General features: G+C 45.5%; 62 protein-coding genes (2 of these 62 only partly in view). 50 read left to right on the top strand and 12 right to left on the bottom strand.

The window, feature by feature from the left end; genetic code table 11:
- The 3 genes from FR741_RS22260 to deoD all read right to left on the bottom strand — a co-directional run.
- Positions 1-77, bottom strand: partial view of a hypothetical protein gene (locus tag FR741_RS22260; protein ID WP_167427746.1) — the 5' portion only. Its footprint begins 1408 nt before the window's first position; only the first 77 of its 1485 coding nucleotides appear in the window; it begins with the start codon at positions 75-77; its stop codon lies beyond the left edge, outside the window.
- A 160-nt stretch (positions 78-237) separates the two neighbouring features.
- A complete protein-coding gene (locus FR741_RS22255; protein WP_005394913.1) occupies positions 238-1707 on the bottom strand; it encodes a hypothetical protein in 1470 nt (489 codons plus the stop codon).
- 71 nt (positions 1708-1778) lie between these two features.
- Entirely contained in the window at positions 1779-2489 is a 711-nt protein-coding gene (deoD, locus tag FR741_RS22250; protein WP_005394915.1) for a purine-nucleoside phosphorylase, read from the bottom strand.
- A 397-nt stretch (positions 2490-2886) separates the two neighbouring features.
- Here deoD and FR741_RS22245 point away from each other — a divergent pair, with 397 nt between their 5' ends.
- From FR741_RS22245 to FR741_RS22230, 4 genes are read left to right on the top strand one after another with little or no spacing between them, the layout of a single operon-like run.
- On the top strand, positions 2887-3837 hold the full coding sequence (locus tag FR741_RS22245; protein WP_065646347.1) for a YbgA family protein: 951 nt from the start codon (positions 2887-2889) through the stop codon (positions 3835-3837).
- Positions 3827-4630: a MerR family transcriptional regulator gene (locus FR741_RS22240; protein ID WP_047009571.1), complete on the top strand. Its 804-nt coding sequence runs from the start codon at positions 3827-3829 to the stop codon at positions 4628-4630. The genes FR741_RS22245 and FR741_RS22240 overlap by 11 nt, the downstream gene beginning before the upstream one ends.
- Positions 4631-4649: 19 nt before the next feature.
- The gene (phrB, locus tag FR741_RS22235; protein ID WP_167427745.1) at positions 4650-6065 is read left to right on the top strand and encodes a deoxyribodipyrimidine photo-lyase; all 1416 of its coding nucleotides are present in this window, start codon (positions 4650-4652) and stop codon (positions 6063-6065) included.
- A gap of 6 nt (positions 6066-6071) precedes the next feature.
- Complete coding sequence (locus FR741_RS22230) at positions 6072-6998, top strand: L,D-transpeptidase family protein (protein ID WP_005394922.1); 927 nt, start codon at positions 6072-6074, stop codon at positions 6996-6998.
- A gap of 190 nt (positions 6999-7188) precedes the next feature.
- Here FR741_RS22230 and FR741_RS22225 read toward each other — a convergent pair whose 3' ends face one another.
- The 3 genes from FR741_RS22225 to FR741_RS22215 are packed head-to-tail and all read right to left on the bottom strand — an operon-like array spanning position 7189 to position 9843.
- Positions 7189-8232: a phage integrase gene (locus tag FR741_RS22225; RefSeq protein ID WP_167427744.1), complete on the bottom strand. Its 1044-nt coding sequence runs from the start codon at positions 8230-8232 to the stop codon at positions 7189-7191.
- 7 nt (positions 8233-8239) lie between these two features.
- Positions 8240-9214 carry a hypothetical protein gene (locus FR741_RS22220; protein ID WP_167427743.1) on the bottom strand — a complete coding sequence of 325 codons (975 nt, stop codon included), beginning with the start codon at positions 9212-9214 and terminating at the stop codon, positions 8240-8242.
- Between the two features lie 29 nt (positions 9215-9243).
- Positions 9244-9843 (bottom strand): phage repressor protein CI, encoded by a 600-nt coding sequence (locus tag FR741_RS22215; protein WP_029837866.1) that lies wholly within the window; start codon positions 9841-9843, stop codon positions 9244-9246.
- 192 nt (positions 9844-10035) lie between these two features.
- On the opposite strand from FR741_RS22215, the gene FR741_RS22210 reads away from it, so the two are divergent.
- The 10 genes from FR741_RS22210 to FR741_RS22165 all read left to right on the top strand — a co-directional run bounded on the left by FR741_RS22210 (position 10036) and on the right by FR741_RS22165 (position 16202).
- Complete coding sequence (locus FR741_RS22210) at positions 10036-10236, top strand: Rha family transcriptional regulator (RefSeq protein ID WP_167427742.1); 201 nt, start codon at positions 10036-10038, stop codon at positions 10234-10236.
- Positions 10233-10379 (top strand): hypothetical protein, encoded by a 147-nt coding sequence (locus FR741_RS22205; RefSeq protein ID WP_167427741.1) that lies wholly within the window; start codon positions 10233-10235, stop codon positions 10377-10379. The genes FR741_RS22210 and FR741_RS22205 overlap by 4 nt, the downstream gene beginning before the upstream one ends.
- Before the next feature lie 27 nt (positions 10380-10406).
- On the top strand, positions 10407-10928 hold the full coding sequence (locus FR741_RS22200; protein ID WP_408646638.1) for a phage regulatory CII family protein: 522 nt from the start codon (positions 10407-10409) through the stop codon (positions 10926-10928).
- 9 nt (positions 10929-10937) lie between these two features.
- On the top strand, positions 10938-11288 hold the full coding sequence (locus tag FR741_RS22195) for a hypothetical protein (RefSeq protein WP_167427872.1): 351 nt from the start codon (positions 10938-10940) through the stop codon (positions 11286-11288).
- An 80-nt stretch (positions 11289-11368) separates the two neighbouring features.
- Entirely contained in the window at positions 11369-11857 is a 489-nt protein-coding gene (locus FR741_RS22190; RefSeq protein WP_167427739.1) for a hypothetical protein, read from the top strand.
- On the top strand, positions 11854-12306 hold the full coding sequence (locus FR741_RS22185; RefSeq protein WP_167427738.1) for a DUF3850 domain-containing protein: 453 nt from the start codon (positions 11854-11856) through the stop codon (positions 12304-12306). Before FR741_RS22190 ends, FR741_RS22185 begins: the two co-directional genes overlap by 4 nt.
- Positions 12303-12923 (top strand): DNA methyltransferase, encoded by a 621-nt coding sequence (locus tag FR741_RS22180; RefSeq protein WP_167427737.1) that lies wholly within the window; start codon positions 12303-12305, stop codon positions 12921-12923. Before FR741_RS22185 ends, FR741_RS22180 begins: the two co-directional genes overlap by 4 nt.
- A complete protein-coding gene (locus FR741_RS22175) occupies positions 12920-13147 on the top strand; it encodes a hypothetical protein (RefSeq protein WP_167427736.1) in 228 nt (75 codons plus the stop codon). Before FR741_RS22180 ends, FR741_RS22175 begins: the two co-directional genes overlap by 4 nt.
- Positions 13144-13713 carry a hypothetical protein gene (locus FR741_RS22170; protein WP_167427735.1) on the top strand — a complete coding sequence of 190 codons (570 nt, stop codon included), beginning with the start codon at positions 13144-13146 and terminating at the stop codon, positions 13711-13713. Before FR741_RS22175 ends, FR741_RS22170 begins: the two co-directional genes overlap by 4 nt.
- A complete protein-coding gene (locus FR741_RS22165; RefSeq protein WP_167427734.1) occupies positions 13710-16202 on the top strand; it encodes a replication endonuclease in 2493 nt (830 codons plus the stop codon). Before FR741_RS22170 ends, FR741_RS22165 begins: the two co-directional genes overlap by 4 nt.
- Before the next feature lie 168 nt (positions 16203-16370).
- Here FR741_RS22165 and FR741_RS22160 read toward each other — a convergent pair whose 3' ends face one another.
- On the bottom strand, positions 16371-16703 hold the full coding sequence (locus tag FR741_RS22160; RefSeq protein ID WP_167427733.1) for a helix-turn-helix domain-containing protein: 333 nt from the start codon (positions 16701-16703) through the stop codon (positions 16371-16373).
- Positions 16704-16937: 234 nt separating this feature from the next.
- On the opposite strand from FR741_RS22160, the gene FR741_RS22155 reads away from it, so the two are divergent.
- Complete coding sequence (locus tag FR741_RS22155) at positions 16938-17162, top strand: hypothetical protein (protein ID WP_029837886.1); 225 nt, start codon at positions 16938-16940, stop codon at positions 17160-17162.
- On the opposite strand, the gene FR741_RS23800 is transcribed toward FR741_RS22155, so the two are convergent.
- From FR741_RS23800 to FR741_RS22140, 3 genes are all read right to left on the bottom strand, one after another.
- Positions 17104-17556, bottom strand: coding sequence for an ogr/Delta-like zinc finger family protein (locus tag FR741_RS23800; RefSeq protein ID WP_080263359.1), 453 nt, complete (start codon positions 17554-17556; stop codon positions 17104-17106). The two genes, FR741_RS22155 and FR741_RS23800, sit on opposite strands and share 59 nt — an antisense overlap.
- A gap of 398 nt (positions 17557-17954) precedes the next feature.
- The gene (locus FR741_RS22145) at positions 17955-18980 is read right to left on the bottom strand and encodes a phage portal protein (RefSeq protein ID WP_167427732.1); all 1026 of its coding nucleotides are present in this window, start codon (positions 18978-18980) and stop codon (positions 17955-17957) included.
- Entirely contained in the window at positions 18977-20758 is a 1782-nt protein-coding gene (locus FR741_RS22140) for a terminase large subunit domain-containing protein (protein WP_029860082.1), read from the bottom strand. Before FR741_RS22140 ends, FR741_RS22145 begins: the two co-directional genes overlap by 4 nt.
- 176 nt (positions 20759-20934) lie before the next feature.
- On the opposite strand from FR741_RS22140, the gene FR741_RS22135 reads away from it, so the two are divergent.
- The 24 genes from FR741_RS22135 (at position 20935) to FR741_RS22020 (ending at position 38830) form a co-directional block, all read left to right on the top strand.
- Positions 20935-21801, top strand: a complete 867-nt coding sequence (locus FR741_RS22135; protein WP_167427731.1) for a GPO family capsid scaffolding protein — start codon at positions 20935-20937, stop codon at positions 21799-21801.
- A gap of 13 nt (positions 21802-21814) precedes the next feature.
- Positions 21815-22828 (top strand): phage major capsid protein, P2 family, encoded by a 1014-nt coding sequence (locus tag FR741_RS22130; RefSeq protein ID WP_167427730.1) that lies wholly within the window; start codon positions 21815-21817, stop codon positions 22826-22828.
- A gap of 12 nt (positions 22829-22840) precedes the next feature.
- A complete protein-coding gene (gene gpM, locus FR741_RS22125) occupies positions 22841-23557 on the top strand; it encodes a phage terminase small subunit (RefSeq protein WP_072866688.1) in 717 nt (238 codons plus the stop codon).
- Positions 23558-23667: 110 nt separating this feature from the next.
- Positions 23668-24087, top strand: coding sequence for a head completion/stabilization protein (locus FR741_RS22120; protein ID WP_167427729.1), 420 nt, complete (start codon positions 23668-23670; stop codon positions 24085-24087).
- Positions 24084-24578 (top strand): phage tail protein, encoded by a 495-nt coding sequence (locus tag FR741_RS22115; protein WP_053321695.1) that lies wholly within the window; start codon positions 24084-24086, stop codon positions 24576-24578. The genes FR741_RS22120 and FR741_RS22115 overlap by 4 nt, the downstream gene beginning before the upstream one ends.
- A complete protein-coding gene (locus tag FR741_RS22110; protein ID WP_029839584.1) occupies positions 24562-25218 on the top strand; it encodes a virion morphogenesis protein in 657 nt (218 codons plus the stop codon). Before FR741_RS22115 ends, FR741_RS22110 begins: the two co-directional genes overlap by 17 nt.
- Before the next feature lie 15 nt (positions 25219-25233).
- Entirely contained in the window at positions 25234-26355 is a 1122-nt protein-coding gene (locus tag FR741_RS22105) for a DUF2586 domain-containing protein (protein WP_167427728.1), read from the top strand.
- A gap of 3 nt (positions 26356-26358) precedes the next feature.
- Entirely contained in the window at positions 26359-26814 is a 456-nt protein-coding gene (locus FR741_RS22100; RefSeq protein ID WP_020841105.1) for a phage protein, read from the top strand.
- Positions 26815-26841: 27 nt separating this feature from the next.
- Positions 26842-27060, top strand: coding sequence for a TraR/DksA C4-type zinc finger protein (locus tag FR741_RS22095; RefSeq protein WP_167427727.1), 219 nt, complete (start codon positions 26842-26844; stop codon positions 27058-27060).
- A complete protein-coding gene (locus FR741_RS22090; RefSeq protein ID WP_151515336.1) occupies positions 27057-27566 on the top strand; it encodes a hypothetical protein in 510 nt (169 codons plus the stop codon). The genes FR741_RS22095 and FR741_RS22090 overlap by 4 nt, the downstream gene beginning before the upstream one ends.
- On the top strand, positions 27566-27796 hold the full coding sequence (locus FR741_RS22085) for a hypothetical protein (RefSeq protein WP_062859692.1): 231 nt from the start codon (positions 27566-27568) through the stop codon (positions 27794-27796). The genes FR741_RS22090 and FR741_RS22085 overlap by 1 nt, the downstream gene beginning before the upstream one ends.
- A gap of 2 nt (positions 27797-27798) precedes the next feature.
- On the top strand, positions 27799-28035 hold the full coding sequence (locus FR741_RS22080; RefSeq protein WP_062859693.1) for a hypothetical protein: 237 nt from the start codon (positions 27799-27801) through the stop codon (positions 28033-28035).
- Positions 28032-28295 carry a putative phage tail assembly chaperone gene (locus tag FR741_RS22075; protein WP_167427726.1) on the top strand — a complete coding sequence of 88 codons (264 nt, stop codon included), beginning with the start codon at positions 28032-28034 and terminating at the stop codon, positions 28293-28295. Before FR741_RS22080 ends, FR741_RS22075 begins: the two co-directional genes overlap by 4 nt.
- A gap of 41 nt (positions 28296-28336) precedes the next feature.
- Complete coding sequence (locus FR741_RS22070; protein WP_005530037.1) at positions 28337-28480, top strand: DUF6890 family protein; 144 nt, start codon at positions 28337-28339, stop codon at positions 28478-28480.
- A 25-nt stretch (positions 28481-28505) separates the two neighbouring features.
- Positions 28506-30395, top strand: a complete 1890-nt coding sequence (locus FR741_RS22065; RefSeq protein ID WP_167427725.1) for a phage tail tape measure protein — start codon at positions 28506-28508, stop codon at positions 30393-30395.
- Positions 30395-30742, top strand: a complete 348-nt coding sequence (locus FR741_RS22060; RefSeq protein WP_029852955.1) for a DUF2590 family protein — start codon at positions 30395-30397, stop codon at positions 30740-30742. Before FR741_RS22065 ends, FR741_RS22060 begins: the two co-directional genes overlap by 1 nt.
- Positions 30735-31922: a baseplate J/gp47 family protein gene (locus FR741_RS22055; RefSeq protein ID WP_167427724.1), complete on the top strand. Its 1188-nt coding sequence runs from the start codon at positions 30735-30737 to the stop codon at positions 31920-31922. The genes FR741_RS22060 and FR741_RS22055 overlap by 8 nt, the downstream gene beginning before the upstream one ends.
- Positions 31909-32511, top strand: a complete 603-nt coding sequence (locus FR741_RS22050) for a phage tail protein (protein WP_167427723.1) — start codon at positions 31909-31911, stop codon at positions 32509-32511. The genes FR741_RS22055 and FR741_RS22050 overlap by 14 nt, the downstream gene beginning before the upstream one ends.
- Before the next feature lie 13 nt (positions 32512-32524).
- Positions 32525-35425 (top strand): phage tail-collar fiber domain-containing protein, encoded by a 2901-nt coding sequence (locus FR741_RS23680; RefSeq protein WP_233059813.1) that lies wholly within the window; start codon positions 32525-32527, stop codon positions 35423-35425.
- Complete coding sequence (locus tag FR741_RS22040; RefSeq protein WP_062859697.1) at positions 35426-35962, top strand: baseplate complex protein; 537 nt, start codon at positions 35426-35428, stop codon at positions 35960-35962.
- Positions 35963-35971: 9 nt separating this feature from the next.
- Positions 35972-36661: a hypothetical protein gene (locus tag FR741_RS22035; protein WP_167427722.1), complete on the top strand. Its 690-nt coding sequence runs from the start codon at positions 35972-35974 to the stop codon at positions 36659-36661.
- Positions 36652-37419 (top strand): hypothetical protein, encoded by a 768-nt coding sequence (locus tag FR741_RS22030; protein WP_167427721.1) that lies wholly within the window; start codon positions 36652-36654, stop codon positions 37417-37419. The genes FR741_RS22035 and FR741_RS22030 overlap by 10 nt, the downstream gene beginning before the upstream one ends.
- Complete coding sequence (locus FR741_RS22025; protein ID WP_167427720.1) at positions 37419-37616, top strand: hypothetical protein; 198 nt, start codon at positions 37419-37421, stop codon at positions 37614-37616. The genes FR741_RS22030 and FR741_RS22025 overlap by 1 nt, the downstream gene beginning before the upstream one ends.
- 623 nt (positions 37617-38239) lie before the next feature.
- Positions 38240-38830, top strand: a complete 591-nt coding sequence (locus FR741_RS22020) for an acyltransferase (RefSeq protein WP_167427719.1) — start codon at positions 38240-38242, stop codon at positions 38828-38830.
- Between the two features lie 410 nt (positions 38831-39240).
- On the opposite strand, the gene FR741_RS22015 is transcribed toward FR741_RS22020, so the two are convergent.
- Positions 39241-39495, bottom strand: a complete 255-nt coding sequence (locus FR741_RS22015) for an Lpp/OprI family alanine-zipper lipoprotein (protein ID WP_005375145.1) — start codon at positions 39493-39495, stop codon at positions 39241-39243.
- Positions 39496-40047: 552 nt separating this feature from the next.
- Here FR741_RS22015 and FR741_RS22010 point away from each other — a divergent pair.
- The 6 genes from FR741_RS22010 to FR741_RS21985 all read left to right on the top strand — a co-directional run bounded on the left by FR741_RS22010 (position 40048) and on the right by FR741_RS21985 (position 50170).
- Positions 40048-41391 (top strand): DEAD/DEAH box helicase, encoded by a 1344-nt coding sequence (locus FR741_RS22010; RefSeq protein ID WP_047009779.1) that lies wholly within the window; start codon positions 40048-40050, stop codon positions 41389-41391.
- 326 nt (positions 41392-41717) lie between these two features.
- Positions 41718-43715 carry a prolyl oligopeptidase family serine peptidase gene (locus FR741_RS22005; RefSeq protein WP_167427718.1) on the top strand — a complete coding sequence of 666 codons (1998 nt, stop codon included), beginning with the start codon at positions 41718-41720 and terminating at the stop codon, positions 43713-43715.
- Complete coding sequence (locus tag FR741_RS22000) at positions 43716-45854, top strand: TonB-dependent hemoglobin/transferrin/lactoferrin family receptor (protein WP_167427717.1); 2139 nt, start codon at positions 43716-43718, stop codon at positions 45852-45854.
- Between the two features lie 12 nt (positions 45855-45866).
- Entirely contained in the window at positions 45867-48116 is a 2250-nt protein-coding gene (locus FR741_RS21995; RefSeq protein ID WP_167427716.1) for a proprotein convertase P-domain-containing protein, read from the top strand.
- A gap of 25 nt (positions 48117-48141) precedes the next feature.
- The gene (locus FR741_RS21990) at positions 48142-49593 is read left to right on the top strand and encodes an Lcl domain-containing protein (RefSeq protein ID WP_053808313.1); all 1452 of its coding nucleotides are present in this window, start codon (positions 48142-48144) and stop codon (positions 49591-49593) included.
- Between the two features lies 1 nt (position 49594).
- Positions 49595-50170, top strand: coding sequence for an Lcl C-terminal domain-containing protein (locus FR741_RS21985; RefSeq protein WP_053808314.1), 576 nt, complete (start codon positions 49595-49597; stop codon positions 50168-50170).
- Positions 50171-50279: 109 nt separating this feature from the next.
- On the opposite strand, the gene FR741_RS21980 is transcribed toward FR741_RS21985, so the two are convergent.
- A complete protein-coding gene (locus tag FR741_RS21980; protein ID WP_167427715.1) occupies positions 50280-51923 on the bottom strand; it encodes a methyl-accepting chemotaxis protein in 1644 nt (547 codons plus the stop codon).
- A 328-nt stretch (positions 51924-52251) separates the two neighbouring features.
- On the opposite strand from FR741_RS21980, the gene FR741_RS21975 reads away from it, so the two are divergent.
- The 5 genes from FR741_RS21975 to FR741_RS21955 all read left to right on the top strand — a co-directional run.
- Positions 52252-53073 (top strand): phosphate ABC transporter substrate-binding protein, encoded by an 822-nt coding sequence (locus tag FR741_RS21975; protein ID WP_005397879.1) that lies wholly within the window; start codon positions 52252-52254, stop codon positions 53071-53073.
- A 103-nt stretch (positions 53074-53176) separates the two neighbouring features.
- Positions 53177-54109: a phosphate ABC transporter permease subunit PstC gene (pstC, locus tag FR741_RS21970; protein WP_006741921.1), complete on the top strand. Its 933-nt coding sequence runs from the start codon at positions 53177-53179 to the stop codon at positions 54107-54109.
- Between the two features lie 22 nt (positions 54110-54131).
- Positions 54132-54995, top strand: a complete 864-nt coding sequence (pstA, locus tag FR741_RS21965; protein ID WP_005397882.1) for a phosphate ABC transporter permease PstA — start codon at positions 54132-54134, stop codon at positions 54993-54995.
- A gap of 60 nt (positions 54996-55055) precedes the next feature.
- Positions 55056-55805 (top strand): phosphate ABC transporter ATP-binding protein PstB, encoded by a 750-nt coding sequence (pstB, locus tag FR741_RS21960; RefSeq protein ID WP_005397884.1) that lies wholly within the window; start codon positions 55056-55058, stop codon positions 55803-55805.
- Between the two features lie 327 nt (positions 55806-56132).
- Positions 56133-57553, top strand: the 5' portion of a protein-coding gene (locus FR741_RS21955; RefSeq protein WP_167427714.1) for a sensor domain-containing diguanylate cyclase. The gene runs 703 nt beyond the window's last position; the window shows 1421 of its 2124 coding nt (coding positions 1-1421); its start codon is at positions 56133-56135; the stop codon falls past the right edge of the window.

The raw sequence follows: 57553 nt of genomic DNA, 5'->3' as shown, positions 1-57553 counted from the left end.
GTGTGTTCAGGGGCCGTTTTTATTTGGCCTTTAAGCTTTTTGAGCTCATCTTCTAGCTGAATTTGGTTTTTATCCAACGTTCACATCCATGACTATCGAACTGGAATTCACACCTAATATTAAGTGGTTAGATGCATGTTTTATTACCAAAACGATGCGGATAACGCTTTGGTAAACGATTAGGTGCCGTAATGTATACTGTCACAGCCCCTAATTACTACATCTAAATGCCAATAGTTACGATAGGAGCTGTTTGATGGTCAAAGGAGCATCAGTGACTTCTAGCCTTTGTGCGGCGGTAAGACCCTGCTTATCCTGATAGCACAAATTATGCCAAGCTCTGAATATATCTAAAAGAGGTAAAATTCCAGCAGGTCGTAATTTGCGACGTGGCTCGTTAATGAAGCTTTCGAAAAGGATCTGGAAGCGATTTTGATAGAACTGCACATGGCGAGTTGTTGCAACGTTAAACCATTTCTCGGGCTCATTTCTATCACCAGCGAGGTAGCAAATGCCTTTGTGGCTTTCGTCTTGAGTGGAGATCGCCCAGCGATCTCGCCACCAGCTCATATAGGCGATATCGACCTTGCCAAAAGGTGTGCTCATGTCCCAATTTGCGTCTTCTTCTACGTACATCAAGTCGACATTTTTCTCTTTAATTCGAGACAAACAAACGCTCAGTGCTGCCGAACGTAGTAGGGGGTCTTGAGGCATATATAGAGATACGCGTTTGTTGGGGCAACACATATCAAGTACATGCAGGTAATGAGCGTATGATGTGTAAGGCGGACGAACTAATGCACCTTTAGATGGGTAATGGAATACAGAAAGATTACCAAGAGGATCTTCCACGTTACCGCGAGCCAAAATGGTTTGGTATTTTTGGTCAATACGCTCACGCAGGAGGTTCGAAGGTTCCGCTGGCGGTTCACTTGCTTCCGCTGTGTACTCTTGGGAAACAAAACGAGAGACCTCGTCGTACGGGTTATGGTCTAGCGTGGCGATTGGCTCTTCATCAGCAGAATAGTTCACATGTTGACAAAGAATATAGCCTGAGTGGGCTTCACCAGAAACAATCCAGTAGACACCATTATTGCTGTTTGGCTGCAATGCAACATAGTTTGAGGCCAATTCATAGTGCGTTGCGTGGTTTACCCAACGAGCATCAATAGTGGCTAATTTACGGCGACAGCGACTCGCAATATGATCAACATGGTCGTAAAAGGTTTTCGGGTTGATACTGAGTTTTCGGCAGATCTCGCGCACAGAGTAACCAGTAAACAATAAGCCCATTAAATTCTCTTGGAATTGTAGCTTCTTGTTCGCGCCTGACCATTTATCAACAAAGGTACTTTGACACGCTTTACAACGGTAACGTTGACGATCACCACTGTAACCGAAAGCGTGGTAGAGGTGTTTATGTGTGTGGACGGATAGTCCAAAGTTCTCGCAATCATCATTGCGGCACGCAGGCAACCCGTCACTGTGGACGTGTCGCAGGCGATGAAGTTCGTTCACGACATCGCGATTGTTAAGTAAGGGGGGGAAAGCTCCACATTCACGGCATACCATCGCCGGACGTTTAGGGTTAGCATGTTGCAGAACGTAACGCTTTGCATCACTCAATCCAAAGTTGTCACACGCCAATGTTTTACAAAAGTTGAGTTGTAACCCATCTGCGTCTTTTGGCAGTTCGCCGTTAGACACAATCGCCCCCTCGGGATAATTCGGGCAGCCAGCAATAACTCTGGCTGCAAATTATTACTTACTACTTGTTCTTAGATGTTGATTGCGGTTTCTAGAGCAACTTTCATCATGTCGTTGAACGACTTTTGACGCTCTTCTGAGCTTAGTTTTTCGCCACGGATGATGTGGTCAGAAACCGTTAGGATAGTTAACGCCTTCGCACCTAGGTCTGCAGCAACACCGTAGATACCAGCCGCTTCCATGTCTACACCTAGGATACCTAGTTTTTCCATCTTCTCGAAGATGTCAGCTTCTGGTGTGTAGAACAGGTCTGCAGAGAATACGTTACCAACTTTCACTGGTACTTGTTGAGCACGCGCTTGGTTTACCGCTTCTTCTAGAAGGCCGTAGTCAGCGATTGCAGCGAAGTCGTGGTTGTTGAAACGGATACGGTTTACTTTAGAGTCTGTAGAAGCACCCATACCGATAACAACGTCCATTAGGTTAACGTCGTCACGTACCGCACCACAGCTACCTACACGGATTACGTTTTTCACGCCGTATTCTGCGATTAGCTCGTGTACGTAGATACAGCAAGAAGGGATACCCATGCCGTGACCCATAACAGACACTTTTTTGCCTTTGTAAGTGCCAGTAAAGCCGAACATGTTACGAACGTCACAAACTTGCTTCACATCTTCAAGAAACGTTTCTGCGATGTATTTAGCACGTAAAGGGTCGCCTGGCATTAGAACCGTTTCAGCGAAATCACCTGGTTGTGCATTGATGTGTGGGGTTGCCATAAGTGCTCTCCAAAGTTTTGTTTTGATAAAACGCCTCTAGTATAGAACGCTATTACCAATTCTGTTGAACTTGTTCGTTTTCGTTGAAGCAATAATATCGGGACGTACAGTAGCCCCTTGAGAGCTTAGTCACAAAAACCACGCTTTTAGAAACCATGAACATCATTGATAACTAAATCTGTTGAAAGCAAAAGAGCAATCGATTCGCTTTTGAGCGATTTGTCGATTGCGCGCACAAAATGGACTCTGAGAACATCAAAAACTTTTGAGAAAGCGCTGATCGAAATGCTCTTGAGAAGAGTAAAACGATTAAATTGTACAATTTATTTTCTTGTACAACCTGAAAAGCCTTGCTATAAGTTATACAACAAAACATTTTGTATAGGGATGCGTCATCATGGAATCTTCAATCAAAGTAGGTATCAGTTCTTGTGTTTTGGGTGAACGAGTTCGTTTTGACTCTGGTCATAAAGTAAGTAACTTTGTGACTAAAGAGCTCAGCCCATATTTTGACTTTGTTTCGGTATGTCCCGAAGTGGGCGTCGGAATGCCAGTGCCGCGACCAACAATTCGTTTGATTTCCGAAGAAGAGCGTGTGGCGCTGGTAGAAACTAAAAATCCAGAAAATGACCATACCGATAATATGCTTGCTTACTCTGCTAACAAAGTGGAGGAACTACAAAGCGAGCAACTTTGCGGTTACATCGTCTGTGCCAAGTCTCCAACTTGCGGTATGGAGCGCGTCAAGGTTTATAGCAAAAATAACGCAGCGAAAGAGGGCGTCGGCTTGTACACACAAACGCTGATGAAAAAAATGCCTTGGTTGCCCGTCGAGGAGGATGGCCGACTCAACGATCCTGTATTAAAAGAAAACTTTATTACCCGAGTATTTTGCCTGAACGACTTTTATGACTCGATGGACGGAGAGCCAACTCGAGGCAAAATTATCGATTTTCATTCGCGCTATAAGTTGACCTTGATGGCGCATCACCCTGAGTCATACCGCTCTCTTGGTCGTTTAGTTGCCGATGTCGCTAGCTATGAAATCGAAGAATTCTATCGAGAGTATCGCTTAGGTCTTATGAAGGCACTTGCGAATCGTGCTAGCCGAAAAAACAACACTAACGTACTAATGCATTTACAAGGGTATTTTAAGCGCGCTTTAACTAAAGACGAAAAAGAAGAATTAGCAACAGTAATTCATGACTACCGCACTGGTACATTGCCATTATTAGCACCGTTGACATTGATTAAGCACTACTTAAACACTTACCCAGATGAGTATTTAGCAAAACAGAAGTTTTTAGAACCGTATCCGCAGGAGATGAGATTACGCTATGGTTTGTAGTTCAGAAGAAAAACTATACGCGATCCGAGATGTCGCAGAAATCACGGGTGTGAAGCCAGTTACGCTGAGAGCTTGGCAGAGAAGATACAATTTGATCCAGCCTCAGCGAACAGAAAAAGGGCACAGACTTTATCGACAGCAAGATCTCGATACGATTCGTGAAGTCCAGAGTTGGCTCGCGAAGGGGATTGCCATCGGTAAAGTAAAGGGACTTTTGGGAAAAAGTGCGGACGTAGAAGTCAACAATGAAGTTCGTACTCTCGAAGAAGTAGAAACCATGTTATCAGCACTTTCGAAACTGAATCGAGGCAAAGCGGAAAGCTTACTTGCTTCTGTTCTCAAAGAGTATCCATTGAACTTGGTTATTGAACAATTTATTGACCCTGTATTTGACGCGCTGGAGATGGTCAAAGGATCGCTGAGATCGTTGCAGATGGGGTTATTTCAAACTTGTTTGATTACTCGTCTTGCCCTTGTTATCGACTCTGAAAACAAAGCCGCTTCCAAAGGGAAGTGCTTGCTTATCAGCTTTGAACAACATAGGGAAGCAGAGAGCTGGATTCAAGCAGCGAAGTTGTGTGAGCAAGGGTATCACACGACGTTGATCGACAAAGTTGATGATGTCTCTGGTTTACTGGAGCACGAAGTTGTTGATAGCTACTCGCTCATTTACCTGTTTTCCAATAAAGCGCTGGCAGCTAAGCAAGTGGAGTCTATCAAAATGCTTCAAACACGTTTTGGCGAACGTATTGGATGTTCTGAAGTGATTGAGAAACTGCACCTAACAGAATAGACGAAACGAAGGAGACACCATGATCTTAGTATGGTTTCGACGTGATTTACGAACGTTAGACCACACCGCACTTAAAGCGGCGTTAGATTCAGGTCAGCCTGTTGTCGCTTGTTTTATCGCGACGCCAGAGCAGTGGCGAGAACACCACATGGCGCCGATGCAGGCGGATCTCATTGCTCGTCGTTTAGAGTATCTCAACGACGAGTTGGAAAGCCTGAATGTTCCTTTTTTATACAAAGAGGTGCCGTCGTTTTCTGATTGTACCGAAGTGATTAGTGAATGGGCGAAAACACTTGAAGCAACGTCTGTTATGGCGAATATTCACTATGAAGTGAATGAACGAGAGCTCGATGCACAAGTGAGTGAGGCGCTAGCTTCCCATGATATCGACTTTGAACTGTTCCACGACAAATGTGTGCACCCACCAACGACGGTTCTCAATAAGCAAGGTGAGTATTTTAAGGTATTTACACCATTCAAACGTGCTTGGTTGACGCAGTTTCAAATGCCAGCGGTAACAAAGCCTCAAGAACAAGCGCCGCTAAGCAGCAAACTATTGGAACAATTAGAGCCGATTCGATTTAGTTCAGACTTCACGTTTAGCTATCCCCGAGAGTCCAGCGAGGATTGGTTTGCTTCGACCAATGATGTTTTAAAGCAGCTTAGGGAATTTGCTCGTGAGCGCAGTGATGCTTACAAGGAAGAGCGAGATTTTCCGGCTATTGATGGCACCAGTCAACTGTCTCCCTATCTTGCGATTGGTGCATTGTCACCAAGGCAATGTATTGCTCGCTTGTATGCTGAAAACCAACAAAATGACCTAACAGAAGGAAAAGCAACTTGGTTGAGTGAGATCATTTGGCGTGAGTTTTATCAGCATCTGTTGGTTTTCGAACCAAAGCTCGTTAAAGGCAAAGGCTTTATCGACTGGGAGGATAAAATTCACTGGTCTTATGATGAGCAGGCTTTTGAGCGATGGAAGGCTGGAGCGACAGGGTACCCGATCGTCGATGCAGCAATGCGTCAGCTCAACCAAACAGGCTGGATGCATAACAGGCTTCGTATGGTTGTCGCGAGCTTTCTCACCAAGGATTTACACATTGACTGGCGTTGGGGCGAAGCGTACTTCATGAGTAAGCTGGTGGACGGCGATTTCGCAGCAAACAATGGTGGTTGGCAGTGGTCTGCATCGACGGGTTGTGATGGGCAGCCGTACTTCCGTATTTTCAACCCGATAAGCCAAGGTGAGAAGTTTGATTCTGATGGCCAATTCGTGCGCCACTGGGTGCCTGAAATCAAAAGTGTGCCAAACAAATACATCCATAAACCTTGGACTTGGGAGGGATTTTCTTTACTGGAATATCACAAGCCGATGGTTGATCACAAGACAGAAAGAGAGATAACCTTACGGCTCTTTAAAAGTGCCAAGGAATAAAGTGAAATGCTTAGCAAAAAGCGATCAATGAGTTTCGCAAAACGTACGCTGTTATCTGTATCGTTATCTTTAGCGAGTGGTTTGTCATTCGCTAAAATGTACGAGCTACCAGAGGATGGCAGTCGTTTAATTGGTCGCCTTGAAAACCACGTCGTGCAAGAAGGCGAAACCATGGCAAATATTGCCAAGCACTACGATGTCGGGATGCTAGGTTTAATGGCGGCAAATAAAGGCGTGGATCCCTTCTTGCCAGAAGAGGGACACGTTCTTACTATTCCAACACAACTGATCCTCCCAGATGTACCCCACAAAGGCATTGTCATTAATTTAGCGGAGTTGCGCTTATACTACTTCCCGAAAGGAGAAGATATTGTGCATGTATTCCCCGTGGGAATCGGGCGAATTGGGCGAGACACCCCGGTGATGACAACGCGTATTAGCCAAAAACGTCCAAACCCTACGTGGACGCCGCCAGCCTCGATTCGTGCCGAGTACAAAGCGAAGGGCATTGACTTGCCAACCGTTGTACCTGCCGGTCCAGACAACCCGCTGGGCATGTTTGCATTGCGTTTAGCCTACGGAAATGGTGAATACCTTATTCACGGTACCAACAAAGACTTTGGCATCGGTATGCGAGTCAGCGCGGGTTGTATTCGTATGGACCCGAGCGACATTGAATGGTTGTTTGAAAAAGTTCGTAACGGTGAAGAAGTGAATATCATTAACCAACCAGTGAAAGTATCACTAGAGCCGGACAGAAGTGTATTTTTAGAGGCACATGAGCCATTGACTCGCAGCAATGGTGAGAAAGATCACCTACAGGTACCAAAAGAGTTAAAGTGGTGGCTGGATGAGTTCGGACTGAAAAATGTGAAGGCTAAAGCAGCGATTGCCGCACAGAATGGGGTTCCTGTCGAAATAACCGCGCCTTAACAGGCGTTAAGACGCGGTATCAAATCTTACTTAGTGTAATCAGTAGCTATCGCTACAACCCAATAAAATAAAGGGTTTTACTGCTATTTCAATACCTTATTGAATACCCATTCAATCAATATCACTCAATACTCATCAATATAAATAAAATTTGCCGCCACTTTGTCGCCATTTTTTGATAAATAAGTGGCTACAACCCTAATCTAGAAATAGGGTTTAGTTCGGCTGCTTGAATCAGGTGATCTGGTGAGAAATGGGAATAACGCATTGTCATTTTGATGTCACTGTGACCAAGGATTTTTTGCAATACCAGAATGTTGCCGCCTGCTTCCATAAACCGACTGGCAAAGGTGTGGCGAAACACGTGGGTATTTTGCCCATCAGGTAAGTCAGGGAATGTTTGGTTGATGATGTAGGAAATCCCGTGAAGACAGCCTTTAAACAACCGATCCTTTTCTCCTGTTCGTTCGAACTCAATCAACTCGTTATAGAGCTTCTCTGTGATTGGAACTGTGCGGTTCTTTTTGCTCTTGGTATCAATGAACGTGATTTTGTACTTAGTGATCTGAGGAAGTCGCAGGTTATTTGCCTCTGAGATTCGTGCCCCAGTCGATAAGCAAATCTTACACACAAGTTCGAACTCTTTAGCTCGCTTGCTTTTACTAATTCTCTCGAAAAGCGCTGTTATGTCTTCGTTAGACAAGAAGCCCATTTCCGATTCATTGACGGGAATAGATTTTACGCTGGCAAGTGGGTTTGGTTGCGTCCACTCACCAAGGGAATTCAGCTCATTGAAAACCGCACGTAGATATCTCAAATCAAGATTATTAGTAGGCGCGGAGATTAATTTGCCAGATTTAGTTCCCGAGTGGCGGTGCTTGGCTTTTCGGCTAGAGCGCCAGTGAACAAAGTCTTTGGCCGTGAACTTGATTGCAAACGGGTTGCCGAGTTCTTCAACTATAGTGCAGAGGCGAGGGTAAACTTTTTTAGCAGATTTTAGGTGTTGGCCGTGAAGCTTGTACCAGAGTTCAACTAAATCTTGAAGTGTGCGTAAGTCCTTTTTGTCACCAAGCCAAGGTTTATCATCCACTTCTTTCATCAAAAACTTTTCGTAGGCCAACGCTTCACCTTTAGTGGCGAAGCGTTTTCTCTTTCTGGCACCGCTCCTGCCTTGTGGGTAACACTCACAAAGCCATGGTTTTTTGCTGCCGTCTTCTGTTTTACGTACAGACATAGTTTTATTAGACGATAGCTTCGCCAGTATCTACATCACATAGAGCAACGATACGGTCGACTCTAAACGTTCTTTGACTATTGCGAAGTAAACAATGAGCTTTGATGTAATGCTGATCTTGTTGATTTACGTCGACCTTATTCAATATGATATTTCGGTCACTTGCTTTCCCACTTGCATCCGCGTAACTCATGAAATATTCATTACCAAGTGTCAGGTCATTCAAGAATGAGTAATCACTTACTCTTACTAAAGAAGCTTTTGGTTTTGCTTTAAGTTTCTTAGCTTGAGCTTGTAAAGCTTTTTCTTTTTCTTGAGATTCTTTATCCGATTCTCTTTTCTCTACGTTGTCGCAGAAGTCTGATAGGAGAGCGAACAACTCTAGAGCTTCAGCAGAATCAAGAACCTTGTCTTCAAGAACTTCTTCAACAGTTTTGTATAGTTCCTTTGTTCTGTAGTCGTCTTTCGATTCAGGGTAACGGCGTAACCACGCTCTAAGCTTTTTAGATTCTTCTTGGTCAACTTCATCATCTTCAAGGATTTGAAGTGATAGTTTATACAGTGCTTTTTCGCGTCGTGGTGTCAGGGTTTCGACTGTTAACGGTTTTACTTCTTCTTCGCCATCACGAACTTGAGATGGGGAACTTTCAGGTGTGGCTCTCTCACTTGGGGTTGATGGTGCTGGATTGGATTGTTTGTTTATCTGCGCGCTACCACCTTTCTGCTTGGTTTTTGAAATGACTTTCTTTACTAGAATAAAGAGCCCGTTCAGTGCTCCAAACCAAATCAATGATGACAAAGTATAAAATAGGAAAAGTTCACCGCCATTTTCGGTTTGGCTAAAACCTAACCACATTAGAGCGGTAAGCATTGCCCATAAAACAGATATAACTTTCACCCACTTAGGATGTTGACCTTTGATTACCCAAAATACGGTGGGTACAGGTATAGCAACAGTTGCCAGTTTTAATCCAATTTTCATTATTATTTCCCTAGCCAATTAACCATTTTTTATTCTTTGTTCATGCTCATGGTTACGCGACCTAGCACATTAATGTCTTCTTCTGATGCTTCAATGGTCGAATTGCCAAAGCTGATCGCAAGTTTTTTGCCAGGTAGCCTTTGAACATGATTTATCGAGTGGGCGCCGTCAATTTCAATCAAATAGCGGCCTGATGTGGCATGTGTTTCTTCACTGTTAATAAAGCAACGTTGACCATCATGTTCGACAATGATTGTTTTGCTGGCTTTCAGTCCGTAGCCGTCAAGGGTAAGCGAATCAAGAGATAGCGATCCTCTTTCTTCCAATTGCCCGTTTACGATTGAGTTCACCTTGATTGAATCTGCAGGTACTTGCTCATCATCAAAAGGTTTTCCCTCACCAAGAGCCAAATATCTAACTGATGCGCCGGACTTTAGGTGTTCACGAACTATCAACTCAAAGCCAGTTCTATTGTGAGTATGCCAAGTAGAAAAGGTTGAATTGGGAACGCCATAGTGATCACTAAGCAACTCGAAAGTTTTACAACCAGTCACTTCTTTTAGCTTTTCAGTAAATTCACGCCCGCTTAGATATTCATACGGCGGAACTTTTGCAGGAATTCTGCTCATTTGAGTATTTCCCTAGATATTCAAATACCAAAATGAGTAATTAATTTGACTTGAGAAGCAAAAATTCTGTTTTAAGGAACTAAAAATCTTGCCAAAACAGAAAATTCGATCTAATAATTACTCAAACGCGAAATTGATGCTCCATGTCTCACCAATAAGCATCAATAATTCTTAAACGAGTAGGATACCACTATGGCAACTATTCAAATAGCAGTTGACGCACCTTTTTGTACTAAAAAAGAATTTCTTCGTCGTACTGGCTGGTCATCAGCATCTTTTGATCGCGCGCTAGCAAAAGGCGACATTCCAATCCTGCCTAAAGAGGGTTCTAGAAGCTCTGTTCTTGTGAACATGGTTAAGTTCGCTCAAAAAATGGCGGAGCAACAAGTATGAGCTTCGCTATCCCACCTAAAACCAAACTCACTCTGCAAGATGCTAAGAGTGAGTCTTGGGAAGATAAATACCCAAACAAATGTCCTCTTTGGCTGAATATTATCGGCTGGTCATTCGTTTTCGTCCCTTTCTTCTTTAATTGAGTATTAGTTATGGCTACAAATAACTCAATGTCCGTTTTTTGCGAGTCCAGACAAAAGTCATTTGACGAGGCTTGTTGCTCATTTGCGAATTCAGAGAACATGGCACACATCGCCCGTGAAATGGGAATGAGCGAAGACTTGCTTCGCGCCAAGTTGAACCCAGGTCAGCGTCATGTAATCAAGCCCGTGGAAGTTGTTGCGGTTTCGAAAATAAGCGGCAACTACACGCTCGTTAATAGCCTTTTGCTTGGGCTCGATATGGTGGCAGCACCAGTCAAAAACGCAGAAGAAGCCGAAAGCATTGTTGAGCGACTTCTAAAACACAGTGCCAATGCTGGCGAACTGTCTACTTGGGCATTGCAACACAGCAATGGCCCACGCCTATCACGCACTCATAAACAATCACTTATCCAAAAGGCACAAGCTGGCATCGGCAACCTTGTGCTTCTTATCAACGATATTGAAAACCGCACTTCTGGCGCTTCCCCAATTTTAAGTATGGGCGTGGACTTCATTGCCAATGGTGCACCGATTCCAGGCTTAGCCTAAGGAGTAATGATGAGCCAGTTAGCTAGACAACATGAAACACATTCCCCTGTCCTAGAAAGCAAAACACCAAGCGCACTAGAAAGCATTGCTGCTTGTAAGTCCCTTTTCGATAAAGGCGTAAAGCGTCAGAAGCTGCGCAAGATGTATGACGAAATGAGTGACCGTAACCGTGGTTTGATTCTTATTGCGGGTGGTATGCCTGCAAAAGATTACAGCCGCGAGTTTGATTCGTTTGATGACCTAGAGCTGCAAAAACTCCGTTCTGGTATGCAATTTTTGAAAGAGATGGTGTTGAAGTTTGACCGCAAAGTGGGCGATGTCCGCCGTCTGAAACATTCCGATATTTGCAAAGTTAATTAATAACCTAGCCAGCCTTTGCCCCTGCTGTATTCCACAAGGAATGGGGGCTTTTTTTTCGTCTTAGCGTAGGAGCATAGAAGATGAATAACAAAGTCTTAGAAGAAATCAGAGATTCGTTAAACGAGATTAAAGCACTAGCTACACCAGTAATGGTAGTTACTGCTGATTACACTCCTGAGCAAGAGAGACAGTTAAGAGAGTCTCTTGGGAAACACAAGTTTGTTGATGTTCGTCCAGTCGAGGTGTCGCAAATTAAATCGTGTTTTAGACCAGAGCACAGAGATATTCACGACATCGTTCACGCTATCAATTTGTTGGCGATGGCTAACACTGATGTGATTAATGTATTCGCGGACTTTTCTGGACACATAAACTGTTTCAGAGTTGACGCAGATCCAAAGAGCACCGTCTACGAGGAGGGAGTCCCAAGAGTTCGGTTGATGAGGGAGTATGTGTATCTTGATCACGACGGTGCGCTAGAAAAACTCTTATCCATCGAAAGCCAGCTAACAGAGCTGATCATTGAAGCCCGTGAAGAAGCCGAAGCAAAAGCAGAGGTGGAAGCATGAGCAATATCACCATCCATGAATTAAAAATTCAATCCGTCCATTTCGATGACTTTCTTGCACACCGCAAAACACATGAAGTTCGAATCAATGATCGTGATTACCAAGCTGGAGACTGCTTAAACCTACGCGAAATTGATGCAAACGGGGAATACACCGGACAAGAAGCGAATGCCGAAGTTAGCCACGTTTTACATGGTGGTCAGTTTGGTATCGCAGAGGGTTGTTGTGTCCTGTCTTTAAAAAGCGGTACCAGTAAATCAGCTCTAAACCTGATCTGCTTTTTGCGTGATCGCCTGCAGGAAACATGCGACTGCATTGATGCAAGCCACGACATTATCAAGTTTGCTGGATTCACAACCGCAGACGCTGAGAGGACGGCCAATGATGCACGCGCATTTATTGAAATGGCTAACGAGTTTCTAAGCACTCTTGGGGAGGGTTCAAAATGAGTTCTACCAACGGAAAAGTAGTACCACGCGAACTTTACCCAACGCCAGATGAATGCGTGATTTCTCTATTAGAGAAGTTAACGTTTCGTCCGTCTGATAAGTTTCTTGAACCTTGCTATGGCACTGGCGCGATCTTCGAAAAAGTCGTGTTACCAGAGAGCCAAAAGTCATTTGCTGAAATCGAAAAGGGTATTGATTACCTAACAACAGATTTTGGTACTCAAGACGTAATCATCACCAATCCACCATTTTCACTAACGGAAGAATTCATTCGCAAAAGTCTAACTGAGTTAGCACCAGACGGAACAATGGCATATCTGCAGCGTGTTAACTATTTGGGCGCAACTAAGCGTTTACCTTTTTGGAAAGAAATCGGCTTCCCTCAAAAAACTCCGGTTATCGTTCCTCGCCCTAGATTTGTTGGCGGTGGTTCTGACTCATGTGAGTACATGTGGTTTATCTGGGACAAAGGCAATCGCTTCGATTTACCGCAAGGGCTAAGCCATATCATTTCTGCAGGTTTAGTGGTTTGTGATGTTTGCTTACATGAAATCAAGAAGAAGGACTTCGTTTGCCAAGGTTGCGGCACACCAGTAGTTCATGAGGTGGCAGCATGAGCAAACTAATTACATCACTCAATCTTGGCGATGACCAAATCCAAATCTTTGAAGGTCGCACTTTAACGTTTGAAAAGTGCGCTGTGGTTTCATTTCAAGAGCAAGACGGTTGGGGCGTCACTATGAATATTTCCCCTGACCACGTAGACACATTTCTCAGCACACCTTCAATGCAAACGAGCTTCCTAGCGTTCGCCAAAGAGAAGTTAGGAGTAGCAGCATGAGCACTATCGTAAATAACCCAGTAAAACAAACCAAAGTGATCATGATGAATGGTCGCTACTTTTCTAACTTCGGCAAAAAGGGGCAGGTGCAAACAGCTTGGTCATTGGCTGGTGCGCAGCGATTTAACATTAGCTGTGATCTAAACCCAGTGATCGCCAAGCTAGAGGAGAAAGGTAAAACATACACGATTGAACAAGTCGAACTGTTTGAACGAGTGGATTGCTACCCGCCAAGAGAATTCTTTAAGTTGTGCTATCGCCTAGAACGAATGATGAAGCAAAGCTGCACGTATCACTCGTTCGAAGCTTACAAAGCCTTCAATCATGACGCGAAATTCAATCTAGTCGAGCAAGTTATGCTGACGACGACACAATGCAAGATTGCTGAACGAAACAATTCTGAAAAGGTCGTGGGAGATGTCGAGTTCTTCTTTGAAACTGTATTTGATACAGAGAAAAAAGAATTTGCGCCAATCGCGGAACGTCTAGAATTGTTCAAGCTCTACAAGGCTGGATTGGAATCCGTTTTCTTTGGTCAATTCGGAATTGAAGAGATTCCGTTTTGAATATTCAATCCTACTATCAAGCAGTAAAACCTTTAGCTCGTCCATGGCAAGCCCCTTTGACTGAGGTTGAAGTGGGCTGCTTTGCTGCGCGTCGATACAACACTATTGTTGAGCCTGATGATCTCAGTGTTCTGGAACGTAAGCTGTTCGAAGCGAACCCAGAAGACTTCGAATGGGCGCGAGAAAGAATTAAAGACCTACCGGATTACTTAACCAAGTATTTCGTGACTCGCTACATTTCCGTTTTCGAAAAGAAAAGCAGAAGAGAAGCGAACATCTTTTTGCGTGAGCGCATGGGGCCAGCTGCAGATCGTGCACTTATGGTTTTGCGCAAATACAAAAAACTACCGACAACCCAAAAGGTTTCTTTGCTTAGTGAAGAGTTTAGCGACACTGAGCAAAGCGACTTTGCCAACAATAAGCAAGCGTACTTTGATTTTGACAAGGTAGAGCGCAACCGCAAGCCAGTAAAAAGTCGATTGCTCGCAGAGCTGGAGCCATCTGAAATCAAAGAGATGGCTTTTAAAATCTCTAATATTGTTGACTGCTTTAGACTGAACGAAGGACGAAAGTACCATGCAGAAACGGATTTAGGTACTGAAATGGCAGTTGTGTTCACCTATGAACAAGTTGCTAAGTTCGTGACCAACACTTTTGGTGTTAAGCCTCCTCGCAAGTACAAAGAGCAATCTGAGCTATCTGCACTGCAAGACATTTCAAAGCTGATTAGCGAGAAGTGGTGGTGTGGCCGTCTTAATAAAATCCGCAAAATCATGCGTGAGCACCTAGCCATTGCAATGGGCCAAGTCTCTTCTAAGGCTTCGCCGTATGCGTCATGGGATTGTGTTCGTGAACACCAAGCACAACAAACCGCCAACTATGAATACATCAAGCAATGCCAGTTATTAGATGAAGAAACAGGCGAAGAAGCTGATCTATGGGATATGGTCAAAAAGAGTGTGGCTAACCCTGCGATTCGTCGCCATGAATTGATGGTGCGTTGCCGTGGCTGTGAAGACATCGGCAACGAGCTTGGTTTACAAGGCCTGTTCTTAACACTGACCACGCCAGCTAAATATCACAACTCATACAAGAAAGGCGGTTTCATTGGTCACTGGAACGGCGCAAGCCCACGTGATGCGCAAACGTACTTAAACAATGTATGGCAACGAATCCGCGCCAAGTTAGGCCGAAAAGACATCCGTTGGTTTGGGGTTCGCGTTGCAGAGCCGCATCATGATGGCACACCACACTGGCACTTGCTTATCTGGGTTAAGCCAGAGGACAAAGAGTTAGTTACAGAAATATTTGTCGATTACGCGACGAAAGAAGACAAGCACGAGCTATTTGATAAACAAGGCAAGTTTGATCACTCGGCTCGTTGTGATGTAGGTGAAATTGACCCAGAGAAAGGCACCGCAACAGGCTACATCGCTAAATACATTTCCAAAAACATCGACGGTTTCGCGATGGACGATGAAGTATCCGACGAAACTGGCAAGTCAGTTAAAGACATGGCGAAAAACGTTAGTGCTTGGAAAAGCCGTTGGAACATTCGTCAATTTCAGTTCTTTGGTGGTGCACCGGTTACGACTTACCGTGAATTACGCCGCTTTGCTAACCAGAACAAAAAAGCGTTTATGGAATACCTCTTCATGCAAGAGCGTGTCGACCTACTCACTATTTACTCGATGCTACAGCGTGATTTGGTTGGGCCTATCAAGCCGAGCAAGCTGATCACCAATGAAGAGTTGATGAAGGTGATCGGTGATAGCTACCAAGCACGCACCAAGTCAGAAGATGCAAGCATCACAGACACTTTAAAAGCTGCCGACCATGGTAACTGGCAAGGTTACATCATGGGGCAAGGTGGCCCATTCGTTAAGCGTGAAGATTTGCTGATCGTGAACTCTTATGAGGTTTTGCCGTTTGCTTCACCACATGGGGAAGACGTTCGCAAAATCGAAGGTTTCGCGACACCAGAAGAAACCATCAAAACTCGCACCAAAGTTTGGACGATTCAGAAGAAATCAAAGGTTAACGATGAAGCTAAAGCGTGCGCTCTTGGGAGCGAAGCGACCGCTTTTGGAGCCTCTGGCTCCTCTCGGAGTTCTGTCAATAACTGTACGGAGCCCGAGAAAGTACAGGTCTGCGATCAGCTAACTCGTTTACTCAATCCTAAACAGATTAAGGCGAAAGATTCGCCAACCATGGATGATGCGACACTGGCCGCGTTACTAAGAGGTAGTTCAGTTCGCGTCGATGAGGCGACCAGTATTCAAATCCGCCCTGCGGAGGTAGACGAACACGGCAATAAACGCCCAGCACAGCTAGTCGAAATCAGCCGTGCACCTGCAGAAGACAGGAATTGGATGGAATTTGAGAGTTGGGACAAGGTATTTGCCCAACCAGAGCAAGTAAAAGATGAATACCAACAACCAGACCTTTCGTTCTTCCCTGAGTTGGAAAGCGACTGGCCATTAGCGTAGTGAAAAGACAACCAACATTTTTATGTTGATGCAGCCCCATAACCACTGGCGTTAACATACCTTTCAATCGTTGGCAATGTCGCAACCTCGACATACACAACTCAATTATTTTCATGCAATCTACATTTTTAGGGGTTGCGCGTTTAGCAACTCATCATAACGTAGGCATCAAGCTCGTTTCTTTTCCAGTTCTTGGTGAATCGAGTGGATGAGGTCTAGCAGCTCATTGCGAATGCTGGCTGGAAGCGATTGGATGAGTTCGTGTCGATACGTTGTGATCGTCTCGTGCAATGCAACATAGGAGAAATGAACGTTGAGTGCCGCGCAAAGCAACCGCATTTGGCGAATATCTATGGGTCGTTCGCCTTGTTCCAAACGTTGCAACATGCGGTATTCGATGCCAGATAAACGGGCAAGTACCTTTTGGGTTTTACGCTGTCTTAGTCGTTCTTGTATGAAAAACAACATTATAGGGTCGGTATGTCGGTTTTCTGCAGGCATAAAACTCCGTCACTACTCGCCACATATGGCGGATTAGAACTATGGATATGCCAACTGTGGTCAGTGATGTATGAGAATTGATGCATGTCACAACGCCATAGTGTTTGAATAATTAGAGTGCTTCGATGCTATGAATACTGATCACCATATCAGTATAGGCAATAAATCAAGAATAAATTTGTTAGATAAAAACTACTGTATTAATATACAGTAAATCGTCAGTTAGGAGGCTAAATGTCTGAACTACATCAAAAAGCAGAGGAGTTTGTTTTGTGTGCACTTGCAGACGATACATGTGGCAACTGCGATCAGAACAACGAAGTCGGACTGTTTTTGTTGTCGCTGATTCTCGGACATAAAAAAGGGCAGCTGATCGCTGCCCCAGTGGAAGAGTTAAGTGCTAAAACAAGGCAAGTTGTTGCTTCAAGTGGTCGCGCTTGTCAGGAGATAAAACCTTGATTAGGCAATCTGCCAAATCGTTGGTCGTTTTTGATGATGGGCTTAGCGTGTGGCTAAAGTATAACGACATAACAAATTGATGTTCACATGCTGGGTTTTTACATTCGCAATAAAGGTCTGCACAATCGTTGGATAGGCGGTTAGTTTTCTTGATTACCGCCCGTTCTCCACAACCACAAAAAACACGGCTACCAAACATAGAAGGTTTGCTAGCCGCGCCAATTCCCATATGAAGCTTTGACGGTTTTAAAGAGTGTCTATATCCGATAGCACTAACAAAGGTGTGCCCACACTCTGGATTAGAACAGGAACAAGATAAATCTGCGCAATTGGCATCGTTAATGATGCTTCTACTTACAATCGCGCGTTCACCACACTTGCAATAAACTCGCATACATTGACCTAACTTTTGACTGACTCAACAATATTAAAACGGTTGCTGTGTTTATGTACAGTGATGACTTTCTTTTTATACAAATATTGTGTTACATATTTGTCGGGTGCTCTGCTTAATGAGCTGAATTCTCGTAAATTTCTTTATAGGAGGTAGTCGTGATGACTTGGATTAGATGATGGTAGGACGGCCTATCATCGTCGACAAAAGGTAGATGTATCACATGGCAGTAACAAAAACGCTGATCTCAAAAATTGATGTAGTACTAGAAGAGGAGGAGCGACTAGGGTTTATCACTGAACAAGAAGGAACTTGGTGATTGAAGCATTAAGAAAGGCAGAGCAGGAAGCGGCAGATTAACAAAAAGCAAGCCCCTAACGTTGATTAGGGGCTTTCTTCTATTCGTTGGACGTAGAAACATCAAACTTCAAATGGAGTCGTTGGGGGATCTCTGGGTCGCTGTTCACTTCATCCATAATCAGTTCACATACTGGAATGATTTCATCTTTGGCGTACTCGCTGCCAATCTTGATCGGGTCGCCTAAACTGGTGGTACCCTGCGGGATAATGCCTGCTTTGCCTACTGGGAAGCGATGGCCCACAAGAATGTCTTGTGCGGTGATGTTCTTGATTCGCTCAAATTCATCTTTGGTGGCAATGTCACCCACAGGAATCAATTGAATCCCTTTCTCTTTACCGTTCGGGATGTTCACAAACATGCTGCGGAAGTTGCCCACGCCTTTTGAACTGGCAATGGTTTTCTTCATCATCTCTTCGTCTGCTTCGCTCAAGCTAGGGTCCGTCGCGTAAAAGATAAAGCCCATGTGTGCACCGTTCTTGTAATAGCGGCGGCGAAATAGTGTGGCATCTTTGTTTAGTAAGCTGCTTTGAATACTGCCCAAGTAATCGGCCAAACCATAAATTTGCTGTTGCGGGTCGTACTGAGGCAAGAAGATCACATCTTCTTTGCGGTATTCTCGCTGTTGGTTGTCTCGCTCAAGAATAACGAAGTTGCCGTTTTTGCGTTTGCGTAAGTACATGCCAGGTAACGGATGCAAGCGCACTACGCGTTTGAAGCCATCACGGATTTTTAAGAAAGCGGCATCACCAAAGGTGAAGTAATCGCGGCAAAAAGCTTGAATGTGTCTGCGGCGAGTCGAACCACCTTGTTGAAATCGTCCTGCGACATAGTTGGCCCGAGCAATCAACAAAGAGCCGTGATATGCGTTGGCTCTGGCTATGTCGGCTAATCCAATGCGCGAGATTGGCGGTTCCCAGTAGTTATCGGTGTCGTTGTAAAACAAATCTGAGTATGAGGTCATCCAACTATTAGAGTCGATGGCTTCGGGTGTGGAGTCGATGTGATAGACCGACTCTGGTGATTGTTCTTCTTGTCTGACTAAAGTTTCTGTTTGCTCGGTCATGCTGCGGTTGCCCAAGTTGATTTAGTTGGTGTTGAGTGATCTAACGGCTCATTAATAATGGCGTGAGAGATAGCCCAGAATGCATCGGCGTGGCCTGTGGTTTGGCTGCGCTCTGCTTTGAATGTCATGGCGTTACCGCTGGCCGTTGGTACTCGCTTAATCGCCATAAACGCCATTGCAATGTCTTTGTGTTCAGCATCAAATTGAAGTCGTTTGGCTTCTACGATGTCGATCATCTTCATCACTAGGCGGTTTTTGTTTTCGTTGCTGTAGTGGATTGCGTGAGCTTCACGCGGGTATTTCTTCGAAATCAAATCCCAAACACCACCGCCAATGCCTGTGGTATCTACTCCGATATAAGTCACCTTGTAGCGCTTAAAGACTTTTTCGATTTCTGAAACGTGATATTGGAAGTTGAGCCCTTTCCAATAGTGCTTTTCTAGTACGCGGAACCGTTCACCTGCGACGACAGGCGGAGCCACAACCACCAAACAGGCGTTGTCTCTGGTTCGGCTTGGGTCGTAACCCAACCAAACTTCTCGATGGGCAAAAGGTCGTTTGTTATTTGGCTTGAAGTCTTGCCAGTGGGCGGCATCAACCATACCTTTTTCAAGGTCTGAAAACTTGAATACAGACAGAGCCCCATCAACAAACACGCACATGAACAGGTTTTCGAAATCGTCTTGGCTGTACTCTTCGCGCAGTTCGTCAATGTCGAATAGGTCACAACCGCCGTTGGCCGCATCTTCAATGGTGACAACATAACGCCACTGTTTATCGTCGCAGAGTCGGCCACCGTCGCGATATTCTTCAAAGGTAGGGAATTCAATCTTTGCGCGAGACTCTTTGCCTTTTCGCCATTGGTCACCTGTCCAAAATGGGTAAGCCTGGTGCATCTTCGATGATGGCGTAGAAAAGTAAGTTTTGCGCCACTTCTTATGCGTAGCCATTGCCGAAGCAAGTTTGTTCAGCTCGTCAAATTTGGGTATCCAGAAATATTCATCGACATAAACATGGCCGTGGTAACTTTGGGCTGTTTTGCTGTTGGTTGATAAAAAGCGTAGTTCGGCACCGTTAGAAAGAATGATCGGGTTGCCGGTTAACTCGATGTCTAAGAACTCTTTACCAATGGCAATAATGTAGCTGCGGAAAACCTCGGCTTGAGCGCGAGAAGCTGAAAGGAATATTTGGTTATCACCCGTTAGAATTGCGTCTTCTAACGCTTCACCACTGAAATAGTAAGTCGCCCCAATTTGGCGTGATTTTAGGATGTTACGAATACGCTGCTTAATGTTGTTACGCATGACATGCTGATATTCGAACAGCGATTCATGCCAACCTACAAAGTCACCTTCACAAAGGTGCTCGATGTTGTTTTTGCCTTTACCTTTTTTCTTACTGTTGCCACTACCACCACGGCTTTGATTCGACGGCTCGGAACCATTCGACTTCGAGCTGCCTTGCGAAAGCATACGTTCAGCTTTGGCTTTTGCATCGGCATGAGCTTTTAGCAACTTAACGTGATGGTCTATAAGCTTATCCATCTCTTTAAGTTGCTGATCGCTTTTCTCGTCTTTATCAATTAACACGGCCAATCGGCGGTTAATCATTTCCTCAACAGAAAGTTCATTCAACACCAAAGCCCAGCCGAATTTCTCCGCCCAGGTATAAATGATGCGGTCGCTATTTAGGTTAAGTTGCGCCGCTATTTCCTTTGGAGGTACCCCGCGTAAATAAAGCTTTTTCGCGGCCTCTTTTATTTCATCTGAATATGCCATAGCTGCATCATACGCCCCGAAAACTCGCAAATGACTAAGTAAAATTCGGATGAATTCGGATTTAGCCAAAATCCGAATTTCTAGGAATTGAAGTGGCTGAAAGCAGTCAGTCAAAGGCGTATTGTTTGCGTAAATCGAGATGTAAATAACAAACTTTTGAGTATGTGAGTATGTAAATGCCAAAGATTAGTGACTGGAAAATCATAGCGACAGAAGGGCCAACCGTAGACGGACGTAAAATTACCCGTGAATGGCTGTCTCAAATGGCGGAAAGCTATGACCCAGAAGAATACACCGCATTAATTTGGCCCGAGCATCGTCGCTTTTATGGGTTTGGTGAGAACTGGGGCAAAGTTGTAGAGCTCAAAACCGAAGAAAAAGACGGAAAGATGCGTCTATTTGCCAAGTTGGAGCCTAACCAATATCTACTCGATGCTAATAGCAAAAAGCAAAAGCTATTTACTTCTATCGAACCAGAACCTGACTACAAGGGCGAAGGGCGTTGTTACTTAATGGGCCTAGCTGCGACTGACTCCCCAGCCTCCACAGGTACTTCGCTACTTCAATTCTCTCGTAAAGACGGTGAGACCACTCGCCTTGAATGTAGCCACCTTGAAGAAATTAACCTCGAAGAATGCTTTACCCGAAGTGAGCGTTTTTTCTCGATGTGTAATCAATTCTTTTCCTCTGGTGAAGATAAGCCAGAGAACCCATCAGAACCAGAGGACACAGACGTGACCGAAGAGCAACTACAAGCAGCACTGCAAAAGCAATTTAGCGCTTTTAAAGGTGAGCTAAAAACTGAGCTGAAAAACGAACTCAAACAAGAGTTCAGTCAGCAAACACCAGAAACACCAGAACCGGAACAAACACCGGAAGGTGCAACAGTCGAGCAGTTCTCTGCTGCGGTAAATTCGGCTATTGCGCCTCTGATGGAAAAAGTTTCTGGCATTGAAACTAAGTTCAACGCCCTTTCGAAAGAAGTACCTGGTCAAGAGCCTCAAGGCGAAGGTGCGGCGGAAGACACAAGCCACTTTTTGTAAGGAGCAATAGTAAATGCAATTAACTCAAACCGCTCGTGCATTACTGGAAGAATACTGCGCAAAACAGTGTGAAGTATTTTCTCGCCCTGATGTGAGTAAGCAATTCGCTATTTCGGGCCCAGTTGAAACGGCGCTAAAAAACAAGCTGATGGAATCAGTTGATTTCCTCAAGCTGATCACGGTTGAAGATGTAGACCAAATTTCAGGCCAAGTTGTTGATGTTGGTACCAACAAGCTACATACAGGCCGTAAAAAAGGCGGTCGTCATACCACATCAAGTGGTGTTGATGGCAATACCTACACCCTAGTCGAAACCGACTCTTGTGCTGTTGTTACGTGGGATTTGTTAAGCGTTTGGGCGAACTCCGGTAAGCCTGGCGAATTCATGAAGCGCCTAAACGAAAACGCAACGCTGAATTTCGCGCAAGACATTATTCGTGTTGGCTTCAACGGTACTTCGGTAGCGGAAACAACGAACCCAACGAATAACCCTAACGGTGAAGACGTTAACAAAGGCTGGCAGCAGCTAGTGAAAGAAAAATCACCAGACCAAATCATTGATGTAGACATTTATCTAGAGCCTGATGGCGGTGGTGATTACACCAACTTAGATGCAATGGCATCTGACCTAATTAACACCAAGATTCATCCTGCTTTACGAAGCGACCCGAATCTAATTGTGTTGGTTGGTGCTGATCTTCTTTCATTCGAACAGGCGCGTTTATATGACGCAGCAACTACGCCAACAGAGAAGAAGGCAGCGCAACAATTGCCAAACTCTATTGCTGGTCGTCGTGCGATGTCGCCACCGTTCTTCCCTGGTATGCGAATGACAGTCACCACGCTGAAAAACTTGCATGTCTACACGCAGAAAAACACGCGTCACCGCAAGTCTGAGCACGTAGAAGACCGCAAACAGCATGAAAACTCATACCTACGTAATGAAGGTTATGCAGTGGGTGATCATGAAGGTTACGCAAGCTTCAATGAAGCGAAAGTGCACTTCGGTGCGACACCTGCAGCATAAGGGTAAATGACTATGCGCTTATCTCCTGGCATGAGAGACAACCTAGCGAAGAAAGCAGCAAGAGAGCAGAAAGCTTTTAATGTTAGCCCTGCGGCTGACACCGATAGTTTGCACATCAAGCTGATTGACTTCGAAGAAGACCGCAAGCATTTGCGCTCTTTCAATGCGATTGCTGATCGTGTCGAGCATAAGCGCAATGTCTTAGTCCCGAAATACAAACCGTATGTTCAAAGCTACTTAGAAAGCGGTGAACAGTTCGAAAACCCAATCTTTACCAACTTGGTGATCTGGCTATTCGATATTAAAGAGCTAGATACCGCCATTGATTGGTGCATGAAGGCAATCGAACGAGACTTGCCAACACCAGAGAACTTCCGCCGAGATTGGCCGACATTCTGTGCTGATCAGGTCTTAGAGTGGGCCGAAAGCGAATCGGAACGTGGCAATTCAATTGAACCTTACTTCTCCAAAGTATTTGAGAAGGTAGAGAAAGATTGGCGCTTACACGAGAAGGTTCACGCCAAGTGGTACAAGTTCGCGGGTTTATACCTGATTCGAAACGAAGAAGGCCAACCGCAAGCGACAGCGATTGGCAATTTGGAAACGTTGGAAAAGGCATTGGCTCTACTTCAACACGCTCACAATAAGCACTGCAAAGTGGGTGTGGGCACCCAAATCAAGAAAATTGAACAACGTATTCGTGCCATTAAAGACGGCAAGAATCTTTAAAGACTCCTACGCCACCGCGCCTCGGCTGGTGAGGTAAGAGAAGCAAATAGGCTAACTCGATACCGTCGACCCAGTGGCTAGAGGCGCACTTATTCAAATAAGGAATCGTGATGAGCTTTGGTGGAAAAGTTAACAGCGCAGCAAATTCCGTCATACCAGGTGAAGGCTGGCCGGATTTATCAACCGATGAATTCCGCCAATTGCGCCGTATTCCTCACACCTTTGACAACGATTCTATGGCTGCAGCCGTGAGCATTGCGGCTCTGAATATCCAACAACGACTTGCAAGCCTGTTGGTTGACGATATTCCGCCACAGCTAAACGCAGCCAAAACAGCGGCATATAAACGTGCGGTTTATGGTTTGGCCCATGCTGATCTATTGCCTGAGTTCGCCACGCAAGACCGCCGCAAAGAGGGCGAAAGCGTAGCGACAGATGAACCAGAACAAGAGGCACGCTTTATCACCCAAAGCAATCAAGATGTGCGCTTGTTGCTTGGCCGAAGTGCCAATGGGATTGATTCGATATGAGCGATACAGCCTACAACAAGACCAAGCTTGAGCATTTAACGGAATACATCGTTAGCCACCTCAATAGCAACGTGCTTGATAACAAAATTGATGCTTGGCAAGAGAACGGCTCGATTGTCCCAAGTGGTGAAGACCGAGGCAACGATGGTTACATCGCGTGTTACTGGAAATACAACGCGGTGATCTCGGTAGAGGAATTTCCTCACCGATTGTTAGACCCGCGCTGTTTGCTTGCTCTTGTGGCCTGTTGGTTAAGCGACCATGAAGAAGACCGCAACGAACAAGAGCTCGAAGATCCAACACTTTCGGTTGATGTGATCAGCAGTGAGCTGGCTGATGTGAGCATAGAGCTTGAGCTGATGGAACCTATCGAGTTGGTACCAGATGCAGAGGCAGGAATGATTACCTGGCGCGGAATCAAATACCGAGTTCAAGCCGTAGAGATTTACACCGCAGAAGAAGCGGAGTTGGTGAATGAAACCAACAATTAATGCGAATCAAAGGGATGTGCTCAACATGCAAGAAAAGCTTGCCATGTTAGCACTGCCACCAAAGAAGCGAGTTTGGATACTGAAAACCCTAGGCCGTTGGGAAAAAGCCAATACACGCAAACGCATTCAACAACAAAAAGATATTCACGGCCAAGCGTTAGAACCAAGAAAAGGTAAGAAGCGCGGCAAGGTGATGCGGCGCATGGCGAAAGGGTTAACCCCTTATGTACGAAACGCCAACATGCTCGACCTGACTTGGAGCAACAAGCTCACCGCAAAAATTGCAGCTCGGCATCATCTTGGTCAAAAGCAAAAGATGACCAAGCGCCAAATGCAAAAGCGTTGGGGAACACCAGACTATTCCGCGCCTTGCAGTAAAGGGCAAGCGCGAAAGCTAAGGGAACTGGGTTACACGGTACCGAGAAAAAGCGGCAAAGGACGGAAAAAGCCAAGCCTTCGTCTGTTAATGGAAACCGTTACCCATGGCCAAGCCGGGCAAATTATCCGAGAGCTGAGCAATCAGCCTAGTGTCACCGCTTGGGATATTCCATTAGCAGAACGCCAGATATTAGGCAGTAAAGAACGCGAAGTAACCCGCCAACTAATAAAAATCTTTGAGCAGGCCAAGACGCGAAAATAAGCGAGGAAACAACCAATGGCAACCGGAAAGGTAGAGGTAAACAACCTCAATTTAGGGCAAGGCGGGATTCCAGAAATTGAACGCCACCTGATCTACATCGGGCGCACCGACAAAGCCGAACTGCAAGGCAAAGTCACGCGCGTAAACAACATGACCAATCTTGATGATGTGGTGGCCGATGATGCGCTAGGCGCAAACGTCAAAGCCGCGCAGCTCAATGGCAAACAAAACTGGACGGGTGCCATCTTTGGTTTGGCGGCTGATGCTACTTGGCAAGAAGCGGTAGACATTGCCAACCGTACCGACTCTTTTGAAGGTGTTTGTATTGTCGATGTTGTGACAGATAAAGCCGACTTCACCGCGATGCAATACAAGGCAACAGAGCTAACGAGCAAACTTGGTCGTTGGGTGTTCTTCCTTGCTGCTTGTCCTGGTATTGATGCCGATACCCAAACGTGGTCAGACTATGAAACGGCCATGCTAGCCCTAGTCAAAGATGTTGCCGCAAATATGGTTACACCAGTGCCGCAACTCAATGGCAATAACGTGGGTGTGCTTGGTGGTCGCTTATGTGATCGCGCTGTCACTGTAGCCGATAGCCCTATGCGCGTTGCAACAGGCAGTTTGCTTGGTCTTGGTGAAATGCCTGTTGATAGCGCGGGTAAACCATTAGAAATGAGCACCATCGCAGCGTTAGCCGAGGCGCGTTATTCACTGCCGCAATGGTATGCGGATATGGAAGGTATCTACTGGACAGATGGCTCTACGCTAGAAGCGAAAGGCGGCGACTATCAATTCCTTGAATACGTTCGCCCAGTTCACAAACTAAACCGCCGCGTTCGTATTAAAGCGATTCGTCGTATTGCTGACCGAATCCTTAATTCAACACCACCAAGTATTGAGCTCAACCGCACCTATTTCAGTAAAGACATGCGCGATATGTCGAAGACCACTGAAATTGGCGGCATTCAGTTCCCAGGTGAAATCATGCCACCACGTGATGAAGATGTGTCGATTCAGTGGATGACAAAAACCAAAGTAAACATTGGCTTAATGGTTCGCCCTCATAACTGCCCGAAACACATTGTTGTCAACATTGGGCTTGATCTATCTAACCCTGCAGATACGGAGGCGTAATCCATGAGCATGCGTATTTCTGGCAAGAACATGCATTTTTCAATGGGTGACTACAAGCTCAAAGCGCAAAAAGTCACTCTATCCATTACCGATAATTCTGCCGTCAATAAAACCTCTGGTGTGCCTGATGGTTATGTCGATGGCGATGTAGAAGCAAGCGGTGAAATGGAACTTACCACGCAGCAATTCAACCAGTTGAGCAAGGCAGCAAAACAAGCCGGCTCTTGGCGTGGAATGCCTGATTTTGACGCGCTGTTCTACGGCAAGATTGATAAAGACGAGCTGAAAATTGAAGCCTTCGGTTGTCGTATCAAAATCTCTGATCTTCTCGATGCCGATTCAAATGGTGGCAGTGCATTGGTTCACAAACTGCCGTTCGAAGTAACTAGCCCTGACTTTGTGAAAATCAACGGCGTTCCATACCTGCGCCCTGATGAAACCGAAGATTTGGTTCAGTAGCTTTTAGCTCAATAAACAGGGGGCGTAATGTCTGATGTTATCGACCTTGCCAACGGCCTTGAAACCCAATTCACAGAAGTGGCGATTGCCAACCAACTGGCAAGGGCTAAGCAAATGGAACAACGGGAAAGCGCACAGGAATGCGGCGAATGTGGCGACCCAATACCCGAAGAACGCCGCCAAAAAGTACCAGGGTGTAAATACTGCACCCAGTGCCAAAGCAACATAGAGAGAGTTAAGCGATGAAACTAGGAAAGCTCTTTGTAGAGCATGTCATCAAACCTGTTCTTGACCATTTAGATATGGCAACAGGTGGACACGGAAAGATGAACACGCAAGCGGCCATCAACCTCATTTTAATGATTGTGGCGCATGAGTCTGGGAAGTTGACCTATTCAAAGCAAGTTCGTGGGCCAGCACTCGGTTTTACTCAAATGGAGCCAGCTACTTTTCAATGGCTGATTGAGTGGCTAGGGAAAACTCGACCTCATCTACTCGATGCATTGTCCCTGTTTGTGCCTGTTGGCGGTGAGCCTGTATGTGGTAGCGATTCAAACTACATGGTTATTTCACCTCAGTTCGCAGTGGCTGCGGCTCGTTTGAACTTGATTCGCTTTCCTGAGCCTTTACCCCAAGCCGATGACTTGGAAGGGCTTGCAAGGTACGCCAAAAAATATTGGAACACTCACGCAGGTAAAGCCACAGAAGCGGATTACCTAAACGCATACAAATCCATGGTCGGAGAAGATTAATGAGCTTTTTAACAGGAATTATCGGCAAAACCTTACTCGAAGTTGTGAAAGGACTGTTCTTTCAAATCGGTTGGAAAATCATCCTTGAGCGTTTTGCAACTCGCTTGGTGGTTTGGGGCTTGGAAACACTAAAAGGTCTGAGCACAAACGATGTTCTTCAAGAAACCGTTGACGACATTATCGCGGCACTTCAGGGCAAACGCTTGAAGGAAATCCCACAGAAGGAATAGCGATGGACCCGACTTGGCTATCCGCGCTGGTTGCCCTTGCCACCTTATTGGTGATGCTGACCGGAGCATTGATCGGCAAGCTGTTCTCTCTCTCAAAAGAGCTTGCCGACTATAAAACCCATGTAGCAGAAAGCTACGCAACCAAAGAAGAAGTGAAAGATGGTTTTGAACGATTAGAGCGTCAACTAGAAACCGGACTCACCCGAATTTACGAATCATTGAAGCGAGAAGCAGCATGACAAAACCAATTATTTTAACCGTTGGTACAACAGACCTAGAGTTCAACCCAACGCCAGCCGAGTACGATGAAGCGCAAAACACCATCTTGCAAGGTGATGCGAGTAGCGCGGCCCATAACTTCTTGATGAGCTGTGTTAGCGAAGGTTCAAAAGATGCTCTGCGTGAACTTACTCAGCAGAACCCAGGTGCGGCAACGCAGATTTATGGCGTGGTTCTTAAAGAGTACGCACCTAAGCTTTCCATCTCGGTAAAAAAATAGATGGGCTTGTCGCTGCCATAGATAGCAGCGACAGGCAAAAAATGTATGCGTGGCGGCGAAAGTGGCTACCCAATGAGCCGGACACTGATCAGAACCTAGCTTATGCGATTTGGTTAGAGAAGAACCATTGGGAAAACATGCAAGCCGTCACCGCTAGCGGTGTAGCCAAAGCCTTTAGCGGTTAACCACCAAGCAATTAGAGAATTGTTGATGTTACCAGAAGCACTCAGATTTCAAGTTGGATTGATTGACCAGATTTCAAAACCTCTGGGCAATATTCAACGTCAATTGAATGATGTCACCAACACCTATCGTCAAGGTACTCATACCATGGTGGCAGGTGCGGCAGGCATGGTGGGTGCTGGTTTCGCATTGCAACAAGCCTTGATGCCAGCGATTGAAATGGACAGGGCGTTAGGTGAAGTGAAATCACTTGGCGTTGCAGATGAGCAGTTGAAGCAGCTAAGCGACACAGCACTTGAATTTGCAGTGGACTACGGCAAGTCAGCCTCAGATTTTGTGGCGGCTTCTTATGATATTCAATCTGCTATTTCTGGCTTAGGAGGCAATGAGCTTTCTGAGTTTACCCGTGCGTCTGGGGTGCTTGCTGCAGCGACCAAAGCGGATACTTCAACCATTACCAACTATGTCGGCACCATGTACGGCATTTTCCAAAATTCAGCCAACGAAATGGGTAAGGCGGATTGGGTAAATGTGTTAGGTGGTCAAACTGCGAAAGCGGTTCAGATGTTCAAGACCACGGGTGATGGCATGTCATCGGCGTTCACCTCGGTAGGTGCTGCGGCAACCTCTGTCGGTGTAGGCATGACTGAACAAATGGCGATTCTCGGTACTTTGCAGTCCACTATGAGTGGTAGTGAAGCGGGTACCAAATATCGTGCGTTCTTAGCGGGTACGGCCAAAGCTCAAGAAGCCTTGAATATGCAGTTCACGAATGCTCAAGGTCAAATGCTGCCAATGGTAGATATCTTGAATCAAATTAAGGGCCGTTATGGTGAAACAATTTCGGTAGCGGAAGCGGCAGAGTTGAGTAAAGCGTTTGGCACTCAAGAAGCCACAGCCATGATCCAACTTCTGATGCAAAACACTGATGGGCTCGCTACTTCAATAAATGAGCTCGGTAAAGTCAAAGGGCTTGATGTTGCTGAACAAATGGCGGGAGCCATGACCGACCAATGGGAACGGTTAGAGCAAGGTGTATTTGCCATAAGTGCTGCTTTTGGTGCTGTTCTTCTGCCTGCCATCTTGCCTGTTGTAGGCGGCATGGCTGAAGGAGCTACCGCCATTGTTCAATGGACGCAGATGTTCCCGAACCTCACTAAATACATTGGCTTTGCTGGCATGGCGATTTTAGGTGCAGCTGCAGCAGGTGGTGCATTTACCTTGATGATGGGGGTGGGTAAGCAAGCAATGGCAACTTACATGCTCACTATGAAGCTGTTTACAGGTGTGAACTTCTTACTCACCAAAGGCATGGCGGGGCTACGTGTAGCCATGCTTGCCGCCAATATTGCGATAGCGGCTAACCCAATCATTTTGATTGTGGGGGCGGTCATCGCTGCAACAGCCGCGGTGGGAGCACTGATTTACTACTGGGATGATCTCAAAGCCTCGTTTGGTGACACAACTTGGTTCCAAGTACTAGAAGGTGCACTCACACTAATCACCATGCCATTTAGAGCCATGTTTGAGTTCATCAAAGCAGGTTGGCAATGGGTGATGAGTGGCTTTACCGATACCAGTGGTTTTGCCTTCATTGGAGAAATGGCCGACTCGATGCGAAACATTTTTGGCAGCGTCTTTAGTTGGTTCACTCAGAAGTTGGCGGGTATTTGGGAAAACCTGAAAGGGCTCGTTGATTGGCTACCAGGTTTCGGCGGTGATGATGAATCTGTTCAAGTGAAATCTAAGTCAGTCCAAAGCGCGACACCTTATGCACAAGTTCAGCCAGGTGGCGCGGCCAAGAGTATTGCCAACTATCAAACCAGTTCAACCAACTACGGTGGTGTGGCGATTTATCCAACTTACATGAGCAGTCCACAGGACATGACGAGTGAATTAGAAATGGCGGCAGGCTAATGGCGGATTACCTCTATCAAGACATCTTAATTGAAAGCGGTGATGTGGTGCTAGATGCAGGCCGTAACCCGGTATTGATTCAAGACCGTGCGGTGATCGCCCAAGACATTAAACACGCCATCATCGAAAGCAATTTAGCGGTTGAGCTCATCGCAGAGCGTAGCCCATCAAAAAAAGCGGATATTCGAACCAAGTTAGAGCTGTTGGTTGAAGAAGATGTTCGTTTGGTACCTGGTACCGTGCGATTAGAAGAACCAACCGAAGGCACCATTTATGTTTTCGCCACGACTGCAGACTTTGGCGACGTAACTCTTGATATCACAACTTCGGAGACAACCAATGTCTGATATTCCCAAGCCAGATTACGCCGAGCTGGTCAAGCAATCCGGTATTCCTACCGATGAAGCGAGTTGGAAAAAAGTGCTGAAAGAAGAGATGGAAAAGGAAGAGTGCATTATCTCTAATGATTCGCCTTTCTCCCCGTTCTGGCGCTTGATTGAATCGGCCGTGGTGAAAGTCACCTTGTGGCTCATCAATACGCTATTGGTGGGTTATGTTCTGCCAAATATGTTCGTTGCGACTGCAGTCGACCAATGGTTAGACCTACTCGCTTGGCAATGCAAATTGACTCGTAAAGAGGCAACCAAAGCGCAAGGTTTGATCGCCTTCCAACGTGCAGCCGCAAAAGGGCCAGCGTTAGTCATACCAAAAGATACTTGGATTCAGACCGAACCCATTAACGGCAATATCTACCGCGTTCGTGTGCTTGCTGATACCACGCTGCCAGAAGACGAAACCATGATCATGGCGGAAGTGGAAGCCGAGAGTGAAGGTGCGGCCTACAACCTTGGCGAAGGTTACTACCATATTCTGCCGACTGCGATACCAGGTATTGCAGCGGCGACGAACCCAGCCGAATGGCTAACCGCTGCAGGTGCAGACAAAGAAAGCAACGATGAACTTCGATTACGTATTCGCAATCAGTGGAGCGCGGTTGCTAAATGGCACATTGATGCGGCTTACCGCTCATTGCTAACACGTCGTGCAGGCATTAACGATGACAACGTCTATTTCGAGCATAACGCACCACGTGGGCCAGGTACCGCCAATTCCTACATTTTGCTTGATACGGGTGAGCCGTCACCAGAAATGCTTGCTGATTTGAATGCCTATATTCGTGAGCAAGGGCAACACGGTCATGGTGATGATCTGCAGGTGATGGCGATGCCAGAAACGCAGGCCAATATTGTTTGCCGTGTATGGCCTCTTCGTTCACTCACAATGGATGAGCGCACCCAGCTTAAAGCAGCCGTTGAAAAGTTCATTGGCGCGGCATTCCGCGAGAACACTGATTATTCGCCAACGGTAACCAATCCGGTATTGCGTTTTAGTTTTTCCAAGTTAGGCCAAGAGCTACACGGTCAGTTTGCACAGATTGAATCGCTCGAATTCGATAACGCCGACATCATTAACAACCTAACGGTGCCACGCATTCAGACGTTGGAGGTATCCATTGAAAATACCTGAGATAAACTTTCGTTACTGGATGGGTAGAGGTGAACTTGCCAAGTTCGCCCGAGCCATGCGCGAGTATTGGGAGCATGTGAAAGCCGCTTTTGAAATGCCGCTGCAACAACATGACCCACTCACCGCACCAATGGCTTTGGTCAATATTCTTGCTTGGCAACGTGGAGTAGAAAAGCTCGGCCAAGAGCCCGAAGAGCTGTTTCGAATCCGTGTGGCTCATGCTTATGGCTTTGCCCGTGATGCAGGTTCGGTATCTGGCTGGGAAGACATGTTTGCAAAGCTCGGCTATCCGCACATTGGTCAAGATGAAAGGTTAGTGAACGTCGATTGGGATGTTATCAGCCTGAAAATCCGAGATGGGGATTTAACCAACGTCCCGAAGTTATTAGACACAGTCGTACGTCAATACGGGCGTACCTGTCGCCGTTATCAGTACACCAGTTATGTCGAAATGCCGTTGGCCGCGCGAAGCAAGAATGTCGAAGCGCAATACTCAGCGTCACACGTTAAGACACGACTAAACGTTGGCATGTTACCAAGTGTGCTCAATGTCGATTGTGAATATTACCAAGCCACAGTGAAGGGCTAAGGAATCAATAAAAATGGCAAATACCACTGATAAGTCAATTTTAACCGCCGCAGGTAAAGCACTGTTGGCGCAACTTAATGCCGAAGAAAAGCCACTGATCATCGACAAGATGATTTTTGCCAATGTGCCTAATCGCCCAGAGTTCCCACAGCCAGATGATGTGGTACCCACTGATCATATTGTTCACCAAGAAGGTGTTGAACAGCGTGGTCGCCTCTCTGCCGACTCGGTTATTTACAGCACGACATTGACCAGTGACGTTGGCCCGTTCGAATTTAACTGGACAGGTGCGTACTGCTCAGAATATGGCGTGTTGGTCACAATCGACCATCATGCACTAACACCAAAATCAGCCGACGAACCAGGTGTAGCAGGTAATACCTTGGTGCGTTCTGTCGTACTTGAGTACAAGGACATTGCTGAAATTACCAACATCACCGTGGATGCTTCATCGTGGCAGTACAACGCCACGCCACGTATGAAGAAAATGGACGACGATGTGGCCCAAGCCATCATCGACCAGAACGGTAAAGACTGGTTCATTGAAGATGGCTTCTTGGTCACACCTCAAGCTAGCGCCTTCAACATTAAAGCGGGGGCCGGCTATGTATCAGGTAACCGTGTCAGTCTCGAATTTGATCGCAATGTCCAGGTACCTAACAAGCCATCGTTCATCTATGTAGACGCGCACCGCGAAGGCACACCAACTGGTGAACAAGTCACTCTGTTTGATTTTGTAGTGACAGCCGAAGAGAAAGATGATTACACCGATGCCAATGGCGTGAAGCACTATGTTTGTAAGATTGCTCAAGTGTTGGCTGATGGTAGTGTTAGTGATTTGAGGCCAGAGGGGGAAAGTAAAAATAAACCATACCTGACATTTGAGGATTTTGGTTGTAAAGGCTATCCGAGTGACGATACAGAAGGGTTTGAGCGGATTCAAAATTACTTAGACTCCTTGGTGGGAATTCTCCCCGTTATAGCCAAAAAACCTGTTTACCTTACACGGAAAGGCCTAGTAATCCGATCGGGTAAGTCTGTTGAAGGCGTTGGTTGTGACTATTGGGATACATGGAGACCAAATCAAAATGAACTGCTGAAAAGCATGAAGCATGGCACAACGATACTGTTTGCAGGTTCGGGAGAGAGAAAACATTCCGCTATTAACTTAGATGATAACACTCCACCAAAAGAAAAAGACGGTGTCATATGTGAATTGTTGAAGTTTAACAATGGAGATTCTATCGATGGTCGTCCGGCCACACCAAAGATGTTTAGTGTAGGTGTAGTTGTAGAGCGCAATGCATCTCTAAAAAATATTCGCCTTGTTCCTGAGTTTGAAGGGATAGATGGTTATAACGATTTTACAACGGATAACCTTGCCGCTGACTGGGATGTGGGGATTTGGTTTCAAGGTGCTAATGAAGCGTCATGTGAGAATGTACAGTCTGTAGGTTATTGGCGCATGGCAGGGACGTTATTTACTGAGAATAACGGTACGTTTGAACAAATTGCTAATCCAGAACGCTGTGTTATCAATAGGCTCAGAACACAAGGGGTTCGAGGGATATCAGTGCGCAATTCCGCACAGTGGAAAACGTTTGATGATAGCTATTCGAACAATAGTATTACGTGTGAATATAACCAATATTGGACGTTGACAAGCCAGAATAAATTTAGACTTATTGGACCATATCAAATTTATGAATTTACGGGGTATCAAGTAAGTGCGGATGGGGAAAAAATTACTTTGACTGGAGTTACACCAGATCTTCCTGATGAACGTCCGGAAATTCTCCGCTCACCTAGTATGGGAAATAATCTGGCTGGTACGATTTTTAATGACAGTGTGTTTACTTCTTTTGAGCACAGCAGCGGTAAAGCCGCTGTTAGCTTTGGCTTACCAGAAGCTGCTGCATTTGAGATTAGTGGTTTCCCTCTAAGAGGACTAAAGCTAAATAACACTAAAGCTCAGACAACTTGGGATAATATTAATGGTATTTTCGCTGATTGCAGGGACTTGCGCTGGCACTTGAGCCAGTTTGAGAATGGTTTATTGGTGGCATATGGTGAAGAGGAAACAATAGGACACACTATCAACTTGAGGTTGCCAGAGAGTTATGCAAACAGCGGCGCTCTTGATAGAGCGTTGTTCAATCCTCGTGGCTATTTTAATAGCTATGATGCATTTCCCACTGAGTTTTCTGATGGGAATGAGTTAGTAATCAGACACCCTCTGTTTGGAGTTAAAGGACTCTCGACAAAAATTATGTCCTCTCATGGAAAGGTTAGGTACCACATAGAAGATTTGGACTCGTACCTAGCGACTGAGCGAAACTTTGAAATCAAAAAGGACTCGGGTGAAAGTTTGATGTCGCTTTATGGCGAGTCAAAGAATGTTCAGTTTTATGGTAGTGTTTTATCCAAAGGAGAGTTGATATCAGAAAGCAATACGCGATCTTCAAAGGATGGTGTAAATACATGCGGAACACCCAGTTATCGCTATTCCGATGGTTTTTTTATCAATACGCCAATAGGTACTTCGGATGAAAATGAAAAGGAAATTGAAGTTATTCCACAAGCATGGATCATTGCTGCCAATAATATAAAACCAATAAGGTTTCGCTGGAAAGATGAAATAGAAAAATTCAAATCGGGAGAAAGAAAGCAGCATCCAAGATGGCATATTGGTTATGGTGCTCAATCTGTATTCAAGGCTCTACAATCGGCCGGAGTTGTTAACCCGTGGGAATGTGCTTTCCTGTGTAAAGATGCGTTGCTTGAAGAACTTGATACGGGTGAAGTAGTACCAATCGTAGATGAAAAAGGTAATCAAGTTGAGCGTTGGGGTATTCGACAGACTGAGCTCAACACGTTAAAAATAGCTGCAATTTCGTCTGTGGTGGGATGCTAGATGCTAACCCTAAACGGAACCCAACTCCCACTAAAGAACCTACGCATTAGCGTTCGCCAGCAATTGGCCGGACAGGATATGTCCGGCCAGACCTCGGCTACCGACCAAGCGGAAACAGGCAGCAAAGGTAAAATTCTGACCGTGAAAGGCGTTATCCCATTTACCAAAAAACAGCTTTTAACCAATCTGTTCAGCATGGCAGAAGCACAAGAGAACGATGCTCGCCAAATCTACCGAATTAGCAACAAAACGGCAGAGGCTTTGAAAATTCGCCAGGTGAAATTCCAAGGTGCCGTTCGTGCCGATGAGCAAGATTCTCACAGGCAATGGAGCGTTTCATTTGAACTGGTCGAGCACCTTTCGGTGCCAGAACGAGTCGAACAACGCCAACCGGATAAACCCGCCGCACAGCAAAAAGTGCAAGGTGTGAATACTCCGGTTGAAGCCGGACAAAGTGACGATGTGCCGCCTGGTACAGAGGTGGAACTTACTGGTGTGATGAAGGTGCTCAAAGCTGTCGATAATGCTTTAGCCTAGTGGTGACGTATGACAACAAACAACAAGTTTCTTTGCCGCGCTTACCTTGGTAAAAACAAGGGCAAGGTGAAAAGCCATCGCATCGTCTTTAGCGAAAACACACCAGGTCGCTGTGAACTCTCGGTTGAAGGCAGTCCAGAGCCAAATACTATCATTGCCGTGGACTTAGGATGGGGCGAGGATATTACGCGAGTCTTTCTTGGTTACATCGAACGAGTTCAGCCAGCCGAAAAAGGTTGGTCTAAAGTATTTTGTCGCGAATTAGCAGCAATACTTTACAAGCCAATCAACATCATATTGCGCCATCCAACACTGATGCAGCTGCTTAGCGAAGTGACCAATAAAACGGGCCTTCAATTTGTGGTACCAGAAAAAGCCTACAGCAAAACGGCTATTCCTTGTTTTTATAGCGATGGCAACGGCTATCGAGTCATAGACGAATTGGCCCAAGCGTTCAGCATTGATGGATTGTTCTGGCAACAACAAGGAAACGGGCAAATTTACGTAGGCAGTTGGGAGGATTCATTCTGGGCAGATAAACCCGTCACCATACCAAGTGCACTTATGACGAATCACACGGCAAACAAGTCGGTAAAGGTACCAGCTATTCCAAAGTTGAAACCGGGTGCGGTCGTGAATGGCCTTCGATTAGTTGGTGTTGAGTTCGAAGGAACGGAGGCAAAGTTAACATGGATGTGAATACGATTAAGCGCATTATCTTCCGGTTATTTCCTGAGCTCACAGGCCAGTGGCATTTACCAAGGTGGGGAAAGGTGGTCGCATTGCCAGAGCTGCCAGAAGAAGGTGACTTGTCTGATCGCTTCTATCCTCACTATGCCGTGGATGTTCAGTTACTCGATGAAAAGGGCATGGAATACGAAGATAAACCACCACTGCAGGCGGTACCACTTCCGGTGCCTGGTCTTGGTGATCATGCTGGCCGTCTAGAACCACCCGTAATTGGTAGCATTGTAGAGCTAGGTTTTATGTTCGGCCAACCGGACAAACCTTTTATTCGTTGCGTTCTTCCGCTTGGGTTCAAGTTACCAGGTATCAAAGAAGGTGAAAGCCGATACCAACAACGCCAAGGTGTTTACCACCTAGTAGACCAAGATGGAAACTTTGAGAGCACTACAGATAAAAACGCCACGTTGAATTGTGTCGATAGAGAAGTAAACGCGACAAACTACACAGCTATCATTGAGCAACTTCGTAAGGTGGTAGTAAAACAGAGTGAACAGATCACCATACTCAAAGACCAAGTGCAGGACATCAAAGGGCAAGTGAATTTAACTGTAGGCAAAGACCTCATCATAGAAGCCAAGAACATCACCGAAGATGCCGACACAATCAAACTCAATGGCGGTAAAGGTGTTTGTACTGGTGCAAGTATTTGCCCATTCATAGGGAAACCACATGTAGATGTATCAACCACCGTATTTGCAGGGAAATCGTAATGGCACTAACTAAACCATCGTTAAAACAGAAACTAGAAACTGAGCTGAAAGCGCAAGGTTTTGTTTTAGAAGGCGAATTTGCCATGGCAGGGAAGTTCGCAGAAGCTATCGCCAATGCAGTGGTAGACGAAATCACCCAGAACGCACAAGTTGAAGTAACAAGTGGCAGCTCTGCCGGAACCTACAAAGTAAGCTAAAAGCCCACCGCCTCATCACCAAGCGCCCACTATGGGCGCTTTTCTTATATCTAAAGCCAATGGCATAGCTACAGGCTAGCGCCGAGTAAAGAAGCACTCAGGTGACGGAATCCGCACTCCTCCTCCCCACCTGCGACGTTTTCGATCTGGTTTTTTCGCAATTTTGATTTAGTGAAAATCTACGGGGCGAGGAAAGGCGTAGAACGCGCGATAAAGCCTTTTGCTATAACGGCTTCGAGTAATATGAAAAGCCGCTGAAAAGGGCTTGTATTGCGCCTAGTAGAATTTCAACAATTGCGCTTTTTTTCAATAAATTGCAATAAGGAAGATCTGTAAAGATCTAGTGTTTTATTGTAAGTTGTTGATTTTCAATGCTTTCATGTGTTTTCTGTCAGCTTTTTAAAGATCTGGGATGAAAGTTCAAAAACCTATGTGAAAAGGCGACATACCAAGTGCTACAAAGCTTTAACGGTGATCAAGCTGGATAAGCTTTTTTCAAAAGATGTTTCAATAGAGGGTTTAACACTCTGAGTTACATAGTTAAAATTGATAGCTAAACGTAAATGGTAAATAGACAACTTGGATGAGTATTTCGCAGCAACGAAAGACTAAGGTTAGACAAATTGAAAGAATTAAAAAATGGTTTTAAAGATGATCAAGACAATTCAATCATCGTTGGTGAGAGAGTCGATTTTGGTAAGAGTGATCTTGAGTTCTTGGAAGTAGGAGCTACTGTCGAGATAGGTGAAGACACCAAAATATCACATTGCCACATTAAGCTAGGGCGTAATGCTAAGTTGATAGTAGGTAAGGGATGTCATATTGATGGAAGAATCTTTGTAGGAGCCCATTCAACCGTTACGATTGGTGATGATTTTACGGTGACAGGTAATGTATATTTGAGAGCGGTAGAGGCGACCAAGATAACTATTGGCAATGACGTGATTGTGGCAGCAGGTGTAACTGTTCGTACAAATGACGGTCATACAATACATGACTTGATTTCAGGAGAGCGAATTAATCCATCAAAAGATATTGTCGTCGCTGACCACGTTTGGTTAGGTGATGAAGTAGCAGTACTTAAAGGTGTTGAGATTGGTGAAGGCTGTGTTGTAGGAATGAGGTCTGTTGTAACCAAAAGTATTCCCGCTAATTCATTAGCAGTCGGGTTGCCTGCAAAGGTATTAAAGCAGAATATCACCTGGAAACGATAAGGTAAGTTGCTCTTTCTGGGTGCTCAGTCGGATAATAAACCACAAAAAGCTTACTGGTATACAGAGTCGTTCCTTCCCATGTAAATCTACGTTTGAAAATAGACTAGGTGCAGTAAAGTGATGGTGTGGACATTTTGGAGACAAAATCAATGCAATTCTTATTTATCTAATTGATTTTATTGATTTAAAAACCCAGTGCTCAATAAGACCATATTATCAATCAACCTAGCTGATATTGTTTAGCATGGCTAAGCATGCTTTGTAGCGTTACGCTTCTGCTGGGATAGTGCATGCGTAAAACAGTAAAAACAAAAGTGGCGACATGAAAACATGTCGCCACTTTATCGCCATTTATCAACTAGCCATTGCATAAGTAATTGATACTTAGGGGCTATTTTGGCGTGTTAATCTTACTTAGTGTAAGACTGAGCGATGTTATCGATACGCTCGTTAGCACGCTCAGCTTCTTCTTGAGCAGCCATTGCTGCTGCACCTGATTTTTGAACGTCAGATTGAAGAGCTTGTACGTCTTGGCTTAGTTGGCTAACTTGGTTGCTTAGTTCGTCTAGTTTTGCTGCATTTGCTGTTGCTGCGTCATCAGAAGAAGCACAACCTGCTAGTAGAAGTACTGAAGTTGCTGCAGCTGCGATCAACGTTTTGTTCATATAAGAACTCCTTGCTTATAGTGAAAGTCTCGCTACCAACTATTATTTTATACAGTAGCGAGGTTAAATGTGGATACATTTTATCAGTACATGATGTAGCAAAAGTCAAAAAAACCCAAGAATTTCATGGAGTACCTGACGTCAACTTTTACCTGAGCTTAACAAAGGTGAGTGAATTATCATCTCCCTTATTCCCACAACAGTTCTCATAGCAGGTGTTTTTGCCACGTTCCTGATATCAATAATTTAGACGATATTGACACAAATGAAAGTTTCTCGGCGCAAATAACTGCTATTTACGCAGTTTTATTGGAGAACGAGAGGCGCACCTTGAGCTCGCTTTTCTCTAAATCTTAAGCCAAGCAGCTGACCAATAAAGCGAGGGTTTGTTCTTAATTGAGCCGCAAATGATGTTTTGTTTTCATCCGTGGGAATTAGTTTGTGTGATCTCTATCTATACTCCTATGATTTGCGGTATTATACCGAGCTTTATTTTTTTGCTGCGTTAGAGCGGAAACGACATTACAGAGCGCTCAGACGCTGACTGATTTATTGGAGAATACTTTGCAATTTAAAGATCTAGGCCTAGACAACCGATTGTTGAAGAACCTAAAACACTACGATTTTAAAAAACCAACTGACATTCAAAAGCAGGCTATTCCTGTTGCGATTGCAGGCAAGGATTTATTGGCATCTTCGAAAACGGGTTCGGGCAAGACTTTGGCGTTTGTATTACCAATGCTTCACAAGTCTTTAAAGACAAAATCGTTTTCTGCCAAAGACCCTCGCGCAGTTATTCTTGCTCCCACTCGTGAGCTAGCGAAACAAGTGTATGGTGAGCTTCGCTCTATGCTTGCTGGCCTATCTTATGAAGCTGCATTGATTTTGGGTGGTGAGAACTTTAATGATCAAGTGAAAGCACTGCGCCGTTACCCGAAATTCATCGTGGCGACACCAGGACGTCTGGCTGACCACTTAGAGCACCGCTCGCTTTACCTTGAAGGTTTGGAAACGCTGATCCTTGATGAAGCAGACCGTATGCTGGATTTGGGCTTTGCACCAGAGCTTCGTCGTATCCATAAAGCAGCTAAGCATCGTCGCCGTCAAACATTAATGTTCTCTGCAACGTTGGATCACGCCGACGTAAATGACATTGCGGCTGAAATGCTTAATGCTCCGAAACGTATTGCTATCGGTGTTTCTAACGAAGAACACAAAGATATCACGCAAAAATTCTACCTGTGTGATCATCTTGATCATAAAGAGGCGATTCTAGATCGCGTACTTTCAGAAGCAGAATATCGCCAAGTTATCATCTTTACGGCGACGCGCGATGATACTGAGCGCCTAACAGCGAAGCTAAACGAGAAGAAACTGAAGGCCGTTGCATTGAGTGGTAACTTGAACCAGACTCAACGCAATACGATCATGAGCCAGTTTGAGCGAGCGGTATTCAAGATCCTAGTGACAACAGATGTTGCTTCTCGTGGTTTGGATATTGCGACAGTGACACACGTCATTAACTTCGATATGCCAAAGCATACTGAAGAATATGTACACCGTGTTGGCCGTACGGGCCGTGCTGGTAACAAGGGTGATGCGATTTCTCTTGTTGGTCCAAAAGACTGGGATAGCTTTAAACGTGTAGAAGCTTACCTACAACAAGATCTTGAGTTTTCAGTATTCGAAGATCTGAAAGGTAAGTTCAAAGGCCTGAAGCCACCTAAGCCAGATTTCCGTAACAAGAAAGCGACAGCGAAGAAATCACGCCCTCAAGCGAAGAAGTCGGCTAAGAAACCTGTTAAACGTGACAAGAGTTTCTACAAAAACGTATCAGTGGGTGATGATGTGTTCATCCCGAAGAAAAAGCCAGCGGCACCAAACTCTGAAGAGTAAAAGTCGCTCCAGTTTTCAACTGATTTTAGTTTTTCAAAACCCGAGTGTTCGCACTCGGGTTTTTTTATGCTTATCTCCAGGCGAAATGATGTCTTTCTATACTAACGTGTTTGCTAGGCTTTTATATTTATCTGGTTTTATATAAACAGCATAGATCGCTAATTTAGAGAGATATTAAGTTTTATCACCTCGGTCCAAGCAAACGTTTTTCCTCACATACTAGATAAAAATTTCACATGATTATGAAAATGATAATTGATCTCATTTTTATTTAAGGGCAAAATACGCGCCATTGTATTAATCCTATAAATGAATTCGCTCTCTATATGAAATTTACTCATGTTTTTTTAGGGCTCATAATTACCTCTAGTTCTTGCTTTGCCGTTAATGACTTTAATTGGTTGCGAGATGACGCTCGTAAAGATGAGCGAGTTCTTACCTACCTAACAGAGCAGAACCGTAAGACTGAACAGCATCAAAAAAAATATCAGACGTTGACGCAAGATCTGCTCGCGCAGTGGGAAGCCATGGTGGCAGATAAAGGTGATAAACCATGGTCGATCGTAAATGGACGCGAATGGACGTTAACGCGTCGTGACGGTGGTTATGTGTTGCTATCACGTTCGAACCAGTATGCACAAGAGAACACAGTATTTGATTTCTCTGAACGTCAATCTGCATATCCGTATTATCAAGTAGGGCAGTGGCAAGTAAGCGGAGACACGTTGCTTTTTACTGAAGATATTGATGGCAGTGAGCAATATCGCGCCGTGGTTGTTGATTTACTCTCTGGCCAATCTACGGAGCTGGCAACGCACGTCGATAACGGTGTATTGCTTTCACCTGATGGTAAGATGGCTTACCTCGTTTCGAAGGAAATGCGTACACAGCGACCTCATCAGATCCTACGCATCTCCACTGAATCTTTGGCTAAAACCGTTGTATGGCACGAATACAAATCAGATTGGTTACTTTCTTTCTACCGTGCGGCAGATAGCCGTTACGTGGTACTGCAAAGCAATAACGAGTCAACCACAGAGCAGAAGCTTGTTGATCTAGAAACGGGCACCGTAAGCGATTCACTGAGAGTGCCGGAAGCGGGCGTGGAATATTACGCGGATGTGGCGAAAGGGCGCGTTTACGTCAACAGCAATCTTGAAGGTACATTTGCACTTTATCAAACCGATCTAGCACCTCTTAGCGCAACATGGCAACGCTTTACTACCCTTCGTGAACCGCTTGACCAGTTCTACCTTTATGATGCAGGAGTTGTGGCACTCAGTAAGCCGAACAACGTAGCGACATTGACGGTGTATTCATACCAAGGTCAGGAAAAAGTGATACTGCCATTGGAACAGGATGGCAATGTCGCTTGGTTGAGCACGTTGGGCGATTTTGAATCAAACAAGATTCGTATACGAAGCATGTCGATGACTACGCCTCCTCAGTGGGAAGAGTTCGATGTAAAAACGCTGACTAAAACCTTGTATTCTCAAGATGCTTACCAAGATTTTGATAGTCAACGTTATGTCTCCCAACGCATTTTTATCAAGCACGATGGTGTTTCTGTCCCGGTCTCTTTAGCGTATCGCAAAGACAAATTACACGCGCAATCACCTGTGATGATTTACGGCTATGGCGCATATGGTTTTACGATGAAACCGTACTTTATGCCTCAAGTCATAAGCTTGCTCGACCAAGGCGTGATTTACGCTATCGCCCATGTTCGCGGCGGTGGGTACTTTGGCGATGAGTGGCACGAGCAGGGCCGTGGTGTGCGCAAAGCCAATTCTATTGGTGATTTTGTCGCGGCCGCTAAGGCGATGCAAACGTTTGAACGCGGCAATAGAGAGATTTTTGCCATCGGTTCAAGTGCTGGTGGCACGTTGGTCGCGGGAGCGGTTAATCAAGACCCTAAATTGTTTTCAGGTGTCGTGCTTAAAGTACCTTTTGTTGATGTGGTAGCAAGTATGTCGGACACCTCACTTCCGCTGACCACACAGCAGTATGGCGAATGGGGTAACCCAACCAAATCTGAGCAACTGGCGCTAATGAAAGCGTACGATCCAATTCTCAACATTCATAAAGACGCTTACCCACCCATGCTGGTTCAAGTCGGTTTGATCGATCAGCGCGTGCCTTACTGGGAAGGTGCCAAGTATCTCGCCAAGGTTTCCGCGCTAAGTGAGCGCGACGGGCCGTACTTGTTGCAGACCGATTTTAATTCGGGCCACCAAATGGACCCACGACAAGCGCAAGAACAACAAGCAAAAGAATACGCCTTTCTTTTATCACTAATTAAAACATCTAAAGCGGAGCAGTAAATGAAGCTTACCCCAGTGTCAGCGGCAGTACTTTCGGTACTAGCTGCCAGCCAAGTGCACGCCAAATCTGACGTTTTCTCTATGGAAGAGGTCGTGGTGACGGCGAATCGGATTGAACAACCAATGTCTGAACTAGCAGGCAGCGTCGCAGTTGTCACCAGCGAAGAGATTGAACAAAAGGGCGAAACAGAGCTTTATGATGCGCTGCGTCACGAACCTGGGGTAAGTGTGTCGGGTGGCGCTGGTCGTCCACAAAACATCACGATTCGAGGCATGACGGGTAACCGCATTATGATCATTCGTGACGGTATTCGCTCAGCAGACGGTTTTGGTGCGAATGACAGCAATGACAAAGTGGGCCGCGATACGTTTGATCTTTCTAATTTGGAATCATTAGAAGTAGTGAAAGGGGCGAGCTCCTCAGTCTTAGGTTCTGGTGCTATCGGTGGCGCTGTGATTCTAAAATCCAAACAGCCGGGCGAGTTTTTAAAAGATCGTGACTTTTATGTTGATGCCACGGGCACGTACACGGGGATCAGCAATAAATACAAAGGCGCGAGCAATCTGGCATTTCGTTCTGGCGACACGGAAAGCTTAGTCAACGCGGCGTATTGGCAAGGTGAAGAGACGCGTAACTTCAGCCAAGATTTGTACAACCGCGATTTGGATGGTTACAGCGCGTCATACGCCATCAATCATTTTTTCAATGATGAAGTGATGGTCAAAGCGCGTGCCGAACTTTATCGGCAAGACCAACAACGCCTGGAAGGTTCGCCATCTATACAGAAGGATGGCAAATGGCATATCGAAGACTTCGCAGAAGATGAATCGACAAAAGAGTACAGCGCTTATATTGGTGCAGAGGTTACACCGATTAATCCAACTTGGTTCGAAGAGTTAGATACAAAGGTCTACTGGCGCCACACCGAAGTGGTGGAAGACACGAATCGTTTAATGAGACAAGTTGACCACAATGGTTTGACTGTTAGACGTCGCGAGCTAGAACACAAAACCTTCATTGACGAAACAATTGGCTTCCGTGGTGATTTCACCAATACGATTTATGCTGCAAATGCTGAGCACCAATTGGCTTACGGTATCGAGCTTTCTACTGACTATTATGAACGCACAGATAGCGATTCCAAGATTGATTGGAACGGGGTAACGCCTTCGACCAAACAACCTTTCGCTCCTGCTCGCGCTTATAACATTGGTCTGTACGTTCGAGACATGGTGGAGCTGGATAAATGGACCATTACAGGCGGCCTGCGCTTTGATGCGCATCGTCTAACACCGGACGGTGAGGGTGAAGTGGGCGGCTTCCCATTAAAAGACATGGATAGCTCAGAGGTATCTCCAAGCCTATCGATTTCTCGTGAAGTGTTTGCCAATAACATCGCTTATGTATCTTATAACCACGGCTATCGTGCTCCGGAATACGACAAAGCGTATGGCTTCGTAAACCATGACTTTGTGCCGCTAACGCCGTTTGTCATTGCACCGAACATGGACCTAGAGGCTGAAACTTCGGACTCCTTTGAAATCGGTAACAAATTCGATAATGGGCACGCGCAACTTTACGTTTCTGCGTTTTACAACAAGTTCCAAAACTTCATCGATGTTGTTACCACAGGGCAAGATAACTTCGGTAACTACATCAAGCAATACCAAAACTTACACGGCGTTGAGACCTACGGCGCCGAGCTTTCTGCCGCGTACGCTTTCACTTCGTCTTGGAAGCTAAGTACCAAGCTTGGTTATGTGGACGGAAAGGACGCCGAAGGCGAGTACGTTCGTAGCATCACACCTTTCGAGGGCAATGTTGGGCTGAACTATCAGCAGCAAGACTTTAATGCGTTCGCGACGTGGAACTGGGCTGGTTCGATGGAGCGTGTGCCGAGTTGCCAAACGTCACTTGGACAAAAAACCGAATGCGCACAAACAGAGGCATGGAACACGCTCGATTTGGGGGCAAGTTACCAAATCACCAAAGATTTTCGTTTGAGTGCGACCATCATCAACCTGTTCGACAAAGAATACATTCGCTACCAAGACGTTGCTGGCATAGCAGATGAGAGCAAACGCTACTCAACGGAACCAGGTCGTTACTTTACGGTTAACGCGAAGTACATCTTTTAGTAGGAGCCCTGCATGAAACTCAAACTTTTGGCGCTTTCTCTTACGTTAGCAGGCGTTCAAGTGACGAACGCTGCCGAGTGGGATTACCCTAGCGCTGCCATTACGGTTACGAACCAAGCTGAAGCGCTGCGCTATTTACAAGCGAATTACGCTAGCGCTGGCGAACTTAAGTTTCGCTATCAAACTCGTTCTCAGCTCGGAGATCATTACAACTTTGATGTGTGGGTCGATGGGCAGTATCAACCGCAACGCACCATTGTGCTGTCGACTAACCAAGACAGCCAAGTTGAGCGTATTTTCAAAAGCCTTGAAGATACGGTGATTCGTAATGGTGAGGCGATGCCAGCCGGAGAACTGGAGCTGCCTGTTCGATTGGAAGTGACTGAGCCGCCAGCATTGAGCTCTGGTGAGTTAGTGACCGTTCCCGTCTCACTCTTTGATCCTGATTTACGTACAATGCAACAACAAGCTGCGCCTGATTCTGCGTGGAATTCGTTAGAGGATTATCCGCAGCCACTTCAATATGTTGAGAAGCAGATTCAAGTTTTGCAGTCCGGTGGCAAGTTCTACCTAGCTAACGAGCGCGTTAAACAGGTGGATGCACTTGCATTACTGTCTTCACCTGCGGTAGGTGCGGAGTCTGTGCGTGATACAAGCAGTATTTTGCCGCCTGAGGGGGTTCAATCTTTTGCGGATGTAAAAGCGATGCAAAGCGCTCAACTTGGCGACAATGCCTTTTTGCAGTTGATGGCGTTTTACCATCTTGATAGCTCACTGCAGTACTTATCGAGCTTGAGCTATGACTTATTTGAAGAGCCGCTTCGTTTTGATGGGCGTGGTTTAGCGCTCGACAACTCTTCTTACTACACAGGTTCGCGTGCGCTGATGTTAGGCGTTGGCGGAGTATCTCCAGATGCTGCAGATGCAGATGTGATTTTGCACGAGCTAGGACACGGTATTCACTATCAAATCGTTCCTGATTGGGCGTATGGACATACTGGCGCGATTGGAGAAGGTGTTGGTGATTACTGGGCGGGCAGCGCGAGCTACCGAACACAGTATTTAGACGCAGCTCGCCGTGGTCAGGAATTTGAGATTGATACCGTGTTCAACTGGGACGGTATGTTCGGAACACGCAAAACAACTCGTAGCTTATGGAACCAAAGAGCGCGTTACTTCGAGAGCTCAGAGTATCCAGCGCACGTTAGTGTGGGCGGTGAACTAGGCGATGAGCTGTGGTCAACGCCACTGTTCCAAGCACTTAAAGCGTCGGTTGAACGATATGGTGATGATACCGATAGCGTGTTCCGCGAGTTTGACGCCATTGTTCTTGAAGGCATGTACGGTATTGGTCGTGGTGTAAAAATGCATGATTTGGCAGAGTCCACCGTGTTTGCCGCAAGCACTTTGTTCCCAAATAAAGACTATGCCCAGTTCCTGACGGACAGCTTCAACAAACACAACTTGCTTAAAGCGCCTTTTCGCGTTCGCTATGACGCTCGATACATCGCACAAGGTCAAGACGTGGGAGTGAGCCTGAGCCAAACTGGCCGCGAAGCGAGCATCAAAGGGCAATGGCAGCTAAATAACGCATCCGTTTTCGACTTTGATGAAACGCTTTCTGACTCGACCTCAATGAAGGTGGCGTTACCAAGCGGTCTGACATGTGGCACGCAATTCGATTCCTCTATTTTATTGGATTACCAATTTGCTAAAGGTTTAAAGGCTCACCAGTGGAGCGAAAAGGTGATGCTGGTTAATGGTACGCCAGAGCTCGATATCCAGCCTCAACCAGTGAACTCCGCTTTGCCGGAGCAGGGTGACAGATTGTTCTCTCAGACGCTATCGGACAAGTCACGCACGATTGATGATTCGTTTGCGGTTTACCTGAACATCGAACATGACTCACTGCAGGATCTGCAAGTGACGCTTGTGTCTCCACAAGGTAAATCGGTTGTGCTACTTAGCCATCAATCAAGCAATACCAATGGATTTAAAGGTTACTTCACCGCTCAGTATGACGAGGAGTTACAAGCACTTGTCGGTCAACCGAGTTGGGGTACTTGGCGTCTCGAAGTATCTGACCGCGTGTCAGGGAACTCTGGGGTGTTGAAAGAGTGGGGTGTTAGTCACTTTGCTCAGTATCAGTGTAGTGCTGATACCACTAAAGAAAGCAGTGGTGGTTCAGGTGGCAGTGGTTCGCTTTGGACCTTGGTAGGACTTTTCCTGCTTTCAATGGTGAGAGTGATTCGTTCTCGTTAATTAAAATCTAAAGAAGACAAAATTTATGAAGTTTCAATATTCTTTCGTTGCTATGTCACTAGCCCTAGCTGGTTGTGGCGGTGGTTCTGGTGGTGACACGTCAACACCGACCTATAATGTAGCTGGCACCATCGTTTCTGCAGGTACACTTCTTGATACGCCAGTATGTATCGATTTAAACCAGAACTACGTTTGTGATACTACTGAACCGAGTGCTAAAACGGATAATGCTGGTAAGTTCTCCCTGACGTCAAGCGACAAGAACATTTTGACTAGCACGATTCTTGCTCAAGTTGATCAAGGCTCAAACCAAACGTTGCGTCTTGCGGCTCCAGGCCAAAACTTAGCCACGGGTAACACAGTAAATGGTGTAACAACATTGCTCGCAGGTCTTGTGATTGACGGTAAAACCGTTGCTCAAGCTGAAGAGATTGTTAAAGCGCAACTGGCTAGTGTAGGCGTTTCGCTGAATGGTTCGGTGATGTCTAACGCAGAAGCCAGCGAGCTAGACAAGCTAGAGCAAAACACGGTTGCGCTATTAGCTGCGATGCAACCACAACAAATGACCAAAGGCGTAGCGCTGCTTGCTCAAAGTCTTAGCTTCCAAGGTAAATCGCTAGCCTCTGATCTTTTGTCTGAAGCGGAAGTGAGTGCATTTGCTGAAGAAATTGCAGCGGTTGCTGAACAAACGGTTGGTAGTAACGATACGGGTGCCATTCTTCACTTTGCTGATGGCGCTGCAGACGTTGCAGAGGTTCAAGCTTCTTACCCTGGTCAAGATGCGGAATACGGCTTCGACAAACAGGACAAGCAAACGTCGACAGGCGCGGGCTTTAAGTTCGTTAAGCTAGATTCACAAGGCGCTGCTTTAGCTGCAGATGCCACTGAGTGGGCTTGCACTTTGGATGAGCGTACTGGTCTTGTTTGGGAAAACAAGAGTGCGGATGCGAGCTCTATTCAATTTAAAGACCGCCTATTTGCGTTTGAGTCTGAAACATTTAAGCCATTTAGCAAAGATGTAGATCTTGCGGGCTGTAAAGAGGTGGGCGATGAAATTTGTACTACGAGCCAATACGTTGAGTACATAAACAAACAATCGTTATGTGGAATCACTGGTTGGCGCCTGCCTACTTACCGTGAAACTTATGACTTACTAGATTTCGGTGAAAAGACACTATTTGCGCCGAGCACAGAATATGAACCGAACAATGTGTATGGTTTTAATGTCAAATACTTCCCACAGCAAACTTTAGGCAGCCCTTATTTAGAAAAAGGTGCGTTTTGGCATGATGGTTTTAGGTTTACGGAAACATCATCACAGCTCATGGATGGTGAGATTTATTTCCCCGCAATTGTCTCTCGGGGCGCAGATAGAGGGGCCACTTCATTCGTTGAGATTCGCTCAAGCAGTACAAGTGAAGATGCCTATGATTCCTACCAATTCCCAATCCGTCTAGTAGCAGTTAAGGGACAATAAGATGAAGAAACTAATGACCGCGCTATCTCTTGTGTTGGCTTCTCAAGTAGCAATGGCAGCACAAGAGTGTTCGACTGAGTTTGCTAAAACAGCACCTAATACACGTTACACTTATTCAGATAAGGGAACTGTAACTGACTTAAAAACAGGTCTTACATGGATGCGCTGTCCAGTCGGTATGACATGGAATGCAGCAAACGAAGAATGCACCGGAACGCGAGCTACGATGTCATGGCAATTCGCGCTGTCTACGGCCCAACAAATTCGTAATCCGTCCGGTAACCACCCTCTACACAACTTTGCTGGCAAAAAGAATTGGCGACTAGCAAACATTAAAGAGTTGGTATCGTTAACGGAGCAAGCTTGCTATAGCCCAGCGATGAATGGTACAGGCTTTGCGAGCGGTTATACACTGACAGACAAGGACGATATTTTAGGACGTAATATTTGGAGTAACACACCTAATGGTGATGGTAAGCATGTTGCTACTCTTGATACGACTAATGGTGAGGTTTTCAATAGAGATCCATTAGACTCAAGTTTCAAAAGCTCTCTCTTGTTAGTGACAGATGAATAATACTTATTACGTTAATAAAGATTGATAGCTTTGCCTTTATAAAAAGCTCCGCCAGTGCGGAGCTTTTTTCTTTTCTAACCTTTGGCACTTATCGTGTTGAGCAGAATGTTTAAACTTGGAACTGCTTAAGTTGGTGCTTTTGGTTTTCCGCTAAGCCTGAAAGCTCTTGAGCGGCAGAGGCGGACTGCGTAATGCCAGTCACGTTCTGGCTCACTAGTTCATAGATGTTCGTTAAGTTGTTGTTGATATCGGCCGTGACCTGTTTCTGCTCTTCTGATGCGGTCGCCACTTGCGTGTTGATTGAGTTCAGAGCGGCGATAGCATTACTGATATTAGCAAGTGATTGGCTAACTTCTTGTGCCAGAGCTTGGTTGTCTGACAACATGGCTAAGCTAGAGTGCATGCTTTCATTCGCGTGACCAGATTGCTGCTGAAGCTCTTCGATGATGGTTTGGATCTCTTTCGTCGATTCCTGAGTTCGCGCCGCTAACATACGTACTTCATCGGCGACTACCGCAAAGCCTCGGCCACTTTCGCCCGCTCGTGCAGCCTCGATCGCTGCATTCAGTGCAAGCAAATTGGTTTGCTCAGAAATGCCTTCAATCACTTCGATCACGCGACCAATGTGTTCTGATTGATCTTTCAGCGATGTCACGACGGCTGCGGCTTCGTTGAGTTGTTCTGCCATTTTTTCGCTTGCGCGAGTGCTTTCCTCAAACATGCTCAGACTTTGTGAGGTAAGCATGCGTGCTTGATTTGATGCGCTATCGGCTTCTTGTGCATTGGTCGACACTTCAGCTGCAGTCGATTCTAGTTGGTTGATTGCCGAAGCCACTTGCTCAACTTCTTGCTTTTCTTGATCTGAGTTAACGCTGCTTTGAGTCATAACAGTCGCTAACTCGGTCGATGCTGATGCCACATCTTCACTAATTCGAACTAATGCACTCACGGTTTCACGCAGTTTGTCGATGGTTTGGTTTACATCCTGAGCCAGTTGCGACACTTCGTTTTTTCCGATGGCTTCGGCTTTAACCAATAGATTTCCCTTCGCGACTTCTTGCATGGTTCCTTGAAGGTTACGAATCGGTGCAACGATATAGCTGGCTAGTATCCAACTAATAAGCGAAGCGGCACTCAAGATAACTGCAAGCGTGACCGCGCTGTAAGTGAGCGTGGTTGAATGCTGTTCGCCATTCGTTTCGACTTCATCGGTGACGATTTGATTCAATTGCTTAGACAGGTTGTCGATGGCGTTGATCATCGCTTCGCCAGCCAATCGGTATTCTGCCATCGCAGATTCGTACTTTTGATTGAAATCGGATGTGGTGTAGCCAGAAGAGTGCTTGGTGGTGAGCAGAGGTGTCATGGTGACGCGCGTGAAATCAACATAGTGTTCCATGGCTTTGCGCATTGCATTCACTTCGGTTTGAACGCCTGAGAGGCTATCGATGGAATTCAGAAAATCGCGGTTTTTGTTTTGTCGTTCAGACAGTTCTTGGTTGAGAGATTGGACATCTTCGGCTCTAAATAGACTGTAAATGGCTTTGATGCGCATAGCGTAGGTGTTGTCTACGATGGCGCTGAGTTCCTCTTTATGAATGATCAGCTTGTTGGTGGAAGTGGAAACCTTATTGAATGCTTGGTCGAGCTTGCCGATTCCGACGCTCAATCCAATGATGAGTAATACAACGGTGAATAGAACAGGTAAAAAGACCTGAAGTTTAATAGAAAGCGTACTAAGAAATTGACGCATGATTGACCCTCTATCGGTTTTATTATTATCTTTTTTATAAATAAGCATTTCGATTTTAATTGCCATACTCGTCAAATCAATGACTTACTCATATCCAATTGTTATGAAATGTACCAAAATCGATGGAGTTATCATTTTGAACGCGCGGCAATTTATAAAAGCGCTAAGCTAAAAACGGTAGAGGGATCAGTCGCGGAATTAATATACAGAAATGACAACGTGTCATAGAGGGTTCAACTAAGTGAAACACAACTGTCATATTCAAATTCTAAAGTGAGCACCGTTCAAGTGAAACACAACGGCAATAAAGCCACTTAAGGAAATTGTGATGAAAAAGACAGTAATCGGTGCAATCGCACTTCTAGGCGCAATGGCAGTGACTCCTGTTTCTGCTAAAGAAACTATCTCTGCAGTGGGTTCTAGCAGCGTAACTCCACTGATGGAAGTTTTCTCTGAAACGTACATGAAGAAGAACCCTAACGTATTTATCGAAGTTCAAGGCCCTGGTTCTTCAGCTGGTGTTAAAGCAGCAAAAAATGGTTCAGCAGACCTTGGTATGTCTTCTCGTAATCTAAAAGACTCTGAAAAAGAATCAACACTAATAGAAGAAGTGGTTGCTCGTGATGGTATCGCAGTGGTTGTTAACCCACAAAACAAACTGCCTGGCCTAACAGCAGAGCAAGTGACTGCAATCTACAAAGGCGAAGTATCAAACTGGAAAGAAGTCGGTGGTGCAGACAAGCCAATCGTAGCAATTACTCGTGACACGGCTTCAGGTACTCGTGGCGCATTTGAAGACATCATGTCTCTTAAAATGAAGATTTCTGGTAAGAAGGTATCAGCTATCTCTCAACGTGCTCAAGTTGCAAACGGTAACGGCGCACTCAAAACAATGGTTGCATCTAACCCATACGCAATCGGCTACATTTCACTAGGTACGGTAGACAACACAGTTAACGCTCTAGCAATCGACGGTGTTGATGCAACAGTGGCTAACGTGAAAAACGGTTCTTACAAAGTAGCTCGTCCATTCCTTGTTCTTTACAAAGAAGGCAAGCCATCAGCTGAAACGCAAAAATTCCTAGACTGGATGCTAACTGAAGATGCGCAAAAGCTAGTTGACCAAAACGGTTACATCTCAGTTCACTAATTTTATCGGGACTCTTAAGTTTGCTCAGCCCACCATTTAGGGCTGAGCCTTTTCTATCCATAGTGTTCACCGGCAAAACGCCCAGAACCGTGAGATTTTTTAAATGACCATCGCAACAAATAGTGAAAAGCTTATGAATACTGACGCTAAAGCTATCAGCAAGCCCGGCCTGCGCGAGAAACGTCGCGTAGACTGGAAAGAGCGTATCTTCCACGGCTTGTTCCTAACCAGTGCCGTTATCGGCATCGTCTCATTAGCCGTTATTGCTTACTTTATTGTTCGAGAAAGTATCCCGGCATTCCAAGAAGCTGGTGTATCGGGCATCGTTCTTGGACAAAACTGGCTGCCGCCTGCACTTTACGGTGTTGCGACAATGATTGTTGCATCTATTGTATCGACGGCAGGTGCGGTAATCGTTGGTGTACCAATTGGTGTGCTGACGGCTATCTTTATTGCCGAAATCGCACCAAAGCGTCTTGCGGATATTATTCGTCCTGCAGTTGAGCTTTTGGCAGGTATCCCGTCTGTGGTTTATGGCTTCTTTGGTTTGGTCATCATCGTACCGCTGATTCAAAACATCTTTAATGTCCCTGCGGGTAACACGATTTTGGCAGGTATCATCGTGCTTGGTGTGATGATTCTACCGACCGTAATCACGGTATCTGAAACGTCTATTCGAGCTGTGCCTCGCGCATACAAAGAAGGCTCTTTGGCTCTTGGCGCTTCGAAAATATACACAATCTTCAAATTGCTCGTTCCAGCGGCTCGTTCAGGCATCATGACGGGTGTGATTTTGGGTATTGGCCGTGCTCTAGGTGAGACAATGGCGATCATCATGGTGATGGGTAATGCACCTGCTATGCCAGAAGGCATCCTAGATTCGGCACGTACGCTAACCGCAAACATCGCGATTGAAATGTCTTACGCAAGTGGTATTCACGCCAACGCTCTTTACGCCACTGGTGTTGTACTTCTGGTCTTCATCATGTCGTTGAACGCTGTACTTCTTTACCTAAACCGAGAAAAAGCGAAGTAATCGCTCGTTAAAGGTGACTATTATGGATCGCGCAAAACTAAAACAAGCTCGCCAGTTCAAAGATAACGTCTTTAACGCTTTGGTTTGGATTTCGGCAGCACTAACGGTAGGTTTTTTGTTCTGGATTATCTGGTACATCCTATCAAATGGTCTACAACACGTAGATTGGAACTTCATTACTGATAACTACACACGTACTGGTGAAGAGCACGGTATCTTCCCGATGATCGTCTCGACCATCTACATGGTTATCGCATCCATCGCGGTAGCGGCGCCACTGGGTATCATGACGGCAATCTACTTAACCGAATACGCGAAAGTCGGTAGCCGATTGGTAAAAATTATCCGATTCTGTACTGAGTCGTTGGCGGGTATCCCATCGATCATCTTCGGTCTATTCGGTATGACGTTCTTCGTGGCAATTCTTGGCCTGGGCTTCTCGATTCTGTCGGGTGCACTGACTCTAAGTATTCTTATTCTGCCAGTGATCATCCGTACTACGGAAGAAGCACTAATGGCAGTGCCTCAAACGTATCGTGAAGGCTCATACGGCCTTGGCGCTTCGAAAATTTACACTATCTGGCGTTTGATTCTTCCGAGCGCAATGCCAGGTATCTTAACCTCGGTCATTCTAAGTATTGGTCGTGTCATTGGTGAGTCTGCTCCTGTATTTCTGACAGCAGGCATGGTTGCTCGTATTCCAGATTCTCTGTTGGACTCCGGTCGTACATTAACCGTTCACCTATACAAACTGACTACCGAACTGTTTACCGTTGAAGAATGGAATCAGGCTTACGGTACCGCAACAGTGCTTATCGTGGTTGTTCTTCTGATCAACATGGTAACGAAACTGATTGCTAGACGTTTTAACACCGCAACTTACTAACAACACTAATTAAGAACGCACGTTAAAAGACACGAATTCAAGATTTAAGAGATTAAGAAAATGAACAAATTTGATATTGAAAACCTAGACTTATTCTACGGTGAAAACCAAGCACTGAAATCGATCAACCTACCAATTCCAGTTCGCCAAGTAACGGCACTTATCGGCCCGTCAGGTTGTGGTAAATCAACGCTTCTACGTTGTTTGAACCGCATGAACGACCTAATCGAAGGCGTGAAAATCACGGGTAAATTGGCGATGGACGGCGAAGACATTTACGGCAACATTGATGTCGCGGATCTTCGCATCAAGGTTGGCATGGTGTTCCAGAAGCCAAACCCATTCCCGATGAGCATCTACGAAAACGTGGCTTACGGCCTACGTGCTCAAGGTATCAAAGACAAGAAACACATTGACGAAGTGGTAGAGCGTTCACTACGCGGTGCAGCACTTTGGGACGAAGTGAAAGATCGTCTGAAGTCACACGCATTTGGTCTATCGGGTGGTCAGCAACAGCGTCTTTGTATCGCACGTACGATCGCGATGGAGCCGGATGTGATTCTGATGGATGAACCAACGTCGGCACTTGACCCAATTGCGACACATAAAATCGAAGAGTTGATGGAAGAGCTGAAGAAGAACTACACCATCGTTATCGTGACCCACTCAATGCAACAGGCGCGTCGTATCTCTGACCGTACTGCGTTCTTCCTAATGGGTGAACTGGTTGAGCATAACGATACTCAAGTGATCTTCAGTAACCCTCAAGATGACCGTACTCAAGGCTACGTAAATGGTGATTTCGGTTAATTCGCCATATTTACAAGCATAACTAAATAACTATAAGCGATGGTAACTTTGCCCCTCTTTTTGAGGGGCCTTTTTCTTTTCAAGCTGCAGATTTATAACACCAACCTATACCAATAATTCTTGCAAGGAAGCACAAATATCCCCCCTTTTTATAGAACATGTAACTTATGTGAAATACGGTTATAAAAGTGCTGAAGAGCTCTCGAATGTGAAACTAAGTCTGATAATTTTGCGAATGACTTAACAGCTCAAATTTGATTGTATTGATTGCATATGATGGCCTAAGTAGTTTTTATCGAGAATAAAAAAGTAGATTAGGTTGGTAGGGTGAGTTTAAGAAGTTTTACAAGAAAAGTGTCTTCAACGAGGGATCATCGCTTATTAGCGGAGGCGATATTTGATCATTTAGAGAGTTTGTTCTCCCCTCAAGCCTTAGCCATTTTTGAAGATCCTTCAATCAACTCCCGTTATTCTGTGAGTTTCTCTCGCGGGGAGCTTTACCCAATCCAAAGCTATCCTGACAGCTTCTGGGAGTGGGCGAGTCAGTTTGACACTTCTGAAAGCATCATTCCTCTGGCGATCAATACTTGTAACTGGAATCACACCCAAGATTTAGGTGGAGATAGTTACATAATGATGCTCGATAACACGCCTATCAAACGCACCTACCTACTGATTCAATCTGTTCATGCTCGCACGGCACACAATATCTATGAAGAAAGCTATGATGCAATGCAGCTTGCAGCGGCGCGTTGGCAGTGCATTCGCGCCGAGAAAAATGCGTCGCAAGAGATGAGACACAGAGACATTCGTGAAGCGCAATATGTCGATGAAATTAACCAACGTGAGCGCTTTATCGAGAACATGAAGTTAGTTCAGCAAGTTGCTCTCGAGATCTCCAACCCTGATTCCTTAAAAGATTTGTATTACAAAGCCGTCGAAGCGCTACGTCAACGGTTGGGGTTTGATCGCTCCACACTGATGCTTCTAGATATGAAAAAGCGCAGTTTCAGTGGAACATACGGCACGGATGAATCAGGCATCACCATTGATGAGTTCCACACACAATACGATTTACACCAACTGAGCGAAGAGTACATCGCTGCGCTGTCAAGCCTTGAGAACAACCTAGTGATCGTGGAAGATGCGCCGATATACACAGCAGGTAAAGTGGTTGGGCAGGGGTGGAACGCGATGTTGATTCTACGTGATGGCAATGAGCCATTTGGTTGGTTCGCGCTTGATAACTTTATTCATCGCAAGCCGATAACGGCATATCAAAAACAGATGTTGGACTCGTTTGGCTCCCTTTTCTCACAAATTTACATTCGAAAGCGCCAAGAGCAGAACGTGCGTATGTTGCATTCAAGCATGGTTGAGCTATCACGCTGTACAACCGTCAGTGATGTATGTAAATCGGCCGTCACTTTTGCCATCAAAAATCTTGGTATTGATCGGATGGCGGTGTTTTTGACCGATGAAAACTGCTCATACATGCAAGGTACTTGGGGGACTGACATTCAAGGCAATGTGGTGGATGAGTCTTATTTCTTTGGTGAGACACAAGACTTTTCGTTGATCAATTTAGCTCGCGCCGTACCTAGTGAAGTTGCATTTGAGGAATCCGTTCCTATTTATCATGACTGTAATATTGTCGGCTTTGGCTGGGCTGCGATGACGGTTTTGACTTCGAATAGCAGCGGGCCCATCGCTTTTATTGCCGTTGATAACTTATTGACGCGCGCGCC

Source organism: Vibrio diabolicus (assembly GCF_011801455.1).
In the GTDB taxonomy this organism is placed as follows: Bacteria; Pseudomonadota; Gammaproteobacteria; order Enterobacterales; family Vibrionaceae; genus Vibrio; species Vibrio diabolicus.
Note: the sequence above shows the minus strand (reverse complement) of the source record. Positions and strands in the feature narration are given on the sequence as shown.

Excerpts from the sequence above, each read along its gene's own strand:
- deoD (WP_005394915.1), bottom strand. The coding sequence starts at position 2,489 with ATGGCAACCCCACACATCAATGCACAACCAGGTGATTTCGCTGAAACG.
- FR741_RS22245 (WP_065646347.1), top strand. The coding sequence starts at position 2,887 with ATGGAATCTTCAATCAAAGTAGGTATCAGTTCTTGTGTTTTGGGTGAA.
- FR741_RS22240 (WP_047009571.1), top strand. The coding sequence starts at position 3,827 with ATGGTTTGTAGTTCAGAAGAAAAACTATACGCGATCCGAGATGTCGCA.
- phrB (WP_167427745.1), top strand. The coding sequence starts at position 4,650 with ATGATCTTAGTATGGTTTCGACGTGATTTACGAACGTTAGACCACACC.
- FR741_RS22230 (WP_005394922.1), top strand. The coding sequence starts at position 6,072 with ATGCTTAGCAAAAAGCGATCAATGAGTTTCGCAAAACGTACGCTGTTA.
- FR741_RS22225 (WP_167427744.1), bottom strand. The coding sequence starts at position 8,232 with ATGTCTGTACGTAAAACAGAAGACGGCAGCAAAAAACCATGGCTTTGT.
- FR741_RS22220 (WP_167427743.1), bottom strand. The coding sequence starts at position 9,214 with ATGAAAATTGGATTAAAACTGGCAACTGTTGCTATACCTGTACCCACC.
- FR741_RS22215 (WP_029837866.1), bottom strand. The coding sequence starts at position 9,843 with ATGAGCAGAATTCCTGCAAAAGTTCCGCCGTATGAATATCTAAGCGGG.
- FR741_RS22210 (WP_167427742.1), top strand. The coding sequence starts at position 10,036 with ATGGCAACTATTCAAATAGCAGTTGACGCACCTTTTTGTACTAAAAAA.
- FR741_RS22205 (WP_167427741.1), top strand. The coding sequence starts at position 10,233 with ATGAGCTTCGCTATCCCACCTAAAACCAAACTCACTCTGCAAGATGCT.
- FR741_RS22200 (WP_408646638.1), top strand. The coding sequence starts at position 10,407 with ATGTCCGTTTTTTGCGAGTCCAGACAAAAGTCATTTGACGAGGCTTGT.
- FR741_RS22195 (WP_167427872.1), top strand. The coding sequence starts at position 10,938 with ATGAGCCAGTTAGCTAGACAACATGAAACACATTCCCCTGTCCTAGAA.
- FR741_RS22190 (WP_167427739.1), top strand. The coding sequence starts at position 11,369 with ATGAATAACAAAGTCTTAGAAGAAATCAGAGATTCGTTAAACGAGATT.
- FR741_RS22185 (WP_167427738.1), top strand. The coding sequence starts at position 11,854 with ATGAGCAATATCACCATCCATGAATTAAAAATTCAATCCGTCCATTTC.
- FR741_RS22180 (WP_167427737.1), top strand. The coding sequence starts at position 12,303 with ATGAGTTCTACCAACGGAAAAGTAGTACCACGCGAACTTTACCCAACG.
- FR741_RS22175 (WP_167427736.1), top strand. The coding sequence starts at position 12,920 with ATGAGCAAACTAATTACATCACTCAATCTTGGCGATGACCAAATCCAA.
- FR741_RS22170 (WP_167427735.1), top strand. The coding sequence starts at position 13,144 with ATGAGCACTATCGTAAATAACCCAGTAAAACAAACCAAAGTGATCATG.
- FR741_RS22160 (WP_167427733.1), bottom strand. The coding sequence starts at position 16,703 with ATGCCTGCAGAAAACCGACATACCGACCCTATAATGTTGTTTTTCATA.
- FR741_RS22155 (WP_029837886.1), top strand. The coding sequence starts at position 16,938 with ATGTCTGAACTACATCAAAAAGCAGAGGAGTTTGTTTTGTGTGCACTT.
- FR741_RS23800 (WP_080263359.1), bottom strand. The coding sequence starts at position 17,556 with ATGCGAGTTTATTGCAAGTGTGGTGAACGCGCGATTGTAAGTAGAAGC.
- FR741_RS22145 (WP_167427732.1), bottom strand. The coding sequence starts at position 18,980 with ATGACCGAGCAAACAGAAACTTTAGTCAGACAAGAAGAACAATCACCA.
- FR741_RS22140 (WP_029860082.1), bottom strand. The coding sequence starts at position 20,758 with ATGGCATATTCAGATGAAATAAAAGAGGCCGCGAAAAAGCTTTATTTA.
- FR741_RS22135 (WP_167427731.1), top strand. The coding sequence starts at position 20,935 with ATGCCAAAGATTAGTGACTGGAAAATCATAGCGACAGAAGGGCCAACC.
- FR741_RS22130 (WP_167427730.1), top strand. The coding sequence starts at position 21,815 with ATGCAATTAACTCAAACCGCTCGTGCATTACTGGAAGAATACTGCGCA.
- gpM (WP_072866688.1), top strand. The coding sequence starts at position 22,841 with ATGCGCTTATCTCCTGGCATGAGAGACAACCTAGCGAAGAAAGCAGCA.
- FR741_RS22120 (WP_167427729.1), top strand. The coding sequence starts at position 23,668 with ATGAGCTTTGGTGGAAAAGTTAACAGCGCAGCAAATTCCGTCATACCA.
- FR741_RS22115 (WP_053321695.1), top strand. The coding sequence starts at position 24,084 with ATGAGCGATACAGCCTACAACAAGACCAAGCTTGAGCATTTAACGGAA.
- FR741_RS22110 (WP_029839584.1), top strand. The coding sequence starts at position 24,562 with ATGAAACCAACAATTAATGCGAATCAAAGGGATGTGCTCAACATGCAA.
- FR741_RS22105 (WP_167427728.1), top strand. The coding sequence starts at position 25,234 with ATGGCAACCGGAAAGGTAGAGGTAAACAACCTCAATTTAGGGCAAGGC.
- FR741_RS22100 (WP_020841105.1), top strand. The coding sequence starts at position 26,359 with ATGAGCATGCGTATTTCTGGCAAGAACATGCATTTTTCAATGGGTGAC.
- FR741_RS22095 (WP_167427727.1), top strand. The coding sequence starts at position 26,842 with ATGTCTGATGTTATCGACCTTGCCAACGGCCTTGAAACCCAATTCACA.
- FR741_RS22090 (WP_151515336.1), top strand. The coding sequence starts at position 27,057 with ATGAAACTAGGAAAGCTCTTTGTAGAGCATGTCATCAAACCTGTTCTT.
- FR741_RS22085 (WP_062859692.1), top strand. The coding sequence starts at position 27,566 with ATGAGCTTTTTAACAGGAATTATCGGCAAAACCTTACTCGAAGTTGTG.
- FR741_RS22080 (WP_062859693.1), top strand. The coding sequence starts at position 27,799 with ATGGACCCGACTTGGCTATCCGCGCTGGTTGCCCTTGCCACCTTATTG.
- FR741_RS22075 (WP_167427726.1), top strand. The coding sequence starts at position 28,032 with ATGACAAAACCAATTATTTTAACCGTTGGTACAACAGACCTAGAGTTC.
- FR741_RS22070 (WP_005530037.1), top strand. The coding sequence starts at position 28,337 with ATGTATGCGTGGCGGCGAAAGTGGCTACCCAATGAGCCGGACACTGAT.
- FR741_RS22065 (WP_167427725.1), top strand. The coding sequence starts at position 28,506 with ATGTTACCAGAAGCACTCAGATTTCAAGTTGGATTGATTGACCAGATT.
- FR741_RS22060 (WP_029852955.1), top strand. The coding sequence starts at position 30,395 with ATGGCGGATTACCTCTATCAAGACATCTTAATTGAAAGCGGTGATGTG.
- FR741_RS22055 (WP_167427724.1), top strand. The coding sequence starts at position 30,735 with ATGTCTGATATTCCCAAGCCAGATTACGCCGAGCTGGTCAAGCAATCC.
- FR741_RS23680 (WP_233059813.1), top strand. The coding sequence starts at position 32,525 with ATGGCAAATACCACTGATAAGTCAATTTTAACCGCCGCAGGTAAAGCA.
- FR741_RS22040 (WP_062859697.1), top strand. The coding sequence starts at position 35,426 with ATGCTAACCCTAAACGGAACCCAACTCCCACTAAAGAACCTACGCATT.
- FR741_RS22035 (WP_167427722.1), top strand. The coding sequence starts at position 35,972 with ATGACAACAAACAACAAGTTTCTTTGCCGCGCTTACCTTGGTAAAAAC.
- FR741_RS22030 (WP_167427721.1), top strand. The coding sequence starts at position 36,652 with ATGGATGTGAATACGATTAAGCGCATTATCTTCCGGTTATTTCCTGAG.
- FR741_RS22025 (WP_167427720.1), top strand. The coding sequence starts at position 37,419 with ATGGCACTAACTAAACCATCGTTAAAACAGAAACTAGAAACTGAGCTG.
- FR741_RS22015 (WP_005375145.1), bottom strand. The coding sequence starts at position 39,495 with ATGAACAAAACGTTGATCGCAGCTGCAGCAACTTCAGTACTTCTACTA.
- FR741_RS22005 (WP_167427718.1), top strand. The coding sequence starts at position 41,718 with ATGAAATTTACTCATGTTTTTTTAGGGCTCATAATTACCTCTAGTTCT.
- FR741_RS22000 (WP_167427717.1), top strand. The coding sequence starts at position 43,716 with ATGAAGCTTACCCCAGTGTCAGCGGCAGTACTTTCGGTACTAGCTGCC.
- FR741_RS21995 (WP_167427716.1), top strand. The coding sequence starts at position 45,867 with ATGAAACTCAAACTTTTGGCGCTTTCTCTTACGTTAGCAGGCGTTCAA.
- FR741_RS21990 (WP_053808313.1), top strand. The coding sequence starts at position 48,142 with ATGAAGTTTCAATATTCTTTCGTTGCTATGTCACTAGCCCTAGCTGGT.
- FR741_RS21985 (WP_053808314.1), top strand. The coding sequence starts at position 49,595 with ATGAAGAAACTAATGACCGCGCTATCTCTTGTGTTGGCTTCTCAAGTA.
- FR741_RS21980 (WP_167427715.1), bottom strand. The coding sequence starts at position 51,923 with ATGCGTCAATTTCTTAGTACGCTTTCTATTAAACTTCAGGTCTTTTTA.
- FR741_RS21975 (WP_005397879.1), top strand. The coding sequence starts at position 52,252 with ATGAAAAAGACAGTAATCGGTGCAATCGCACTTCTAGGCGCAATGGCA.
- pstC (WP_006741921.1), top strand. The coding sequence starts at position 53,177 with ATGACCATCGCAACAAATAGTGAAAAGCTTATGAATACTGACGCTAAA.
- pstA (WP_005397882.1), top strand. The coding sequence starts at position 54,132 with ATGGATCGCGCAAAACTAAAACAAGCTCGCCAGTTCAAAGATAACGTC.
- pstB (WP_005397884.1), top strand. The coding sequence starts at position 55,056 with ATGAACAAATTTGATATTGAAAACCTAGACTTATTCTACGGTGAAAAC.